This is a genomic window from Pseudomonas sp. FW306-02-D09B, assembly GCF_058782685.1.
Genome location: NZ_JBYSXY010000023.1, coordinates 1 through 57,671 on the forward strand (window position 1 = coordinate 1; position 57,671 = coordinate 57,671).

The window sequence follows — 57,671 nt, forward strand, 5'->3', positions numbered from 1 at the left end:
CCTGATGAAAAACCAGAGCGAATACCAACCGAATCGACCGTTGCAGGGTTGTCCTGCAACATAGAATCTCCCACATTAGATCTTTATCGGGATCGAGATGCTGGTCTCAGGCTAGATCGTCGTCGGTGGTCGGGATAATCAGGATACCGGCGCGCAGGCCGTTCTTGACCTTCGGGTTCGGGAAGATGATTCGCGCACCCTCCTCCTCGACGATCCAGCGGGTCTGGGCGATGTCCTCGGCCAGCAGATAACCCTTTTTCAGTTCCGAGAAGTTCTCGATGTCCGCCGGCAGGTTCAAGTGGAAGCTGTCGCTGTGCTTGATGATTTCCCGCGCCACGCTGAACAGCTGCAAGCCATCCAGGCTCTGTTCTGCTGACTCCGGTTCGGTGCCTTCGATGATCTGCTTCAAAAGGGTTTCAAGGCGCGAGACGTTGACCCCGTCGTTCTGCCCGAACGGCCGGGCTTTACCCAGCTCAAGGGTGAAAGACTCGGCATCGAGCTTGTCGTAGGTGTACGAACTGAAAACGATGGACGGTTTGTTCTGCAACAGCACCGCCTCCATGCCGGCAGCGCGCAGGCGAGCCAGTTCATGACGGGAATGCTGACGGCCTTCTTTCCAGGGATACAGCGCGAACTGCTCGATCTTCGAGCCACGGATCGCGGTGTGCAGATCGTAGTGCAACCGGGCGCGGTCGGGCAGATTGAAGAAACTCGCTGCCAGACGCTCCAGCTCACAGGCTCGCAGCGCTTCAGAGCCACTGCTGAGTTCGTGACGGCCGTTGAACAGCCGATTGACGTCCTGCTCGATAAAACGCTCGCCGCGACGCATGGCGTCAGGGTTGCCGAACAGGAACAGAATACGTGCGCGCGGCTTCAACTCTCCGCGGGCGATGTCATGCAACAGGCGATCGAGTAACTCGATCGGCGCTGTTTCGTTACCGTGGATGCCGGCCGACAACAGCAAGTCCAGGCCATTGTCACGAGCCTCGGGTGGCCGGACTTCCAGCGCTCCTTCGCTCAGCCAGCGCATCCGCACGCCTTCGACAGTCAGTTGAGTCTTCTCCGCCGGTTCACGGCCGGCGAGGGTCAGTTCAAGCAGTTTGCCGAGGGCGAGCATAGAGCGAATTCCTTAGTGATCGTGTTTGCAATCCGGGCCGTGCACGTGGTCTTCGTCACCGATTTCAGCCGGTTCCATTTCCAGTTGCAGACTTACCAGATTAGTCGCCAATGGGCGCAGCAGCAGGTTCGCGTATTCGGCATCGCCTTCTTCGACGTCAACGCCGATCAGCAGCTGGCCACGGCCGTCGTGCTGGATCCACAACTCTTTGCCCTGCCACATTACCGCAACGCGGGTGCAAGAGGTTTCCAGCTGAGTGCCGTCGGTGTCTTCAAGAATCAGCTGCAGGGTATCGCTCATTTTTACGTTCTCATCGGGAGATAAAGCAACGCGTCCGGCTCTTCATGAGCAGGACGCGGGCTTTCAATTGATCTGGAATGGATAAACCGCGCCCAGTTTAAGGATTTGCGTCAGTTCATCCAGTGCCGTCCGGCACTCAAGCAACAATTGTGGGTCCGCCAGATCGCTTTCGGTCATGCGGTCACGGTAGTGCTTGTCGACCCATTGGGTCAGCGTGCCATACAACGGCGGGGTCATGATAACCCCTGGGTTGACCGCCGCCAGCTCGGTTTCATTCAGTGCGACACGTAACCGCAGGCAAGCAGGGCCACCGCCGTTCTGCATGCTTTGCTTGAGATCGAAGACTTTCACTTCGCGAATCAGGCCGCCAGAGCTGGTCAGCTCTTGCAGGTACTGCCAGACGCGCGGGTTGTTCTGGCACTCTTGCGGCACGATCAGCAGCATCGAACCGTCAGCGCGCGACAGCAACTGGCTGTTGAACAGGTAAGAACGCACGGCGTCTTCGACCGACACCTGGGAACGCGGTACGCAGATCGCCTTGAACTGACCGCCACGCTTGGCCAGCTTGGCCGACAGTTCAGCCAGCATCTGCTCGGTGTCGAGGAATGCGTCCTCGTGATAGAACAGCGCTTCACCGTTACCCACCGCGATCACGTCGTTGTGGAACACGCCTTGGTCGATCACCGAAGGATTCTGCTGGGCGAACACCACACCGTCTTCGCTCAAGCCATGCAGACGGGCAACCGCTTGCGACGCTTCGAGGGTCTGACGCGCCGGGTACTTCTGCGGTGCCGGGTAGCGGGTATCGAACGCGCTGCGACCGAACACGAAGAACTCGACACCGGCTTCGCCGTATTCACGGCAGAAGCGTGTGTGGTTGGCTGCGCCTTCATCACCGAACTGCGCCACGGCAGGCAACGCTGCGTGGTGGGCGAAGTGCTTCTGGTCGGCGAACATGGCCCCCAGCACGCGGCTGGTGGTCGGGTGCTCGATGCTGCGGTGATATTTGCAGTTGAGGTTGGCGGCAGTGAAGTGCACACGACCGTCTGCGGTATCAGCGCTCGGGCTGACGGTGGCGGCGTTGGCCACCCACATGCTCGACGCCGAGCAGCTGGCAACCAGCAACGGCATCGCCTGTTTGGCCGCCTGCTCGATTACTTGAGCGTCGGTGCCGCTGAAACCCAGGCTGCGCAGCGCGCCGACATCCGGACGTTCTTGCGGCGCGAGAACGCCTTGCTGAAAGCCCATTTCCATCAGCGCTTTCATTTTCGCCAGGCCTTGCAGCGCTGCTTCCTTCGGATTGGAAGACTGCTGGCTGTTGCTCTGGGACGCGACGTTGCCGTAGGACAGGCCGCCGTAGTTATGGGTCGGCCCCACTAGACCGTCAAAATTGACTTCATAGGATTTCATCAGCGAGGCTCCACGAATCTGGTTTTTATAGGCATCAGTAACTGTTCAATGCGACCGAGTTGCGGCCTTCGCGAGCAAGCCCGCTCCCACAGGGTCCGTACAGACCTTCAGAGGCCGGCTTACCCCACCCTCCAGTCTTGCATCAACCTTGTGGGAGCGGGCTTGCTCGCGAAAGCGGTCTTACGACATCCGCACGCCTGGGGTCAGGGCGGCCGGCAGGGTCAGGCTTGGGGTTTCCAGCGAGGCCACCGGGTACGCGCAGTAATCCGCGGCGTAATAGGCACTGGCGCGATGGTTGCCCGAGGCACCCACACCGCCGAACGGTGCGCTGCTCGCGGCGCCGGTCAGCTGCTTGTTCCAGTTGACGATACCGGCGCGGCTTTCCAGCCAGAACTGCTGATAACGCGCTTCGGAATCCGACAGCAAACCTGCTGCCAGACCGTATTGGGTGTTGTTGGCTTCCGCGATCGCCGCCTCGAAATCAGCGTAACGGATCACTTGCAGCAACGGGCCGAACAGCTCTTCGTCAGGACGATCGGCAACCGCGCTCACGTCAAGAATGCCCGGGGTCAGCAACGCGGCGTTGGCCTGTGGCTGGGTCATTTTCAGCAGCGGCACGGCGCCGTTGGCGAGCAAGTGTTCTTGCGCATCCATCAGTGCCTTGGCAGCGGCCAGCGAAACCACCGAGCCCATGAACGGTGCCGGTTGCTGATCAAATGCGCCGACGTCAATGGTCGCGCTGACCGCCACCAGACGCGCCAGCAGCGTGTCGCCCCAGGCGCCTTGCGGTACCAGCAAGCGACGGGCGCAGGTGCAACGCTGACCGGCAGAAATGAACGCCGACTGAATAATGGTGTACACCGCAGCGTCGAGGTCTGCGACCTGATCGACCACCAGCGGGTTGTTGCCGCCCATCTCCAGCGCGAGGATCTTGTCCGGACGACCAGAGAACTGCGCATGCAAGTGGTTGCCGGTACGGCTGGAGCCGGTAAAGAACAGACCGTCGATACCCGGATTGGCCGCCAGGGCGATCCCGGTTTCACGCGCGCCTTGCAGCAGGTTCAGCACGCCAGCAGGCAGGCCGGCTTCGATCCAGCACTTGACCGTCAGCTCGGCGACTTTCGGGGTCAGCTCGCTTGGCTTGAACAGCACACTGTTACCGGCCAGCAGCGCCGGAACAATGTGACCGTTCGGCAAATGCCCAGGGAAGTTGTAAGGACCAAACACCGCCACCACGCCGTGAGGCTTGTGGCGCAGCACGGCAGTGGCGTCGCCCAGCGGGCCGCTCTTTTCGCCGGTACGCTCGCGGTAGCTCTGCACCGAAATAGCAATCTTGTTGACCATGCTGGTCACTTCAGTCGCGGCTTCCCACAGCGGCTTACCGGTTTCTTCACCGATGCAGTGAGCCAGTTCGTCAGCGTGTTTTTTCAGGCTGGCGGCAAAGGCTTCCAGCACGCCGATGCGATCTTCCAGGGAACGTTTGGCCCAGGCCGGGAAGGCCTGCCGTGCGGCTTGCACGGCGCTTTCGACCTGAGCAGCGCTGGCGCCCTGCCCCGACCACAGCACTTGCTGGGTGACCGGGTTCAGCGATTCGAACATGTCACCCTGGCCCGCCAGCCATTCACCGGCGATGTATAGCGAATTCATTATTTCGACTCCCGAGCAGCAGACAACGGCACGGCACGTACTTGATCGCCGGCATTGAGTTGAAGACGTTTGGCGGTCAACGGGTCGACCACCAGGGTACCGGCGGCAAAGCGTGCGGGAGCGGCAGTGATCCGGCAGTCTTCGCGTTTACGGTTGTGAATCAAAAATGGTGTGGCGTCATCACCCGGAGTGCCGATGGCCAATACCAGCGCCTGGCTGTCGCGGACTGCGCGGATCTTGCCGGTTTCGCATTCAACGGCAGGACCGGCGTCGAAGATGTCGACGTAACCCTGGTAGCTGAAGCCTTCGCTCTTGAGCATCGCCAGCGCCGGCTCGGTATCAGGGTGAACCTTACCGATCACATTGCGCGCGTCTTCAGAGAGGAAGCAGGTGTACAACGGGAATTTCGGCATCAGCTCGGCGATGAACGCCTTGTTACCCACGCCCGTCAGGTAATCGGCCTGGCTGAATTCCATTTTGAAGAAGTGCCGACCCAGGCTTTCCCAGAACGGCGAGCGGCCGGCTTCATCGGACACACCGCGCATTTCGGCGATGATCTTGTTGCCGAACAGCTGCGGGAATTCAGCGATGAACAGCATCCGCGCCTTGGCCAACATGCGGCCATTGAGGCCGGAACGGTAATCGGCGTGCAGGAACAACGAGCACAACTCGGAATTACCGGTCAGGTCGTTGGCCAGGAACAGCGTCGGGATTTCGCGATAGATGTTCAGCTCTTGCGACGCGCTGACGGTCAGACCGACCCGAAAGTTGTACCAAGGCTCACGCAGGCCGACAGCGCCGGCAATCGCGGAAATGCCCACCACGCGACCGTTATCGTCTTCGAGCACGAACAGGTAGTCCGCGTCGCCGCGCCCCGCTTCGCCGCGAAAGGTCTTTTCGGCCCAGCCAACCCGATGAGCCAGACGCTCTTCGTTGGCCGGCAAGGTGGTCAGGCCGGTGCCGGTGCTGCGGGCCAGGTCGATCAGCGCGGGTAAATCGCTGCTGCGTACGGGACGAACGATCATGCTATCTCCTCAAACGGGTCGCTCAGGCCACCCGTAAAACTCTCTGCTCTTAAGCCTGAAATCGGCCCTTAAACTGCCACCAGGCGCACGCTGGCACCTTCACCGACACCCAAGGCCTCGGCGGCTTCAAGATCCAGGGTTACCGGTTTGCCCGGCGCATAATCCAGCTCGAGCAATACCGCGCGGTAATCCTGCAACTGAGCATTGGCCACCAGGTACTGACGACCGGCACCTTTGACCGGCTCACCGATTTTCACCGGCACCACACGGCTCTGGGCGATCGAACGGATCCCCGAGACACGTGCGTGCAGGGTTGGGCCGCCGTCGAAAATGTCGATGTAGTGATCGGTCTCGAAGCCTTCGCGCATCAGGATGTCGAAGGTGATCTGCGCCCGTGGGTGCACCTGGCCCATCGCCTCTTGGGCGGCGTCCGGCAGCAGCGGCACGTAGATCGGGTAATGCGGCATCAGTTCGGCGAGGAAAGTCCGGCTCTTGAGCCCGCACAGACGCTCGGCTGCGGCGTAGTTGAGGTCGAAGAAGTTGCGACCGATGGCATCCCAGAACGGCGAATCGCCATTTTCGTCGCTGTAACCGACGATCTCGGTGACCACCGAATCAGCGAAACGCTCCGGATGGCTGGCGACGAACAGCAGGCGACCGCGAGAGTTGAGTTCCGACCAAGGCGAACCGACCAGCTCCGGCAGCACGTAGAAACTGGTCAGCAGGCTGTTGCCGGTCAGGTCGTGGCACTGGGAGAGCACATGAATCTTGTTATGAATCTTCAGCTCGCGAGAGGCGTGCACGAAGGTTTCATTACGGAAGCTGTAGAACGGCTCCGAATAGCCGGCCGACGCGACGATGGCCGAGCAGCCCACCAGTTTGCCGGTGGCGGTGTCTTCGAGGACGAAGAAATAGCTTTCTTCACCGTTGAAGCTGACCTCGGCAGCGAACGACGCTTCGCTTGCGGCGATCTTGTCGCTCAAGCGTTCGACATCATCCGGCAAGGAGGTGACACCAATCGGGCTGTCCGCAGCCAGACGCTGTACCTCGCCCAGATCAGCCATTTGCGCGGGGCGCATCACCAGCATGGTGTCACTCCTTTCTCGAAAAACTCTTTGAGGAAAATAAACCGGGCCGGCCTTGAGTCACTCCGACTCAAGTGTGGGAGCAAACTTGTGTGGCGAGGGGGCTTGCCCCCGTTCGATTGCGAAGCAATCGTAAACCGGTCTCCACTTTCTGATTCAAGAGTGTGGTGACTGGTTTTAGGGGAGCTTCGCACCCCAACGGGGGCAAGCCCCCTCGCCACACAGGCTCGCTCCCACATAAGAACCGGCCCGGCATAAGAATTTGGTTCGACGCCTGAATGATCAGGCGTCGAAGGGACTATCAGGCTTGAGTCAGTTTGGCCACGGCGCGTTCGAAGCGCTCCAGGCCCTCTTCGATGTCCGCATCTTCAACCACCAGGCTTGGCGCGAAGCGAATCACGTCCGGGCCGGCTTGCAGAATCATCAAGCCTTCACGTTCAGCCGCGTTGAACACGTCCTTGGCCTTGCCTTTCCAGGCCTCGCTCAAGACGCAACCGAGCAACAGGCCCAGGCCACGCACTTGAGTGAACAGGCCGTACTTGGCGCCGATCTGCTCCAGGCGAGTCTTGAACAGGTCGTGCTTGGCTTTGACGCCATTCAGCACTTCAGGGGTGTTGACCACGTCGATCACCGCTTCAGCGACGGCGCACGCCAGCGGGTTGCCGCCGTAAGTGGTGCCGTGAGTGCCAACGACCAGGTGTTTGGCCAGGTCTTCGGTGGTCAGCATCGCCGCGATCGGGAAACCGCCGCCCAGGCTCTTGGCGCTGGTCAGGATGTCCGGCGTCACGCCGTAATGCTGGTAGGCGAACAGCTCGCCGCTGCGGCCCATACCGGTTTGTACTTCGTCGAAAATCAGCAGTGCGTTGTGTTGGGTGCACAGCTCGCGGGCGCCTTGCAGGTACGCAAGATCAGCCGGCAATACGCCGCCTTCGCCCTGGATCGGCTCCAGTACTACCGCGCAGGTCTTGTCGGAAATGGCCGCTTTGAGCGCGTCCAGATCGTTGAACTTGACGTGAGTGATGCCGGTGATTTTCGGACCGAAACCGTCGGAGTACTTCGACTGGCCACCGACGTTCACGGTGAACAGGGTGCGACCGTGGAAGCTGTTGAGCGCGGCGATGATTTCGTATTTCTCTGAACCGAAACGATCGTGGGCAACACGACGGGCCAGCTTGAAGGCGGCCTCGTTGGCTTCGGCGCCAGAGTTGCAGAAGAACACACGATCGGCAAAAGTCGCGTCGATCAGCTTATGGGCCAGGCGCAAGGCCGGCTCATTGGTGAACACGTTGGACACGTGCCACAGCTTGTTCGCTTGCTCGGTCAAGGCACCGACCAGTGCCGGGTGGGCGTGACCCAATACGTTAACCGCAATCCCGCCGGCGAAGTCGATCAGCTCGCGGCCAGACTGGTCCCAAACGCGGGAACCGGCGCCACGTACCGGAATGAAAGCGGCTGGCGCGTAGTTGGGAACCATTACCTGGTCAAAATCGGCGCGTTGTACCGCAGCGTGCTCAACGGACATCGGAGTCTCCTGATGAGAAACACCCGCCTGAAACTGGCGAGCGATGAGGGGGATTGTAAGGACAGTTTTCAGCCCGGCCTTGCCGCCAAGCGACAACTTCTTATAGCGCAAACACAGGTTTGAGCCGGGTTTACGGCAATGCGACAAATAGCGTCGCAAAGGCGCAGTTTAAACTGCCGGAGTACGTTATAGGCAGGCTTGTCCAGCCGGACGGTAATTATGTACTGCACGGAGCACATCGCCGTTTGTTTTCCTTGTGTCTACTTCAAACGCCAAGGAATCGGCCCATGACTCAACACGACGACGAGCTTGCCGCTCATCCGGACAGCCACTACCAACACCTTTCCACACTCCTCCCGACCTGGGTCTTACAAGCGTCGCCCGAGACGCGCAACGCGCTGAAAAACGCCAGGCTCGAAACGCCTCACCGGTATCGCAACGCGACCCGCCTGCAACTGCAGACACTGAACGCACTCAACACCGAACACTGGTCCCATCGAAACCCGCTGGAGCAGATGCTGAGTAAACTGCAAAACGCTCGCGCCTTCGCCGAACCGCTGCTGAGCGAAGCGTTGAAAACCCGCTTCGGCCTGGAGCTGGACGTCAAGAGCACCTTCCTGCGCCTGTACATCCCCCAGACCATCCCCTGGCTCCCGGTCAAATCCGGTGCCGCGCGCACCTGGACAGTGTCATTGCTCGACGCTGCCCAGCACAACTTCCAGGCATCGGAGACTGAGGTGGACGCCTACGAGCCGGCCTCGGCCTTCATCACCGAACCCTCCGCCACGGGACAGTTCGACACGCTGCCAACGATCAAGCAGCACATCTCCATCGCCGGGTTTACCCGGCTGTGCCGAGAACTGGATATCGGCGGCCAGTACAGCGCCTACCTCAACGACAACCTGGGCGTGACCAATCCGCTGGTCGACGCCGTTTTAAAGCCAAGCGTCAAGAACGCGCAGCAAGCCGCACTCAAGTCGGCACTGCACCAGGGACTGCTGCGACAGGATATTGAAAACGCTACCTGCGACGCGATTCTCGGCTTCCTGGAGGGACGCCCGGGCATGAAGCTGGACGGCGAGCCGTTGCACTGCCATGACCTGACGATGATGTCTTCGGCGTTGACCGGCATTGTCGTTTTCGCCCCCAATCTTGAACGCTCGCGCCAGGCAACGCGGATCGTGGTCTATCTCCCGGAAGACCCCGAACATCCCGTCAAACAGTATCCCGACACGCTGGCGTTCATGACGGAGCTGACCCGCAAGCTGCGCTCACCCGACTACCAGCGCTTTTTCAGCCAGTTTCTCGACCATCAGGAGAGGGGACATTTTTTCGCCAACCTCAACCGCCGCCTTGGCGCCGTGACCTGGCACCAGCATCAGCACGGCGACCCGCTGCCCAGCTGGCGAGAGACGCCGATCGACAAACCCGACTTGCGATTTTCACTGAGCACGATCAGAACCGACCTGTGGTCCCACCTCTATCAACGACAACTGAACAAGATCCTCAATGATGCGCAAACTATCGCCGTCTCCACCGCCAGCGCCGACCAAAACGCACGATGGGCGCTGTGGGACGCCTTCAGCAAAGTCGCCTCAACGATCCTTGAAGTGGCCGCGTTCGTCGCCCTGCCCTTTGTTCCGTTCCTCGGCGAACTGACACTGGCCTACATGGCCTACCAACTGCTCGACGAGGCTTTTGAAGGCATCGTCGATTGGGCCGAAGGCCTTCAAAAAGAGGCGTTCGGGCACCTGATGGGCGTCGTCGAATCGCTCGTTCAACTGGGGACATTCGCGGTGGGTGGCGTCATTGCCGTTGGAGAGATCAACCCCCTGCTGCCCCGCGACACACTGGCGCTGTTCGACCGACTCATCCCCGCCAAGGCTGCCGACGGCAAAACACGCTACTGGAAGCCGGACCTGACACCTTACGAGCACGCCGCAAACTTGCCGACCGAGGCCAAACCCGATCACCTCGGCCTGTATCAACACCAGGGCCAGACCCTTCTGCCCCTTGAAGACAAGCTCTATGCCGTGCGCTTGAATAGCGAGACCGGCCAGTTTGCACTTCAGCATCCGAGTCGCGCCGACGCTTATCAGCCGCCCCTGCGGCATAACAACCATGGCGCCTGGCAAACCGGATTCGAACAACCGCTGCGCTGGGACCGGGAAACCGTCATGCGTCGCCTCGGCCATAGCGTCGAGTCGTTCAGCAGCGCCGAACGCGAACAGATCCTGCGAATCAGCGGCTTTCACGACAACGTATTGCGCGAAACGCACGTCGAAAACTATCGCCCGCCGTCGCTGCTGACCGACACCATCAAGCGCTTCAAGATCGATCGGGACATTCAAGCCTTGATCGAGCAGACCAGCAGCGACCAACCCGAGCATTATCAGGCCCTGAACCAGCGCAAATCGCTGTTCGAATCTCGCTACCGCGAACTTGAAAAAACCGATGATCAGCAGGTTCAGCTACTGCTCGGTACAGTTCAGAACTTACCGACCGACATCGCGCAAGAACTGCTGAGCAATGCAACAGGCAGCGAGTTGATGAGCCTGCACAACGGTCGAGTGCCGCAGCGACTCAAGGACGTGGCGCTAAAAGCCATGGAGGCCGTGCGTGTCGCCAGAGCCTATGAAGGGTTTTATCTTGAAGACATGGAGTCGGCAGATACCCACCGACTGGCATTGCATAGCCTCGAATCATTGCCCGGCTGGCCCGAGCGCCTGCGCATCGAGGTGAGGGATTATTCGCACGACGGCACCTTGCGCGACAGCATTGGCCAGGCCGACGCGCCGCTCCTCAGAACGCTGGTGCTTGCTGATGACTTCACCTACCAGGTGCACGAGAACAACAAACCATCCGGCGACTTTTATCACGCCATCCTTCTGGCGTTGCCGGATGCAGATCGCACGGCATTGGGCTTCACCCTCGAAGACGGTGAGGCCCTCAAACAGCGCATCGCCGAACACGCTGTAGACCAACCGACGTTACGCACACTGCTCGCAAAACACCCTCATCGAAAACCGTTCTACGACCCGACAACCATGCGCCTGCCGGGTGGCACGCAGGGTTACAGTCGCAACAACCGCACGACGCCGACCCTCAACGACAGGGTTCGCGAGGTTTACCCCAGCCTTTCAGCGGAAGAACTCGAGCCCATGGTCCTGGCACTACAGCGTCATCCCGACGGCGCTCGCGTAGAGCTCTCACGCCTGGCCAACGAGCTCGAACAACTGCATCGGGACCTGGGAACCTGGGTAACCGATACGCCCACCGTCCACCCCGAAACCAGGGTTGCGCTCAGCGATCTGGAGCAACAGGTCGCCCAACACAATCGCCGCTTACTGGCCCAGGAAATCCAGCGTAGCTGGCGCCGACAATCCGATCGGGACTTTGACGCCCCGGATGGCACCGGCCGGTATGTGCTCAGGTTCGCAGAACCAATACTCGGTGATCTGCCGACACTGACTGCCGATTTCAGTCATGTGTCACTGCTGTCTCTGGAGGGCAGTCGTGCGGCACATGGCCTCCACGGATTTCTGCAGAACTTCAAAGGTCTGCACCGTCTCGATTTGCGCCGTTTCTCCCTGACCACCCTCCCCGACGCCATTACCCGAATGCCCAACCTCGACGCGCTGGTGCTCAGTGATTGCGGCATCCAGCTCGACGCTGTCACCTGGTCGAAACTGTCTTCATTGAACAAACTGGTCATGCTCGATCTGTTCAACAATCCGTTCAGTGCGGTGCCCAGCGTCGAATCGATGCCCGAACTCGTTCACCTTGACCTGAGCCATACCGGCCTGACCGACATTCCGGCCAGCATCATGCACCACCCCAAGCTCGACACCGCCAGACTTTCCGGCAACAGGATCAGCGAACTGCCTCGCGAATTATTCGACAGTCCGGCGTACCAAAAACACAGCGTGTTTCTTACGAATAACCCACTCTCCGAGAATGCCCGACAACTGATCAAGCACCACTACGTCGACTCCCTCTTTGACCTGGGGGTCTCTGCCCCCGAGGCGGATATCGAACGAGTCAGGGCGCTGTACCCGAATCTGGAGGTCGAGCAGGCGAGCGACTTTGTGTACGAGTTGCCCGGCACACTGAAAGACGGTCGACTTGAACTGGCAAGCCTGGAAGCAGAGCTCAGTCGGCTCAGCACTGACTTGTCTGCCTGGACGGCCGATCTGCCGGCCCGACACCCGCTGACCGGTGAACCTTTCAATGCACAGCAACAGCTTATCGAGCACTCGAGTCGCGACGAGTTCAAGCAATTGCTGGAACAGTGCTGGCGACATGAAACCGATCTGGATGATTTTAATGAGGCGCTTGAGCCCACGTTTGAACTCGTCATCCCCCTCCTCATCAATGGAGAGCTGCCGACCCTGAGCGCCGACTTCAGCCATGTGACGTCACTGGAGATACTGAGCGCCGATGGCATAACCCGCATCGGAAGTTTTCTGGAGTCCTTTCCCAAGCTCAAAAGTCTCAGGCTTCGCGACTGCAACCTGGGCAACATTCCCGATGCCGTGTTCAAGATGGGGCAACTGCGGTCGTTGTCGTTTCCAGAATGCCGCATCAGTCTGTCAGCGGAATCGGTAAGCGCGCTGGCGGGCATGGAACAGCTCGATTATCTCGATCTGGCCCGCAATCCTCTGGGGCGAACGCCTGACCTCAGCCAGATGACAGGGCTGGCGACCGTGCTGCTGAATGAAACCGGCATCACCGAAATTCCGCACGGCCTGCTGCAAATGACAGAGCTGGACTGGGCCGACCTCAGTGACAACGCCATCACCGAAGTTCCCAGCGATGTATTGGAACTGCCGGTGGAGCTCGCTGAAAACATCACGTTAAGAGGCAATCAATTTTCCGAGGAGAGCCTGTTACGGCTGATCGGTTTCTTCGAACGGACGGGCACCGACTTCGGCGTGCAAGAGGTGATCGACCGAGGTGAAATGCAGGTTTCGTCCACTGACGGCACCGAGATAGACGAGTAAAGCAGCCTTCAGCTCAGGGCGTGGCGTGCCTGATCACCCACGCTCGGACGGCACCGAAGACAATTCGAACGGACTGCTGCTGCGCCGCTGGTTGCGATCTTCCCGCGGCGTGGCGCCGAAGAAGTTGCGGTAGGCGCTGGAGAAATGCGGCCCCGAAGAGAAGCCACACGACAGGCCGATCTGGATGATCGACTTGCTGGTTTGCATCAACATCTGCCGGGCCTTGTTCAGGCGCAATTCCAGGTAGTACTGGCTCGGCACGCGGTTGAGGTACTGCTTGAAAATCCGCTCCAACTGCCGACGGGACACGCACACATGCTGGGCGATTTCGTCGGTGGTCAGCGGTTCTTCGATATTGGCTTCCATCAGCAACACGGCTTGCGTGAGCTTCGGATGGCTGGAGCCGAGGCGATTCTGCAACGGAATGCGCTGACGCTCACCACCTTCACGAATGCGCTCGACCACCAACTCTTCGGACACCGCACCGGCCAGTTCAGCGCCGTGGTCACGGGCCAGCACCGCCAACAACAGATCGAGCACCGACATGCCGCCGCACGCGGTCAGGCGATCGCGATCCCAGTCGAACAGATGGCTGGTAGCGATGACCTTGGGGAAACGCTCGGCGAAATCATCCTGCCAGCGCCAGTGCACCGCCGCACGATAGCCATCGAGCAAACCGAGCTGGGCCAACGGATAAACACCGGCCGACAGGCCGCCAATCACACAACCGGCACGCACCAATTGCTTGAGCGCGCTGCTGAGCGCTGGCGCCAACGTCGTCGGTGGCTCATCGGCCAGCAGGAACAGCTTCTGGAAGTTTTCCAGCTTGCCGGTCCACGCCTCACCCGGCAATTGCCAGGCCCCTTCGGCAGGTGTTTCGGCCTGCAGAAACGAGAGTTCGTAAACAACCTCCGGATGCACGCGCTGAGCAACACGCAAGGCCTCCTCGGCCAGCGCCAGCGTCAAGGCTTTAGTGCTGGGCCAAATCAGGAAACCAATTCGATGGGCAGTCATGGCGGGCAGTCCGAAACGAAAACAGTGTTAAAGCCAAAGGCGGCTGCAACCAAATTAGACCATCTGGCGCGCGGTGCGCAGCATGACCTAATTTGGTGCGTAACGGGAGCGATTACTTCAGGCTACCCGAGAGGAATTGTTGCAGACGTTCGGACTGTGGATTGACCAGCACTTCACGCGGGTTACCGCTTTCTTCAACCACGCCTTTGTGCAGGAACACCAACTGGTTCGACACTTCACGGGCAAAGCCCATTTCGTGCGTCACCACGACCATGGTCCGACCTTCCTGGGCCAGCGCCTGCATCACTTTCAGCACGTCGCCCACCAGCTCCGGGTCGAGTGCCGAGGTCGGTTCGTCGAACAGCATCACCTCAGGTTCCATCGCCAACGCACGGGCAATCGCCACACGCTGCTGCTCACCGCCGGACATATGACCAGGGTAGGCATCTTTACGATGGGACACGCCGACCTTGGCCAGGTACAGCTCGGCCTTTTCACGGGCTTCGGCCTTGGACATGCCGAGGACGTGAACCGGCGCCTCCATGATGTTTTCCATCGCGGTCATGTGCGACCACAGATTGAAATGCTGGAACACCATCGACAACCGCGAACGCATGCGTTGCAGTTGCTTCGGGTCGGCGGCTTTCAGCGCGCCGTCCTTGTTCGCCACCAGTTTCAGCTCTTCGTTGTTGAGCAGAATCTTGCCGGCGTGTGGTTGCTCAAGCAGGTTGATGCAACGCAGGAAAGTACTTTTGCCGGAGCCACTGGAACCGATGATGCTGATCACATCGCCGGCCGCCGCTTTCAGGGACACGCCCTTGAGCACTTCGTGACTGCCATAGCGTTTATGCAGGTCTTGGACTTCAAGTTTGTACATGCTGTCGGTTCTCACAAAAACAGTCAGTCAGTGGTTTCAGTGCTTGCGCGGGGCGAGGTAGCCCAGCCAGCGGTGCTCGGCCATCTTGAACAGGCGCACCAGAATGAACGTCATGCACAGGTAGAACACGCCTGCGGTGATGTAGGCTTCGAACGGCAAGTAGTACTGAGCGTTCACGGTACGCGCGGCACCGGTGATGTCGATCAGAGTCACGATGGACGCCAGACTGGTGGTCTGCAGCATCATGATCACTTCGTTGCTGTACTGCGGCAGCGCCCGGCGCAGGGCCGACGGCAGCAGGATGCGCTTGTACATCTTGAAGCGCGACATGCCCATGGCCTTGGCCGCTTCGATCTCACCATTCGGCGTAGCGCGCAGGCTGCCGGCGATGATTTCAGCGGTGTAGGCACTGGTGTTGATCGCGAAGGCCAGGCACGCACAGAACGTCGCGCTGGACAGCCACGGCCAGAGGAAGCTTTCACGGACCGCTTCGAACTGCGCCAGACCGTAGTAGATCAAGAACAGCTGCACCAGCATCGGCGTGCCGCGGATCACGTAGGTGTAGAGCCAGGCCGACATGTTGACGATCGGCTGCTTGGAAACCCGCATCAAGCCCAGCGGCAAGGCGGCCAGCAAACCGAACAGCAGCGACAGTGCGAGCAGTTTGAGGGTGGTGACCAGGCCGCCGAAGTACAGCGGCAAGGCCTCCCAAATGACGTTGTAGTCGAAGATCATAGATCAGCCGCCCTTACGCCTACCGAGTAGCGCTTCTCAAGGTGACGCAATGCCAGCAACGAGACACTGGTGATCACCAGGTACATCGCGGCCACTGCGAGGAAGAAGGTGAAAGGCTCGCGGGTGGCATCTGCCGCCTGCTTGGCCTTGAACATCATGTCTTGCAGACCGACCACCGAAATCAGCGCAGTCGCCTTGGTCAACACCAGCCAGTTATTGGTAAAGCCCGGAATCGCCAGGCGAATCATCTGTGGCACCAATACCCGGAAAAACACCTGAAAACTGCTCATGCCGTATGCCGCACCGGCTTCTGCCTGGCCTTTGGGGATCGCCATGAAGGCCCCACGGAAGGTTTCCGACAGGTACGCACCGAAGATGAAACCCAGGGTGCCGATACCGGCGACCAACGGGTTCAGGTCGATGTAGTCGTCATAGCCGAGCAATGGCGCAACACGGTTGAGCAAGTCCTGACCGCCGTAGAAAATCAGCAGGATCAGCACCAGATCGGGAATCCCGCGGATCACCGTGGAATACAGATCGCCCAGCCTGGCCAGCCAGCGTATCGGCGACAGGCGCAATGCGACCCCGATCAGACCCAGAACAATGGCCAAGGCCATGGACGACAAGGCGAGCTGAAGCGTCAGCCATGCGCCATCGAGGATGACAGCCCCGTAGCCTTTCAACATGATTCAGGTCCTCGAAAGTTGGGATGAAAAAATGGCGCAAACCTCAGAGATCCTGTTGCTTGCGCCATTTCGGACTGACAGCTGCGACTATTTACTTACCGTAAATATCGAAGTTGAAGTACTTGTCCTGGATTTGCTTGTACTTGCCATTCGCACGAATGGCGACGATGGCGGCGTTGATCTTGTCCAGCTCAGCCTTGTCGCCTTTACGCACGGCAATACCAATGCCGTCGCCGAAGTATTTCTCGTCGGTGAAGGCCGGGCCGACAAACGCGAAGCCCTTGCCCGAGTCGGTTTTCAGGAAGCCGTCATCCAGCAAGGTAGCGTCGGCCACGGTGCCATCGAGGCGACCGGCAGCCACGTCCAGGTAGATTTCGTTCTGCGAGCCGTACGGCTTGATTTCAGCACCCAGCGGCTTCAGGACTTCTTCGGCGAAACGGTTGTGAATCGAACCGCGTTGCACGCCGATTTTCTTGCCCTTGAGCTCGGCCAGGTTGTCGCTGACCTGCGTTCCGGCCTTCATGACCAGACGTGCCGGGGTGTTGTAGTACTTGTTGGTGAAGTCCACGGACTTCTTGCGGTCGTCAGTGATCGACATGGACGACAGGATCGCGTCGATCTTGCGCACTTTGAGTGCTGGGATCAGACCGTCGAACTCTTGCTCGACCCAAACGCACTTGACCTTCATCTCTTCGCACAGGGCGTTGCCGATGTCGTAGTCGAAACCAACGATGCTGCCGTCCGGTGCTTTGGATGCGAACGGAGGGTAAGCCGCCTCGATACCAATTTTCAGAGGCTTTTCATCGGCGAACGTCGGCAGGGACAGCACGGACAGTGCCAGGGCGCCAAGAAGCACGAGTTTCTTCATCTTAGGACTCCATCGGTATAGGGCGAAAACGGCAGAGTGAGCGACAGCCCAATATGCGAATGGGTGGAAATTGAAAGCGGCGCTGCGTCGTAGGATTGTTGCGTTGAGATCTGCTTTGATTTCAACGCAGGCAACGGCGAGCGAGTGATCGGCATTCTAACGACAGGCCCGAAGCCGATATTTCTTCAATGCGACAACAAATTACAGAAGCACTGAGAAACCCGACCGAGCGCATTGACAGCCCTGCAAATTCATGCAAGAGCAAAAGACAGTGAACCGATCTATGCTGCAAATTGCGGGCCTATTATTCGCAAACCCTTCTAATCCGGCAAGCGCAGCGTTATGTCTTATTTTTTAGGTGGCCTGAGGAGGCCCTGGAACGGGGCTTTGCGTTTCCCAATGCCTCGAAAGCGGGCGAGCGGTTACACATTTAGTTACTTGAGACCGGCCGGGTAACAGTGGGAAACGACCTACGGGATAGGCCGATAAATATTGGTTCGTGCTTTGTTGATGTGATGCCTGTCAGATTGCTTTCGCGAGCAAGCCCGCTCCCACATTGGACCGCGCTCAGCCGCAAAGTCATGGTTGAAACATAGATCAAATGTGGGAGCGGGCTTGCTCGCGAAGAGGTCCGCACTGACGCTGGAGCTCTCAATCCGATCACCACAAAAAAGCCCCGCCAGGCTCAACACCAGGCGGGGCTTTCGATGACTCAAGAACGGCTGTTACGCGACGTTCATGGTCTTGTGCGTATCAATCAAATGCTGCACCACACCCGGATCGGCCAGGGTGGAGATATCCCCCAACCCGTCGTATTCACCCGTGGCGATCTTGCGCAGGATACGCCGCATGATTTTCCCCGAGCGGGTTTTCGGCAGGCCTGGCGCCCACTGGATGACATCCGGCGAGGCAATCGGACCGATCTCTTTGCGCACCCAGTTTTTCAGTTCCAGGCGCAACGCTTCGCTCGGCTCTTCGCCACCGTTGAGTGTGACGTAGACATAAATGCCCTGCCCTTTGATGTCATGCGGCACACCAACCACCGCCGCTTCGGCGACTTTCGGGTGAGCGACCATCGCGCTTTCAATCTCGGCCGTGCCCATGCGGTGACCGGAAACGTTGAGCACGTCATCCACGCGCCCAGTGATCCACCAGTAGCCATCGGCATCGCGACGCGCGCCGTCACCGGTGAAGTACATGCCACGGAAGGTCTTGAAATAGGTGTCGACGAAGCGGTCGTGATCGCCATACAGCGTACGTGCCTGACCTGGCCACGAATCGAGAATCACCAGGTTACCCTCGGCAACGCCCTCGATGATGTTGCCCAGGTTATCGACCAACGCCGGCACCACGCCGAAGAACGGACGCGCCGCCGAGCCTGGCTTGAGCGCATGAGCGCCCGGCAGCGGGCTCATCAGGGTCGCGCCGGTTTCGGTCTGCCACCAGGTATCGACGATCGGGCAACGGGATTGGCCGACGTTCTTGTAGTACCAATCCCACGCTTCCGGGTTGATCGGCTCGCCGACCGAACCCAGCAGACGCAGGCTGCTGCCATCAGCACCTTCAACAGCCGCGGTGCCCTGCGCCATCATGGCGCGGATTGCGGTCGGTGCGGTGTAGAGGATGTTGACCTTGTGCTTGTCGACGATCTTCGCCACCCGGGTAATGTCCGGGTAGTTCGGCACGCCTTCGAACAGCAAAGTGGTCGCACCGTTGGCCAGCGGCCCATAGACAATATAAGTGTGGCCGGTGACCCAGCCGACGTCGGCGGTGCACCAGTAGATTTCGCCCGGACGGTAGTCGAACACGCGCTCGTGGGTCAGCGCGGCGTACAACAGATAACCGCCGGTGGTGTGCTGCACGCCCTTCGGCTTACCGGTGGAGCCCGAGGTATAAAGGATGAACAGCGCTTCTTCAGCGCCCATCTCTTTCGGCGCACACACGGTGCCCGCGACTTTCATCAGGTCTTCGTACCAGATGTCGCGGTGCTGGTTCCACTTGATGTTGCCACCGGTGCGCTTGCACACGATGACCTTCTGGATGCTGCTCGTTTCCGGGTTGGTCAGCGCGTCATCGACGTTGGCCTTGAGCGAGATCTTTTTGCCGGCACGCAAGCCTTCGTCAGCGGTGATCACCACTTTCGATTTGCAGTCGATGATCCGACCGGCCAGGGCTTCCGGCGAGAAGCCGCCGAACACCACCGAGTGAATCGCGCCGATCCGGGTACAGGCCAACATGGCGACCACGGCTTCGGGAATCATCGGCATATAGATAGTCACCACATCGCCGCGGTGCACATCCTGGCCGCGCAAGGCGTTGGCGAACTTGCAGACTTGTTCGTGCAGCTCGCGGTAGGTGATGTTGCGGCTCTCGGCCGGGTCATCGCCCTCCCAGATGATCGCGATCTGATCGCCACGCTCGGCGAGATGGCGGTCCAGGCAGTTGTAGGAAACGTTCAGGGTGCCATCGGCGAACCACTTGATATCGACATGGTGATCGTCGAAGGACGTCTGCTTCACCGTGGTGAAAGGCTTGATCCAGTCGAGGCGCTTGGCTTGCTCGCGCCAGAAACCGTCCGGGTTGACGACCGACTGCTGGTACATGGCCTTGTAGGTCGCCTCGTCAGTCAGCGTGTTGGCTGCAACCTCGGGACGAACGGGATACAGAGAAGCCGCACTCATCTTTCTTACCTCGGTGGAATAGTTGTTTTTGTATGGCCCCGTTGTAGCCCGAGGCGGGCCTATAGAACCATTCGACGATGGTAGTAACAAGCCCCTACTAAACGTCGTGCTTACCGAGCGAACCGCTCAGACACCGCGGTTTCATTGGCTTTCAGCCATTTCGAGAAAGCCGGCCCTGAAGCATACGAGGTCGTTTTTAAGGGATTGTTACAGGATATGCCAAAAGTCTTTATCAAAAGCACACCTATATGCGTGCAACTCGGGCGCCTAAAATCAGCCTCGCCAACACGGCAAACGTGATTAACCCAGTTGCAGCCCCCACGAAGGCAGTTAATCCAACACTTAGTTATCAAGTTCCACACGCAACCCCAAAAAGGTTGCGTGACCCCACTCGACCTTAGAAAGGTAAAATTGAAATGAAAGCTTTATTGGTTCTGGCCCTCAGCAGTCTGTGCGCAACCGCCATGGCAGACGAGATCCCGACTGATGTTGCCAGCAACACCGTACCGGTTGAGGAATACACTTACTCGACTCACCTGGACATCGCCAAAGTTATCTCCATGAGCGAAGTACCCAGCGTTTGCGAAGTTGTACCAGCCCGCATGGAATATGAAGACTCGAAAGGTCAACGGCATATTCTGCGCTACAGCGTAATGGGTAACGGCTGCTCCAACGGCTGATCATCAACGCTGAGGTTCGGCTGATTGCCGAACCCGACATCACCGCCCGACCCTCGTCGGGCGTCGTTGTGTCTGAAGACGCAGAAATCCGGAGCAAAACACTACATGTAGTGTAAAAAGCGATTTTTGGTTGTTTTTTGAACAGATCATCCGATCAACAATTGCCACCCGAAACTGCACACAATCGCACCCCGAAAAACACCCCATCTCCCCTGTAAGTCCCATCCCATCGGGCTTGCGGCGTTTTGACAGCAAACACCGACGTCATCAGCGCTGTAGAGTCGCCAAAAACCGCTAAAAAAAATCTTCATCGGCCAAAGCCCTGTAAACCCTTGCTCCGCCTTGATTACGCGCCCTGCCGAGGGTTCTCTGAGCCACTTCGTCGCACCACAAGCGTGAAAAAACACCTATAATGCGCCCGTAAATCGGGCCTGCAACATCCCCTTACAGGAGGATGCAGGACGCTGAGGCCACCGCAGGAGCTGACGACGTTATCTCCGCCCTTAGCGACTTCAGGACACCCGTACACATTTCTGTTTTTTGCCTGCGTACTGCTGCAACAAACGATTCCTTTTAGAGACAACGCGGCCAGCGGGCCGTGTGAAAAACCGACCATCAGTGTTTTCACACGGGCGACTGGCCCTCACGCAGGAGACGACACGTCATGCTGAGCTGGGACGAATTCGACAAAGAAGACGGCGAAGTTGTCGCCAAAGGCGCCAATGCTGGCCACGCTACTGAAGCCAACATGGACCGCCTCGACAGCGCCGGTGGTGCCGCAGCCCTTGAAGCTCGCGCCGTAACCGCCACCGACTCGGCTGCGATCGTTCGCGCCAAGGCCGCCCTCGACAAACTCGACGTCGCCGAAGGCCTGGCCGAACTCGAAGGCGCTTCTGCCCGCGTTGCGGTCGACGAAAAGCGCATGATCAACTGCCGCGCCGACCTCAACCAACTCGTCCCGTTCAAATACGACTGGGCCTGGCAGAAGTACCTGGACGGCTGCGCAAACCACTGGATGCCGCAAGAAGTCAACATGACCGCCGACATCGCCCTCTGGAAAAACCCGGAAGGCCTGACCGACGACGAGCGCCGCATCGTGATGCGCAACCTCGGCTTCTTCTCCACCGCCGACTCCCTGGTTGCCAACAACCTGGTGCTGGCCGTGTACCGCCTGATCACCAACCCGGAATGCCGCCAGTACATCCTGCGCCAGGCGTTCGAAGAGGCGATCCACACCCACGCCTACCAGTACTGCATCGAATCGTTGGCCATGGATGAAGGCGAGATCTTCAACATGTACCACGAGATCCCATCGGTCGCTAAAAAAGCCACCTGGGGCCTGAAATACACCCGTTCGATCTCCGATCCGAAGTTCGAAACCGGCACCGTCGAAACCGACAAAGAACTGCTGCGCAACCTGATCGCCTACTACTGCGTTCTGGAAGGCATCTTCTTCTACTGCGGCTTCACCCAGATCCTCTCCATGGGCCGCCGCAACAAAATGACCGGCGTCGCCGAGCAGTTCCAGTACATCCTGCGCGACGAATCCATGCACCTGAACTTCGGCATCGACGTGATCAACCAGATCAAAATCGAAAACCCACACCTGTGGGATGCTGAAATGAAGGAAGAAGCTTCGCAGATGATTCTGCAGGGCACTCAGCTGGAAATCGAATACGCTCGTGACACCATGCCTCGCGGCGTGCTGGGCATGAACGCGGCGATGATGGAGGACTACCTGAAGTTCATCGCTAACCGTCGTTTGTCGCAGATTGGTTTGAAGGAAGAGTATCCAGGGACGACTAACCCGTTCCCTTGGATGAGCGAGATCATGGACTTGAAGAAAGAGAAGAATTTCTTTGAGACAAGAGTGATTGAGTATCAGACTGGTGGGGCGTTGAGCTGGGATTGATTTCTGGCGCTTGCCGCGATTTACTGATCGCAAATTGAAATAGCTGAAACGAAAAAGCCCCGCTATCACTAGCGGGGCTTTTTTACTTCTCGGCAGCCGTTCCTCAAACGAATTTAGGCGCAGACCTCTTCACCCTTCGCTACCTCGGCAAGGTGCTTATCGTAGTCCCTAACCTTGTCGAAGAGGATGCGAAACACCACCTTCGAAATCTTTGAAGCCAGCAGCGGAGGTACTGCGTTCCCAACTTGATGGAACTGGTCGGTCCTGCTGCCTTGGAAGAAATAGTTATCTGGAAACGTCTGGATACGGGCAGCTTCCCTGACAGACAGGCTACGACACTGGGTTGGATCGTAATGGATAAAGTAGTGCCCATCCTTGGAGATGTGACTGGTAATCGTTGTGGCGTGCTTATCTTCCATCTGGACCCTGAATCGATCACTGAACTTGCCTGTCTCCCAGTTCTTATGATCGGGAGCCAATCCCTCTAGAGAGAACCCCCTATGTCCTTTAGGCGAAGTACCGTGAAGCTTTGCGTAAACCGCGGCAAATAGATATCTGCGTAGATCCGTTGGCATATGCCCGCGGGACTCATGATTGAGCCAACAGTCCAGATTTCCGTCTAAGTACCACTCGTCCAGGTTCGAATTATCGGTCGAGCCATCATCTTTCGCCTCTGTTCTTTTTACCCTTTTTCCACCAGGGCTCACCGGCACCTTTGGGAACTCGAAGGCTTTAGACAGATCTTGAAGAGCCCCCCAAAGCCTCACATCGACAGGATCGGTTTGGCTCTGGAGATAATCAAGCTGCTCTAGGACGACATTAATCCAGCCTTCTTGGCTGTCTGCCGTTTTTGAAAGACCGCTGCGAAGCCTAGGTAAATTTTTCAGAACCTGACCTACAGATACTTCAGATTCTGAAGACTCTCCAGAGGTTAGCTTTACCCAATCTTTCGATGTTGGGAGGCTATCTGTAGCAATACCCAAAAGAATTACCCGATGCCTAGCCTGAGGAATACCATAATCCTCAGCCCTGATGATGAAAGCTCTTGGATCAATCTTTTCCACATCCTCACCGGGGCCGAAGGAAGCCCCAGTTACCAGCGAGTAGATACGGTACTGTTTGCCTACGCCTCCTTCTAAAAGCGCTTGGCCTGGATCTGAAAGGTCCTTCAGGATGTTCGAGAAAATCCGTTCATTGTTGACCTTGGAAGAAAGGATGCCCTTTACGTTCTCCATTACGAACATTGTGGGTTGTCTTTCCCGAATAATTCGCAGGTATTCCTTATACAAAAAATGCCGGTGGTCATCCTCAGCCTTGTAATCAATCTTGGACTGATTCCGCGCTCGCCCTACGATCGAGTATGCCTGACATGGAGGTCCGCCAATCAGCACCCACGGCCGCTTCGTGTTCAGTCCGTAGTCCAGAGCTTCGTCCAAGGTTTTATTGCCTTGCTCACTCCCCAGAGTGATGCATTTGGCTTCCTTCGCAGCCTCTTCCCACAGGTATTCTGTATTGCTGGACGGTGTAAACGTGTCTAGGGCTTTAGGATCGTTGCAGTAGTTGTAATATTCAAAAAGAAGGTCTGGTCTTCGCTTTTTGAGCAGCCGATAGAAAGCTCGCAGCCGAAGGGTTTGCCAAGCTTTTGGATCCTTTTCCGCAGAAATGACGATCTCGAAGCGTTTACCGTCACCAGACGAGGTAAAGCCTTCACCAAGGCCTCCGGGTCCGGCAAAGAGATCTACGACCTGGATCGGCTCATTGAGCAATCCGGCCGGCTCAGGGATCGTATCGTCTGGGAGAGCCAGGTTTATCTGGGAATCATTCATGGACATAGTAAGCAAAGAAGTCAGGTCTCGCATGATGGCTGGCATCCGTGGTAGCGACACATCTCCGGAAATCAAGGTCCGGCGTATGCTGCATCGGCATGGCTTCAGATATCGTTTGCACCAACGGGATCTACCTGGAAGGCCCGACCTGGTGCTCTCGCGCTATCGGGTCTGTATTTTTGTTCAAGGTTGCTTCTGGCACAGACACACCGGCTGCCGTTACGCGACCACCCCCAGAACCAATGACGAATTCTGGCGAACAAAGTTTGACCAGAATGTTGCCAGGGATGCCAAGAACAAGGAGAGCCTGTTGGCATCAGGGTGGCGAGTTTTCGAGCTGTGGGAGTGCGGTATACGTGGGCCAGAATCCGAAATGATCTGGATCTTGGATGCGATCAGGGATTGTAATCAAAAATCCATCTCTTGGCCTGACCTCTTTATGGGAAAAGCCTCAGAAATTCACAGGTCTGCTAATCCAGACTGACAAAACGCACATACCCCGACCCCTGACTTGCACTGCCTTCTCCTTTCCCATCCACTAAACCCCTTACGCTCGCTTCCCTCCTCCCCCACTGTAAACGCCCTTTACGATATGGCTAATGGCGAACCGCCTTCAAAAAAACTTGACTAATCGCCAAACATTTCATAAATATTCCTAATATGTTTGAGAAAAAATTCTGGTTTTTTTGTAGGATATTTGAGGTTTTTATGTCAGAAAAAAGAGAAAAATTCGTAAGGTTGGCAGAACAACGTGTGAATCGTGCGCTCAATGACATCCGTCTGATCGGAAACCTTTCCAACCGAAGCGCCTACAGCTTCACCGATGAGGACATAAAAAAGATCTTCAAGACCCTACAGAAGGAGCTGGATCAGGCCAAAACGCGCTTCTCTGACGCCGAAAACGCTTCCGGTGGCGACTTTAAGCTGTAGCAGCAATTAATCTGGATCTACTGATAGGGAGAGTTGATTGTGGTTCATTGGCAGTTCCGCCCGCTAAATCCGAACGAGACTTCGGGGGCTAGCATTTCCGACGATAATTTCGCGGATGAAGAACGCACCAGCGTTGAAATTCTAGTCCGTGAAACGCTCCAGAATCCGTTGGATGCGCGAAGCAGCGACAGCATAGTTCGCGTTGAATACAAGCTGGTCACGGTAGACGTGGCCACCAGCGAGTTCGCTCGATCTATCTTCTCCGACGATTGGATCAAGCACTTTCGGGCCGGCGAACTGATCGAGAGCGATGTACGCCCTGACAAGATGACATTTCTTGTGATCGAGGATTTCGGAACGACCGGTCTTGAGGGTTGCTACACGGATTCCTCATGTGAAGGCTCGACCGAAAATTGGAATGCGTTCTGGTTCCGCGAAGGCGAAGGCGCGAAAACGACAAAATCCAATGGTGGGGCTGGTCAAGGAAAAATCACCTTGTACTTGGCTAGCCAGTTGAGAAGCGTTTTTGCCCTAACTAAACGTAAATCAGATGGCATCGAACTTCTCTTCGGCTGCTGCCGCTTCAAGCGCAACTACAAGCTGCCCGGCGACAATAATCGTTGGGCAAAGGAAGCAAGGTGGGGAGCTGGAAGTGATCCTAGCGAACTGGCAATACCCATCGACAAAATTCCGATGCTCGACGGAATAAAGGCCGAACTCGGATTGGCTAGAGGAGCGGAAGCCGGCACGACCTTCATGGTTCCATTGCCGTCAGAGGACATCACGGAAAAGATGCTGCGCAATGCCGTAGTCAACGAGTTCTTTTTCGCCATCAACCGTGGTCGCCTCGTGGTGAAGGTCGGCGATGTTACGCTGGATACGTCGAGCATCGCCGACGTGGCAAATGACATGGGACAAAATTGCAGGCTGAGCAAGGGCTACCGCGAATTTCTCGCACTGACTGCGAAGAATGCAAATGAAGCAGTCACTGCCACGGCGAAGGATTCATGGGCTAGGGAAACGAAGCTGACAGTTAATGCATTCGAGGAAGCCGAGCTGACATCATTGAAGGAAAAGTTCGGCAACTCCGAGTTGGTTTCGGTGGACTTCCTCATCGCAGTCAAAAAGAAACAACCGAAGGAAACTTCAACCACAAAGTTCCGCGTTTTCCTCCAGCAGGACGAAAGTGCGGAGCAGAGCCAAGAGCTGTTCGTTCGACAAGACTTAGGAATCGACGGCGAAAAGAGGTTGAAGGCAGCGCGTACCATTGTCCCGGTGATGGCGCTGACCTTCATTCAGGATCCCAATCTCTCCGATTTGCTGGTAGCAGCCGAAGAACCGACCCATCGCAACTGGAATGCGCGGCGTCCAAAGGTTGTGGCTCAGTATTCTTCGCCCAATGATGTGCTGAATGCGGTCCGCAACGCTGCGCTGCGGCTGGTGCAACTGATCTCACCGGAGGGCAAGAAGGATGACACAGCCCTGGCGGTTTATTTCGCCGATCCGGCTTCCGAACCTGTCAAACGTCTAGGTGGTGGCGGAGTGACGCCGGAAACACCCAAGGGTGAGCACCAATCGCCAGAAGAAATCCCGAAACCAAAACCCAAGCCTGTCGTACTCAAGATTCTCAATGAGGGATTCGAGGTTCATGCGAAAGCAGCGGAAGGATTCACTTTCCCGATTGATTGCAGGATCACTTTGGCCTACGCCACTGTCGTGGGTGACGCATTCAAGTTGTGGGATGCCGCCGACTTCTGGATTGGTGATGAATTGTCGTATCCACGTGAGTATTCAGGCATTTCCGAGCTGGCCACGGCACTTAACACACTGAGCTTTCGCTTGGACGATGAGAGCTCTAGGCTGTCAGTTGCCGGATTCGATCACAACCGACAGCTCGAAATCCGCGTGAAGTATCAGGAGGTGTCCGATGGGGCAGATAACGAGGACAACTAATCCCACCGGATTGAAGCAGATCGACAAGAAGCATTTCGTGGTGCGAGTCAGGAATGATGTATCTGACGGCAGAGTGTTTTGGTTGGACAGTTTCGATTACGAGGCTGCGAAACTTGATCCTTACGTGCAGTTGGGCTGCATCGTCCATGCAGGAAGTACAGAAGAGTACTTCGATCTTGGCCCGTTGTCCGACTTCAAGAAGACGCCTACGAGCATCCGGGCGATCACCACCGACAAGCCGCTGAAATTCAGGTTCATTTTTAACAGGCCGGGCGAGTCATTGCTCGTCGGATACACGGACGGTGTCAGGGCATTGGATGAGGCTGGCAATCTCGGCTCCAGCTTGGTGGACATCGAGCCGACCGATCTGCACGGCGCTGCGTGGAAACTTGTACTCCCTGAGGGCACGGGAGCGGGCGAAAAACCGAATGTTCTAGTGGAAAGAATGTTGTTCCCCACCGCTGTCTCTGCAGCAAATCATCCTTGGTTTGGCGCTCTTGTCATGCCCGAAGTCATGCGTCAAATTGCAATGGCAATTGCCAAAGACGTGTCGGCACTGGATGACTCCGAAACTTGGATTGCACCATGGGCGGATTTCATCGCCGCATTGGGTGCTAATCTTCCCATCGAGTTCGAAGACGACGACATCTCAGCTCAACAGGTTTGGGCCGACGAAGTTGTCAGGAAATTCGCTGCAAAGGGCATCTTCAAGCACCACATGGCTGAGGCTTTGGCAGAAATGGAAGGTAAACAGATATGACGAGCCAAGTCAGATCACTGAATGAAGACGGCATCGCCAAGCTTGCAGCATGGCTTGACAATCCTGCGGGCGCATCTCCAATGGTGCTCTTGGAGGATGATGCAACTACCGATGTTGTTGATGGTGAATACTGGATCGACTTGTCCAGACAGTTTTCAACCAGCTACGAGCTGGGGGAATATCTGGCGAACCAGGTTTTTGTAGGCAACGTGGACCGATTTGCCCTCTTATCGAACTATGGAATGTGGGCATGGATTTCGTTGGTTTTCATCGAAAGCCTAGTGAGTAAAAGCCGAGGCGCTGGAGCAGGAAAGCCCTTGGCAAAACCGCACTACATCATGCAGTCTCCGCGACTGGCCTACCGCTTGGTTGCTCGAACTGCATGGGACTTGGTAAGTCTACATGGGACGGCAGCCAAGGTTGCTTTGGGTTCTTTGAAATCGCCATGGGGTGAAATGGCTGAACAGATGACGTCGCGCCAAGAAATCTACGCCCATCGAAGTTTTTGGCCGGTAGCCAATTCGCTCTATGCCATGCCTGACGGTTCGGTAAAGACAGGGGTGACCTCGCAACGCTCGAGGAAAGCTCGCCGCGACCCGAAGAGCAAAGCCGGGCTAGGTGGCATCCGTCGCCTGCCTTTCACCTTCAAACAATTCGAGCGCACTTACAATTTGCGTCAGATGGCCAGCGACGAAATTGCGGCCCTGCTGCCAACTGAGTACAACAAGTGGCGCGCGGGTAGCTAATCAACCAATCTGAAACCGCGCATTCAAGAGTCAATTCACCCGGAACTGGCTGTGCGCGGCTCCATGCATCGCGCAGGACTGCGCGTTGGCTTGCACGTCAAGTTCTCAGGTAAACCCGATGTGGTTTCAGTGCATGACTGCTTCTGGCATCAACATCCCAAGTGCAAATATGCATACATGCCAACAAGCAGGATCGACTTCTGGCAGAACAAACTGACAAAAAATGTCGAAAGGGATCTCAAAGCCCAACAAGCGCTAATCAATTTAAGGTGGCGGGTGGTGGCCATTTGGAAATGCCACACAAAAAACAGAGATCTCCTACGTCTCGAAATCCAGAATGCATTCAACGTGTGAAGCCTACGGCCTACGCATCTTACACCTCAAAATATTTGTCGATTTTGAAGGGTTGACCACCCTGCCCTGACCCCTTAGGCTCACAACTCGGCGCCTAAGAAACGCCTCAACCAGAGCGGCCCTCCGCACCCGACAGCCATGCGGCTTTTTTCGCCAGCGGTTTTTCGACGCCTGTGAAAAAATCCCCGTTATGTCGGGAGTGGGCGAATACAAGACCCGAAAGGGGAATATGTCCGGCCCGTCTCTGGTGGGTTTCTTAGCTCCCGACACCCATAACGAATGCCCTAAGAAAGCAGCCAGAGGTAAAGGAAATGCCTGACTATCCAACTTTCATGATGAAGGTGAATCACTGTCCCTGTATACCGAATCTCGCGCTTCCGATTTCGGGGGTACGCCATGTCTGAACCACTTTTACCGACTCGATTTACCCGCCACAAAACACATCTGCATGCACTTCTGGTGGAGAACCAGGTGTGGTTCTGCGCTCACGAGCTGGGCCGCTTCATGAGTAAGTATCTTGATGAGCGTATGTTGCGCAAGCTAGATGCCGATCAGCGACAGATAATGTGCGTGGAGACCTATGGCGAAGCCGAAGAACACTTAATGGTGAGTGAGTCTGGAGTGTATGCGCTACTGGTGTATCACTACTGCCCAGAGTATCGACAGCTTCGTGAGTGGCTGACGCATCAGGTTGTACCTGCGTTGCGTGATGCCCATCCGCTGCGTTCTGTCGAACGTCCGACGTTGAGCGTTTTGAGTTGGCCGCAGATGTCACTCAGCATGTTGCACTGGCGGGATGAGCCGTGGATTCGGTTGCGGGATATGCCTTGCTTGCTGGCGAGCGATCCGTTCAATCAGCGGGAATCCTGGTGGAGCAAGGCTTCACGATTGCTACGTGGATTCTAGTTATTTGCAAATCCGCTGTTTGAGTTTTCAAGCAGCGGATTTTTCATTGAATCAGAATACCGGGGCTGCTTCGCTGCCCAGCGGGAGTAGCTCCCTCGCCACAGTGAGATATTTTGCATACCGACTTGGCGTAAGGATTGAGAACGAGTTGATGCCAACGCGTGAATAATCCTGTCAAAAAATCATATTGACTAAATCAATACCCACGCCAAACGTCTTCAAAGCTTATTTCCACAGAGGAAAACTTCGAAGTATAGGGTATGGCGAATGATGGGTACGTCACTTCAACTTCTTCTTTTATGCGAGCATGAAGCTCACTTATAACCTTACAAGCCGGTCCAACCTCGATTCTCAACCTCATAAATTGAGGCCAATTCGCTACCGCGACGCTATTATTTTTCATTTTAAATCCGTAACCACCAGTACGCGCAACCGACTGAGAAATTGCAAACAAGTAAATTCCTGTAATACCACCCCCCTTCTTCAGTTTCAACCGAAAACTTTTAGCAACCCCATCGCTCCCATACCTGTCTATCCAGCTCGAAACTTTATGCGTCCACCCCTCCAACTCCCTAGCAAGATTACTAGCTTTACTTCTTAAACTCTTAACATCATTGGTAAAGTAATCTTGCCATTTCAACTGAAATAAAGCCAACTCCCCAGTCACCGTATCAAATATGGCTCCATCAACATCAGTCAAAAACACACCATCGACCCGTAGATTTACATTACCTTTTATAAGCTCATATCTATTGCCGCCAAAAGCATAGTAAAGATGAGATCTCTGCCAATCCTCGCGGTACTTAGCTAAAGAATTTTCAACTCGAGAATTTCGCCACTGAAACAACTTTATTAGCGATGCAAAAGGATTACTACCAACACACCAAACAGGCCTTATTATCTGTTCATTCCCCAACCCAATGAGCAGAGGTGAAAAAGGTGTTGTATTGCCTTTCAGACAGCCAACATCCTCAGGAAAAAACGTAATACCATCGACTATTTTCTCGACAATATTTCCGTCAAGCCGGGACAAAACCTCAACAGTTTCTATCAGTTCCTTCCTTGACGTCCATATAGTTAAACTTTGCTCCAACAATATTTCCGGATACTTCCCTACTGAAATACCTAGAAAGCTCAAGTGCTTCAAATGCAAACTTAATACAGCCGCAACAACAACACTTAATTCATGCCCAGTCCCAAAATCTAATTTAACAGAAGGATGTATTCCAGCTTCATCGCGCCATGCCATAACCATTTCTAACGCAACAGAGAAAAAATGAGCATCTGTTTCCGGAATCGCATCATATGCCATCATTATTCCAAAACCAGAGTCCCAACTTCTCACAAGTGGAGACATTAACTCCCTTATATTCTCTGACCGCATCGCCTTCAATTCGGGTATAACGACCTTACCATGGAATGCCCCTAGCTCTTTCGGCAAAATATCTATACTTGTAAACTCGGTGATATTCCATCCATTATATAACCCACCAACCATCCCTTCCAAATCCAAATTAAGCTCATTAAGAAACTCATATTCAAGATTATCTACAACTTGCTCCTCAGACAAACCAACCCTTCTAAAGACGTATCTCCCGCCAACAACCTCTCCTTCTAACATCCCCGAATCCAACATATCAGCCACGCGTCGAAGAAGCACACATCTTCCAAATTTGTGCAAAACCGTTAATGCATCCACCCTTGTTTTACTAGTGCTTTCAAACATCGGAAAACCGGGACTTGATAGCTTTGAAAAATAATACTCAGCTGCTAAATTCCACCCCCACCCAATCATTGTAAAAACCGGTCCAGGCAACTGCTTTTCTTTAGAAAGAGCTGCATTACAAGTAGCCCAATACCCCAAAACACGTGTCATTTCAAAAAAAAACAGATGCTTCGCCAAAGGATCTAGAGGAGTAATACCAATAACCTCAGCAAGCTCCTTATCAGCCATATCCAACACAAACTCTTTCATCCAACCCCCTTAAAATAAAAAAACCATCATCAATCCAGCTTTAATTACAACGAGAACACAGACCCTAATCAAAATAAGTCAGATAGATTACTCGCCAAAATAAGTTAATACCCCAGTGAATATCCCCCCCTTGTAAGAAGCTTCCGTAGAAGGTATAACAGATCCCCCCTACTCTTGGACCCAAGTCCAATAATTTCTCAAGACCACCGACTGCCAATGAAGCAATCCTGAACTGTCGCGCTCTGCCCCAACTGCCATCGGTGGTGTCATCTTTCGAACGACAAAGTCGAGTTCACTTTGTCGCTCTATGAGAAGGTGAAGCGGCTGGTAATGAAACCCTAACGGACCAGCGCATCCTCATGACAAATGAGTGTCAGTGAAATCGCCTCCTCACCCTAACCCTCCCGAAACGTCGGACCGCCCCAGAGGGGCGAGGGGACTGACCGAGGTGTCGGGGCGAATGACTGCGACCTGGGAGGTTGAGTCGGACTCAGGTTTTGAAAGCGTCAGCGTTCAACTCAGCTTCCTCCCTCACTTACCCAACCCACTAATTCGCCACGGGCACACCGCTTCCCTCACCCCGCTCGGCCCGACAATCTCCGGTGTCTGCCCCAGCGACCTCGCGCTCAGCACTTTGCCGACCTGATCGATCAACTTATCAAACCCCAACGTCACATTTTCCTGGTGCAGTTTGCGCAGTTGCTCGACCACGGCGTAGGTGAAGGCGCCGTAGCTGGTGGAGCCCACCTCATACTCGTTGGCTTTTTCGTTTTCTCGGGCGGCGTAGAGCATCAGGGGCATGTAGGGGCCGTGGTGGCCGTAGAGTTTTCCTTGGCGTACCAGTTGGGCTTTTTTCTCGGGGCGTAGGCCGGTGGCGGCGCCTTGCGTGCTGCGGGTACGGGTGAGGATGCTGGATTTGCTGCCTTGCTCGCTGAAGTCGCGGCCGTCGCTGTCGGCGGCGTACACCCGGCGGTCCCAGTCGCCGGCGTAGGGGTCCCAGCGCAGCATGCGGTGGCGGATGTCGCTGGGTGGGGTGATGCCGCGTACGCGGCCGTTGCCGCGGGTCATGCCGCCGGCGTAGCAGCAGTCGAACATGACGGTCAGTTTGGCGCCGTGGCCGTTCGGGTCGAACGGCAGGTGGCTGTAGAACTGGCGGAACAGTTTGTCGGTGAAGTGGGTGTTTTCGTCGTCCCAGTCGAAGTCGTAGAGCACCAGGGTTTCGTCCATGCGGTCGGCTTCGCCGCTGCTGCTGTAGGCCGGCAGTTGGGTGCCGTGGCCGGAATAGAACAGCACGCGCTCGTCGCCGGCGCGGGCGCCTTCTACCAGCCATTCGAGGCGCTCGACGAAGTTCGCCCGTGTCGCTCGGGCGTCGTGCAGCAAACGAATGTCACCCGCGTCGTAGCCGCTTTCCTGGAGCATGCGGCTGATCAGGTAGGTGTCGTTGATGCAGCCGTCAAGGCGTGCGCCCGGTTCGGGGTAATCGTTGATGCCGACCACCAGGGCGCGGCGTTTACGTTGGCCGCTGCGGGACAGGAACGCCGGCACTTCCAGAGCGCTTGCCGCCACCACGTCGCGAGCCAGTTGTGGCCAGAGGCCGGTCTGGCTGGTGGCGGACGATAAGTAGGCCTGGGCGGCATGATTGAGGTCGAGCAGGTCATCACGCAGCGGCACGCTGAACTCGGTTTGCAGGTCGACCCGCGCCGAGTCTGGCGAGGTGATCGGCCGGGTCAGCAAGCCGTCGTTGGGGTTGTAGAGGTGGAACCAACGGCGAATGCCTCGTCCGTTTTCACTCAGGCGCATCACCCGCCCGCCCCACACTTCGCGCATCACCAATGGCAGCGCGATGGGCGAGCCGAAGCTGACGAATACCCGGCCATCGACGAGTTTCAGCGCTGAACCTTTCTTGGCCACCGAACGGCGCAAGGCGTCGTAACCGATCAGGCTGCCCAGCCCTTGGGCGAAGATGATCTGCGGGTTGAACGCGTCGATTTTGTCCAGCAGATGTTGGGTCAGTGCGGTGCGTAAATCGGCGTCTTCGATCCATTGCACGATGGCGCCGACGGTGGTGCGTAGCATCTGATTGACCGGCAGGCCCCAACTGCCGAAATCCTCGTCGGCCTTGCCCCTGGCATCGTCCCGCAACATGGCCAGGCCGCGGGTGATCTGGGCGAAGTCCGGTCCATCCTTGAGTTGATCATCGAAGGGCAGAAAGTCGATGTCCTGGTCGTCGATGACGCGACCGTTCTGCGCCAGTTGGTTGCGGATCAGCGTGCGCCATTGTTCCTGCCAGTTCGCGTCGGTACTGCCCTGCCCATTGGCGGGCTGCGTGAATCCCACACCCGGCAGGCACAGGACTCGCAGTTGCGCGGGCACAACAGCCGGCACCGCCCCTGCTTGCAAGGTTTTGACGGCGGGCGCACCAACGGCAGCCACCGTTTGACCGTGGGCGGTGGCCATCAAATCCTGCAGGCGCCGCAGTTTCGCTTCCAGGCTATCGGCACTCGGCGCGGCGGACGTGAGGGCGGCCTGGCCGGGCTCAGCCAATGCACGGGTGCGGCTGTCGAGGAAACTGCTGACGCCTTGGGCGCTGTTTTTCCAGATCTGCTCCGGATCCAGGCCGTCGAGGTAACCGGTGGCGCTGTCCACCACCTGCCGGCTTTGGGTCGCCAGTTGGGACTCGATCAAGGGCAGCCCGGCGCGGCTTGGCACGACGGTGGCTGCCAGTTTCGGCGCAGGTGCAGTGCTTGCGGCAGTGCGCCAGATCGGCGCGTTGCCGAAGTGCTGGGCCGCGACCACCCTTGCACCGAGGGCGCTGCGCGGCAGTTGGAAATGATCGCAGAGAAAGGCCAGCAAACTGGTGTGATCGTAATGTTGCGCCTGGAGGTTGTCGGTCCACGGAATCAGACCGGGATTGAGCCACGGCGAGGCGAGGATTGCCGGTACGCGGATGCCCAGCCGGGTGAAGGGATTGGGCCAATCGACATCGACCGATGTACCCGTCGCTACGCAAGTCGGCGGCACCACATGATCATGGAAGCCGCCATGCTCGTCGTACAGCAGCACGAACAGGGTCTTGTTCCAGACATTGGTGTTGGCCGACAAGGCATTGAACACCTCACCGACAAACTGATCGCCAAAGCGCAGGTCTTCCGGTGGATGATGCGAGACGTTGGGCCCGAGCTTGCCATTGAGCAGGCCATAGCTCGGCTCGATCCAGGACAGTTCGGGAAGCTTGTTACCAGCGACATCCGACTTGAAGTCGTCGATGCTCATGTGCTGCAAGCCACCTTTGACCAGCGCCGCCAGCGGGATGGCACCGTCGGAATAAATGCGCACGTCGTGGCCCTTGTCGCGCAGCAGCGAAAAAATGCTGTCGCCGCCAAACTGTGCAATCAGGCTTTTGATCCCGGCCAGCACGGTGCCCGTGGATGGCATCAGCAAGTGGCCGTTGCAACTGCCGAGCATGGCGAAAAAACGGTTCGGCCAGGTCGGGCCCGGCACCGAGGCAAACCAGCGGTCGCACACGGTGAAATTGCGCGCCAACCCCTGGATTGCCGGCAGCGGATCGGCGGCGGGCGTGGAGCCAAACGGGATGTAGTTCATCGCCCGCTGGGCCATGGATTGCGAGTAAGTTTTGTACACTTTCAGATCGTTGCGGGCCTTGTCGTAGGCGTCTTGCGCAAAGCCATCGAGTTTGGGTGCGGTCAGGCTGGTCTTGAGTGATACATCCAGTTGCTTCACCACATCGACGAACTCGTGACCGAGGTCGAAACCTTCGCTGTCCTTGGCCGGTAGCGCCGGTGGCGAAGGCGCGGGCGGCGCCCACAGGGCAAAGTAGTCAGGTGTTTCCGCCGTTTGAGTGATCACCGCCGTGTTGCCACTGGCATCCTTCAGCGGGTTGGTGCTGGGCGCTTTACGGTTGATGCCGTCGCACGCACGGTTGATGCTGGTGTAATCCCCCAGCAGATGATCGAACGAGCGGTTTTCCATCATCAGCACAACGACGTGCTTGATCTCGTCGGGCCAGTTGTTCGCCATGCTGCTCTCCCTGAGTTGTTGTGCCCGATCGCGCTCAGGGCTTGGGCTGTGGGACTGTTTTGCTGCCCGTCAGGCGAATCATCTGGCTCAACATCTTGAACCAGAAGTCGCCGCCCAACGAGGCAGCCAACGCCGCCGTCATGACCCCAAGCAACCAGTAGCCGAACCAGGCGATTTTGTTTGTCTGATCGTGGTGTAAAAAAGCCGGCGGGTTGTTCCAGCCGATAGCGCCCTGAGGCAGCGCCTGCAAACTGCTCAATGCCGAATCGAACTGACACTGGGCCTTGTCGTCCCGATTCGCGCAGGCTTGATCGAGTGCTGCGGATGCGCTGTTCGTCACCAGATTGTTGGCCATCTGCATGCCTGCTGCGTGCAACGTGTCATTGCGCACCATGCCTTGCATGAGGTCGAACGCGTTGACGTTGAGCACCAGGCAAATCACCAAAGAGCAAACCAACGAGACGACTTTGGCATTACGCCGCATCCAGCCTTCGGCGCGGTCCATCACCGCATTGATCCAGTGCTCCAGCCGGGTCTTGAACGCGCATAGCAGCTCCTGGGCCGTGGTGACGTTGGCCTGGGCCGTCGCAAGCATCGTCGACAGTGCACGGCGCAAGTGCTCGGACGGGACCTGCGCAATGCCCTTGGTCAGGGCTGCATTAAGTTCGTCGAGGGGAATATCGAGGGTCGTGGTGTCGTCTTTGTGCAGCAGCAGCGTGATCACCACCTGCGCCAGCATCGCCGGGTCCAGGTAACTGGGGCGATTGCCCGGCGGCGCCATGGACTGGATCATCGGGTGATCGAGCACCTGTTGGAAGAACGCCAGGTCGCTGTCGTTCAGCCCCTTCAATTTGCCGGTGAACAGCAGCTTCAGGGCGTTATAAAGGTATTTTGCCCGGACCTTCTGGAAGAACGATTGAATGATTTCAGTGAGGGTGGTGACGAAAATACCCAGCAGCGTGAACAGCGCCAACATCCCGAGAATCGCGTCCAGAACGACCGACCCAAACATCCTTACCTCCTTGTAGGTGCAACAGACAGTCAGCCCGCAACGGCGCCTCAGTCTGAGGCATGGAACCCAACGCTCCATCTGACAACGCTAGTCAGGCTATGGGTTCTTGTCCAATTGCGCAGGGCGTTGATGCGACAAACGTGAATCAACAGGTGCGCCATCACGCGCCACCCGCTATTAATACGCCACCTACCTCTCAAGGACCCGAGCGCGCATGAAATTCGACACCGCCTACTGCATCAGCCTCGACGACAAGCTGTCGATCTATGACGTGCGCGATCTGAACTTCGACGAGACCATGGACTTCGACTCGGCCAAGGAGCGCTTTCAGTGCCCCAACGACGACTGTCGCACGGCGTTCGACGAGGCGAATGGGCTGGGGACGTTCAACGCGAAAAACGTCAATTACATCCGCACGCCGCATTTCAAGAACCTGCCCGGCACCCGGCATATCGAGGGCTGCCCTTATGTCAGCCTCAGAGCGCCGGCGTCAGAAGGTGCAGAAACGGACGACGGGCCAGAGGAGCACTTTCCGTCAGAGCTGCTGCTGACCCGGCGTCAGTATGTGCGCAAGCCGTCCACCCCAACACCGGATGTCGATGCGCCTCGGGAACAGCCGAAACCGTCTGCCACGACCAGCACTACCGAGCACCCGGCTCGCGAGTCGGCACCGGACAAAACCAGCGTCTTCGCTCACCCGGTGGAGTGCTTCGTATCGAATTTCGATAACAAGGACCTGCTCAAACGCATGCCGCTGAAGATTGGCGAGCACACTGCGTCCTACAGCGCATTCTTCAAGAAAATCGAATACCTGCAGGACAACAAGGGGCTGATTTACTGGGGCAAGATCAAGGCGATCAAGGACTACAACACCAGCTTCCGCATCGATTTCGAGAAGAAGGTCTGGCTCGACAAAAAGCCCTACTCGGTGAACGTCTACCTGAGCAAAAAACTGATCGAAAACTACCGCAAGCGCAAAGCCTTCCTGGAGGAAATAAAGGGTGCCATCGGCAGTGAGCGGGAGCTTTATTGCTTCTTCTATGGTGTGACCCCGGAGTTGAAGCAGGTGCCGAGCAAGAAAAACCCCGAGCAGACGTTCGGGGTATTCAGTGGTGATATCGAGAATCTGGATCACTTCATTATTCGGGAGGTGCCGGGGTTGGAGGCGACGTAGAACCAATCAAAAAATTGAGTTTGATCCGGGTCGAAAACAACTGTACAAAAACACAGTACTCATTGAATAACCCATTTCGAACCCGGAGAAAACCATGGCCTCTCTTGCGATGAAAATCACCCTGGAACGTATCGCCCTTTTCCAATTCACCCCCGCACACAGCGCACAAGCCCGTGCGATGCTGGGCTGGTCGCTGGAGGAGTTTTCCAGGGAATCCGGGGTTACCGTTGAAGCTATCCGCCGGTTTGAAGCGGGCGGTGAAGTGCTCGACGTCACCCGTCTGGCCCTCGCCTACCGGTTTGAAGCCGAAGGCCTGGTGTTCTTCCCAGGCTTTGCACCGGGCCGAGGCATGAGCGTCAGAGGCTCTACTCCTGATCCGGTGGGGCGGGCGGATTACGCGATGATTGAGTGATATCCAATCATCCGCTGGGGCCCCTTCCCCCAACACTGGCAGAGTCTGCTGTACCAGCATCTGCGCAGAACAATCCGTGGAATAGGCGTACGTCCCTAGCTATTAACGATCAACTGAACGGTCGTCTCTTCAACTTCCAGCCACCAGGCCTCCCCACGCTGCGGCTGGCCAAGGCTGAACGCTTCGCCCATTTGTGGTGTGGTGATGGAAACACTGCGCTCCCAGGCCAAGGCCAAGATGCGGTCGAAGGGTTCATGCCAAGCGTGCATCGACAGGTCGAAGGTGCCGTTGTGAATCGGTAGCAGCCAACGACCCTTGAGGTCGATGTGGGCTTGCAGGGTTTCTTCTGGTTGCATGTGAATGTGCGGCCAGTCGACGTTGTACGCGCCGGTTTCCATCAGGGTCAGATCAAAGGGGCCGAACTGTTCGCCAATCGCTTTGAAACCGTCGAAGTAACCGGTATCGCCACTGAAGAAAATCCGTTTGCCGCCATCGATCATCACCCACGAGGCCCAGAGCGTGCTGTTGCCATCGAACAGCCCGCGACCGGAAAAATGCTGCGAAGGCGTGGCAATGAAATGAATGCCCTCGATCTGAGTGCCTTCCCACCAATCCAGTTGACGCACTTTGCTCGCATCGACGCCCCATTTGATCAGCGTCTCACCCACGCCCAGCGGCGCAAGAAAGTGCCTGGTTTTGTCCGCCAGCTTGAGAATCGACTGACGATCGAGGTGGTCGTAATGGTCATGGGACAGAATCACCGCTTCGATCGGTGGCAACGCCTCGAGGCTGATCGGTGGTTGATGGAAGCGCTTGGGGCCGGCCCATTGCACCGGTGATGCGCGCTCGGCGAAGACCGGGTCGGTCAGCCAGAACTTGTCGCGCAGTTTCAGCAGCACGGTGGAATGCCCCAGGCGGAATACGCTGTGGTTCGGTGCGTCGAGAAGCTGTTCGAGTGTCAGTGCTTGAACCGGAATAACACCGGTCGGTCGCGTGTTACTCGGCTTGTGGAAAATCATGTTCCAGAAAATTCGCAGGGTCTTGCGAAAGCCTTGCCCCGGTACGGCCGCATGGTTTTGGTATTGCCCCTGCTCTTGCCGGGACGTTTTCAGTTCAGTGGCGCTATCCGCCTGGTAAGAGAAAGTGGCCATGTTTAAGTGACTCCAGAAAAACCTGCGAGGTGCGGCGTTTCTTTTTCGGACGATAAATGGCCAATGCACGCACGCGTCAGCCGCAAACTCTATTTTTCAACCGTTCAACTACACTGCACAGTGTAGTTTCAAGATTGCAACAAAGCCGTGAGCAAGTAAACTGCCGAGTGTAATTCTCCCTTTTTTCTACCGACGCGTATTTATGACAGCTCCGCAGCGCCTCACCGACCGTAAACGCGAAGCCATTGTTCAGGCGGCGATTGCCGAATTCCGTGCCAACGGTTTCGACATCACCAGCATGGACAAGATCGCCGCCACCGCGGGCGTGTCGAAGCGCACGGTGTACAACCACTTCCCCAGCAAAGAAGAGCTGTGGACTGAAATCCTGCAACGATTGTGGACCAACGTCACCGCTCAGCAGGACAACTGTTATCGCACAGACCTGCCGCTTCGCGAGCAGTTGGGCCAACTGCTGCACTGCAAATTGCAGTTGCTGGGGGATACCAATTTCCTTGATCTGGCACGAGTTGCCATCGCCGCCACCATCCATTCGCCAGAACGGGTCCAGGACATGGTGGAGCGCATTGGCGAACGTGAAGAAGGGCTGACCACCTGGATTCGCGCGGCTCAGGCTGACGGTCGGCTCAAGCCTGTAGACCCGGCCTTTGCTGCCCAGCAGGTGCAGGGAATGCTCAAGGCATTTGCCTTCTGGCCGCAGATCTCCCTCAACTGTCCACCACTGTCACCCGAGATGCAGACGACGGTTGTAGAGTCGACACTGGACATGTTTCTGGCCTGCTATCAACGGCAGGCATGAAGGGCACGCAAAAGGACACATGGAACAAATGACACTATTCAGGTGTTTATCCGCTGGACCGAAGCGCTGAATAAAACACTACAAAGTGTTTCAAGGCGAGTCGGGCGCTGGAAGCTGTCGGGGTTATAGTGAGCCTCAGTCCCATGGCATTGCAGAGAGCATCATGAATTCAACCAAGCCCGAAGAAAAAGATCCCGCCGCCCCCATCGATCACTTGCGTTTCCATCGTCCCCACGCTCATCTGGCATCGACATTCGGCAACGACACTTTTGCATTGAAGGCCGAAGCCTTTGCACGCTTCTTCGGCACCCCGACCTTCCTCGGCGCGCAAACCCTCATCGTCGTGGTCTGGATTGCCCTGAACGTCACGGGGTTAACGACCTTCGACGTCTACCCGTTCATCCTCCTCAACCTCGCGTTCAGTCTGCAAGCGGCCTATGCCGCGCCGTTGATTCTGCTGGCGCAAACCCGTCAGGCCGCTCGTGACAAAGCCCAGTCCGAAGCCGACGCGCTACACCGCGAGACCTTGGCGATTGCCAACACCGAACGGCAAGCACAAGCCGCGAAGACCTCCGCACAGTTACTGACGTTGCTTGAGCAAAACACCCGACTGACCGAGATGACCAAAGAGCTGACCGAACGCATCGAAAACCTGACCACGGAGATGCATCAACACGTTCTGAAGGATCAGCAACGTCCCTGATCAGGCAATTGCACCCGGCGTGATAACTCGTCGAACAGCGTCACCACCGAGCGCAATGCGCGGCAGTCCGGACGGGTCAGCAACCACAGACTGGTGTCGTAACCGAGCAGGGGTTCGCTCAATGGACGCAGCCCCTGCGCGGGGTCGATCAGAAAGTCCGGCAACGCGGCGACCCCAAGCCCGGCGCGTACCAACTCGGTGACCGAGTGCATGCTGTTACAGCGATAGCTCGGCAACACACCGGGAAATTGCTGACGACGCCAGATCACGGTTGGATGGTCGGGCAGAAAGTCATCCGGAGCGATCCAGCTCAACCGTGTCAGATCACTCGGCTCGACCGATTTCAGATACGCCGCACTCGCGCACACCCGATACGACACAGCGCCCAATCGCCGCCCAACCAGATGCTCCGGAGGTGAGCGGGTCAGGCGCAAGGCGATATCGGCATCGCGGCGGCTGAGGTTGGCGAAATCGTTGGAGGTGCTCAGTTCCAGGGTCAGCGCCGGGTACGCCGGCATGAACTGCGCCAGTGCCGGCAACAGCAACGCGTGCAACACCGAATCGGTGCAGGTCAGGCGCACGGTGCCGCTGATCACGTCACCGCCCTGCTCCACGCCAATACGCGCCGCTTCCAGCGCCTGCTCGGCGCGTTCGGCCTGCTCGGAGAGTGTTCGGGCCAGGGCGGTCGGCAAATAACCTGCGCGACTTTTCTCGAACAGCGCTTGGCCCAACGCCGCTTCCAGGCGCCTGACCGCACGAAACACCGTCGAAACGTCGACCTTCAATAGCGCCGCCGCCCGTGCCAGAGAGCCGCCGCGCACCAACGCAAGAATCAAGGCGAGGTCCGGGTAATCCAGCTGATAGTGCGTTACTGCATTGAACACTTGGCTAAACGCCTCTATTGATTGCGTGAACGCCACTCTATAGTCGGCTCCAGCAATCAACAAGTCTTGGGAGACACCATGCAAGAGAGCCCTCAACTGCGTATTGCACTGATCGGTGACTACGACCCACAGGTCACTGCCCATCAGGCAATTCCCCTGGCGCTGAACCTGGCCGCACAACACGCTGACGTCGATGTGCACATTGAGTGGCTGGCCACTGACAACATTAATGCAAACACCCGACTGGCCGACTTCGACGGCTTCTGGTGCGTACCCGCCAGCCCTTACCGCAACATGGACGGTGCGCTGTTGGCGATCCACTTTGCCCGAGAACAACAGCGGCCGTTCCTCGGCACTTGCGGTGGTTTTCAACACGCGGTGCTTGAATACGCACGCAACGTTCTGGGATGGACCGATGCCGAGCATGGTGAAACTTCGCCAGACGCCGCGCGCGCCGTGCTCACGCCGCTCACCTGCTCACTGGTGGAGATCGTCGACAGCATCCGGTTGGTTAAAGGCTCGCTGATTGCCAACGCCTACGAGTCCACAGAGATTCATGAAGGCTATCACTGCCGCTACGGCGTCAATCCAGCGTTCGAAGAGCAATTGCTGACACACAACCTGAGAGCCACCGGCCACGATTCGGCGGGTGATCTACGGGCCATGGAGCTCAGCGATCATCCGTTCTTCGTCGCGACCTTGTTTCAACCAGAACGCGCAGCGCTAACCGGCACCCGTCCACCCTTGGTCGATGCCTTTATCCAGGCCTGCGCAAGGAACGTCAGATGATCGCCAACACGCCTTCGCCGCCTTACTACGCGGTAATTTTCACTTCACTGCGCATCGCCGCCGACCAGGGTTACGAGCAAGCAGCACAGCGCATGGTCGAACTTGCCCGCGACCAACCAGGGTTTCTCGGGGTGGAGTCGGCCCGGGGTGAGGACGGGCTCGGCATCACCGTTTCCTACTGGTCCAGCGAAGAAGCGATTCTCGCCTGGAAACAACACGCTGAGCACAGTGCAACCCGCGAACGCGGACGCTCGACCTGGTATGAAGCGTTTCACACGCGGGTCTGCAAGGTCGAACGCGCTTATGCCTTCGAGCGTCAGCCGGCCTGAACCAGACGGCGCAGCGCGCTGATCTCCGGTAAATCCTCACGCCGCATATAGACCCGCAGTGGTTCAGTGATGTTGATCCGGTCGTCGATGTTCTGCTCCAGCAACAAGCGGATCAGCTCGCGCTTGAGGGTCATGGCTTGACCGTCCTCAGACGCCCAGACGAACTCGCTGGCGGGGATAATCGCGTCGTCTGCGACGTCCATGCCAAAAGCGTCTTCGCTGAAGCGGACGATGTATCGGGCGGTCTTGCGATTGAAACCGACGAAGCCGTTGAGCTGGTCGGCGGCCTGGCAGATAAGTTCGGACGTGATGCGCATGGTAAACCTCACGGATGCGTCCCGAAGGACGGCTGAACGATGGTTTACACGCAGAGGGCGGGATAACGGATGTTTCGGGATTTCCCTCTGGAGGGGAATTTGCCGAAGTGGATCGTACTGCAAAGGGCTGCACAAAAGCGCAGAAAAATCGCCCCTCACACACGTTAATGTCGGTTTGGCGATAGCGCATCCGGCGCTCAATTGTTAAAAGATAGGTCTTTGAAATCGCTTCTTACGAAAGGACCTCGACAATGCCTGTTACCTACACCAAAAGCGCCCTGTTGCTGAGTCTGATGCTCGGCCTTGGCCAGGCACAGGCGACCAGCCAGCAGAGCCCGACCGCTCTGGCCACCGCCACCGGGATCCCGCACCCGGCAGTGATCGCCCACCGTGGCGCCTCGTTCGATGCACCGGAATCCACTGCCGCCTCCTACAAACTGGCGCGCGACCTGGGCGCCGATTACCTGGAAATGGACCTGCAACGCAGCAAGGACGGCGTGCTGTTCGCCTTGCATGACAACAACCTGCAACGCACCACCGACGTTGCCACCAAGTTTCCTGAACGCAAGGACAGCCCGGCCAACGCATTCACCATCGCCGAACTTAAAACCCTGGATGCCGGCAGCTGGTTCAATACCGCTCACCCGGATCGCGCACGTGCCAATTACGCCGGTCTGAAAATCCTGACCCTCGACGAAATCATCGATATTGCCGAAGGCAACCCGCTGCACAAACCAGGGCTTTACATCGAAACCAAAGAGCCAAAGCAGTTTCCCGGCATCGAGCGCGACCTCAAGGATAAGCTTCAAGACCGTGGCTGGTTGAGCCCGGCGGGTTCCAAACTGGCTAAAAGTGAACTGAGCGTCGGCCAGGGTAAAGGCAAAGTGATCCTGCAAACCTTTGAGAAGAGCAGCCTTGAACTGCTGCAAAAAGAAATGCCGCAAGTACCGAAGATTCTCCTGCTGTGGGTGGGCGAAGGCAGCATCGAGCCCAAGTCGAAGGTGACCTTCGCCGAATCCGGCGACAAGGATAAAGCCACCTACTACGCCAAACAGGAACCCAAGGACAAAGCCGAATTCGAGCAATGGGTCGACTACGCCAAGTCTCAGGGCGCCATTGGCACGGGCCCTTCGGCAGCGCTGACCAACGGCGGCGATCAAAGCTATTCGGACCTGGTGCAACCATGGATGAACCAGTACACCCACGACAAAGGCATGTTGGTGCACGTCTACACCATCGACGATGCGGTGGATTACAAGAAGGTCATGGACGCCGGTGTCGATGGCATCTTCACCAACCGCGCCAGCGAACTGCTCAAGTACTACAAGCGCCCGGCAGCAGGCAGCGTTGCGCAGTTGCTTGAGAACAACGGCTTCTGAGTGGCCGCCCGCCAGTGATGCTCCCACACGGGAGCATCACTGGCGGTACGGCAAAACCAGAGGGGCCACGCAATTCCCGTAGCAGCTGGCGCAGCCTGCGTTCGGCTGCGCAGCAGTCGTAGAATCAGGCAACGCGGAGTTTCAGGTTCACCGCAGGCGCAGGTTTCACGACCGCTGCGCGGCCGAACGCAGGCTGCGCCAGCTGCTACAGGTTCGGCAGCACGCAGTCTCGTGATGATTTGCGCGGGAACGACCAGGCTCAGGCGATGTTAAGGATGAATTAAGTTGCGCTGGTTAACCTGACGCCACTTAAACAGTTCACCCAAGGAATGCCCCATGAAGACGTTGACTGCCCTGTTCACCGCCGCTGCCCTGACCCTGACAGCCGGTTTCGCCATGGCCGATGTGCGCCCGGACCTGATCCCGGGTCTGCTCAAGGACGGCACTGTGATGGACATGCAGAAACTCAATCAGGCGGCGCTCGCTGAGCATCCTGGCAGCACGGCTGCAAACATCACCGACACCGAGCTGGAGCACAATGCCAAAACCAGTGTTTATGAGTACAAGGTTGAAATCCGCGACGCGAAGAACGTTGAGTGGGATGTGAAGCTGGACGCAAAAACCGGCAAAGTACTGAGCAACACGCAAGACAAGTAAATCGCCCCGGGAAAAAGCCGCGTGACCTTCGGGTTTCGCGGCTTTTTTGCGCTTTGAGCATGAGAGAGGTGGCCGGGTCTAGTGGATAGCGACGCAAGAACTACGCATCCGGAATAGCCGGATTAACCTTAAGATGCAATTCATGTGAGTCGGTGATTTCTCCATCCACATGACTGATGATGATGTACCCGACTGTGGCATCACCCGCTACAACGTATCTTTTTTCTATTTTTACCTCGACGCCAGCTTCAACTTCCGCGCTTTTGATATCTTGCCGAAACACGGTTGTGCCATTCCAGCGCACCTGAAGATGATCCTCTGCTTCATAGCCTTGCCCGCCCAAGACCAAAGCGTCCAGATGCACGCCAATCAACTGTTCATCGATTTGTCCATCGTAACCGGCCGCCGGCTTCATGCTTGGAACATCCAACTTCTCCCATTTCTTTTCCGATTGTTCCGACTTTCCCCGTTTTTCCAACTTTTCCAACATTTCCAACTTGCTCAAAGACATGGGATCGCTCCTGACAGAAAAGTAGCGCAGGCTGCGCTGACCGTTCCATACAATCCTCAGGGCACCACCCCGTCTACTGTCAGAACTAACAGGTAGGCGGTAAATCAAGGCCTTTTCTGCCCCTGAATCCGACCGGTGGCACGAGCTTCATGGGACATGGGATATCAAAGGCGCAGCCAGGCAGGCCGAAACATTACGCCGTTGTACTGACCAACGATCCCGACGTGCTGCTGCCTGACTCTTGCAGCGCTTGCGTCAACGCCGCCGTAGCGGTTTCCAATGAGCCCGAGGTGGTTGCGATCTGCGATTGGGCGGCGGCGACTTTCACCGCTTTGGCATCCGCACTTTCCTGACTGGCCTGAGCGGCCTGCAGTTGTTGCAGTTGCTCCTGCAATTGCTTTTGCAATTCGGCGATCTGCTTGCGCAGCTCTTTCACCGTATCCGATTCACTGCTACTGCTGCTCGAACTGCTGCCACCCGACGCAGGTGCACCACCGGCCGCGACTTTGCCACTGTCGGTGGTCGAACTGCCCGTCGTGGTTGTGCTTTGCGTGGTGTCGGTATCGGTGCTGCCGCTGATGGAAGTCTTGCTGGTGGAAGTGGACAGAGTCTGATTGATCGAGACCGATGTGAGGCTGACCATGGGCGTTTCCTTCGATGAGGTTAGGGATAACCGAATCATCGACGTGCAACACCCACACTTGAGATCAATCGTGTACCGACACGGTTAGCGTGCCGATACACATTTCAATTGGCTAGGCGCCGAGACGCGCCGTCACCGCGTTCAATTGCCCCGACAACCCGTGCAGGTTGTTGCTCGCCGCTTCAGTGCGCTGCACGTTGTCCAGGTTGGTACTGGCGATGCTGGTGATCTCGGTCAGGTTGCGCGAAATGTCTTCGGCCACCGAGGTCTGTTCTTCAGCAGCGGTGGCGATCTGGCGGTTCATGTCGCGAATCGCCTCCACCGATGCAGTAATGCGCTCAAGCATGGCCCCGGCCTGAGTGACCTGCTCGACGCTTTCTTCGCTGCGCGACTGGCCACTTTCAATGGCCTGCGCCGCGTCTACCGCACCGGTCTGCACGCTCTGGATGATCTGGTTGATTTCGATGATCGACGCCGCTGTGCGCTGGGCCAGGCTGCGTACTTCATCGGCCACCACAGCAAACCCGCGTCCGGCTTCACCGGCCCGAGCGGCTTCGATAGCGGCGTTCAATGCCAGCAAGTTGGTTTGCTCGGCGATGCCGCGAATCACTTCCAGCACCTTGCCGATGCGCCCGCTATCGGTTTCCAGTTGGCGGATGACCGTCGCGGTGTTGGCGATTTCGCCGCGCATCTGAGTGATGGTGTGAATCGTGCCTTGCATGACCTTCTCGCCCTGTTGTGCCGACTGATCGGCATCATCGGCGGCCCGTGCCGCGTCGGCCGCATGACGAGCAACTTCCTGGGCGGTGGCGGACATTTCGTTCATCGCCGTGGCGACTTGATCCGTGCGGTTGAACTGTTCGTTGGTGCCATGGGCCATCAAGGTCGCAATCGAGTTCAGCTCACCGCTGGCGCTGTCCAGATCCGAGGCGCTGCGCTGCAAGCGACTGAAGGTCTCGGCAAGGAAATCGCGCAGCGTATTGGCAGCCACCGCCAGCTTGCCCAACTCATCCTGACGATCACTCGCCACCCGCTCGGCAAAGCGGCCCTGGCTCAGGTGCGCGACGTATTCGATCAGCTTGCGGATCGGTTCCACCAGATTGCGGTTGACCAGCCACAGGCTGAGCAAGCCAATCAACAGGCCCGAAGCCAGCATCACCAGGATACCCAGCAACACCGTGCGATCGGCGCTGGCGCTGATCAACGTCGACTGCTCCCGGCCCTGTTTACGCAACTCGTTGACCAGTTCGCTCATCTGCTCGCTCGTGGCGCGGTCCACACCTTTGACCGCGTTATCACCTGCCGAAGGATCACCACCGGCTGCCAGATAAGCCTCTCGACCTTTTTGATACGCGCCGCCAAGCACCCGGTGCGCATCACGCAGGCTTTCAAGGCGGGTTTTAAGTGAGGCGTCGATGCCCGGTTGGCGGGTCAATTCACCGAGGATGTTCTGTACGTCGCCCTGACGGTCCTCGAATTGCTTCCAGTATTTGTCCAGCTCAGCCGGTTGCTTGCCACGCAACAGGACGTTTTTCCATTCCTGGACCTGAGCCTTGAATTGCAGGTTGGCTTCGTCAATCAGTTGCGAGGTACGTAACGGGCCTTCGATGAGGTTGCGGTAGTTCTGCACCCCGCTGGAGAGTAAGTGAAAACAGGCCAGGGCAATCAGCAACATCGCGATCAGACTGCCGCTCAGCAGTGCCAGGATTTGCGCTCGCAGGGATTTTTGCAAAAACATCGAGTGATACTCATGACAGGGATAAGACTCGCATCGGTAGGGCATGCGAGATGTCCGGACCTCCCTGTCGACAACATGCGGACCGGACACCAAAGTGCCTGAGCCAACTTAGGCGTCATCGGCGCGTGCCGCGTTTTCTTGAAGCCAATCCGACCACTGGTAAAGGCTCTATTACGCGAACCACCAAACCGTCACAAAACCGTCAAACAGCGTTGCCATGATGCCGCTCATGTGAGCCTGTGAAACGTACGACAGGCGCCGCCCTTCAGCGAGACTCCATGAACCACAGCATCGATCAACGCCACCGCGATTCTGACCTGTTCGGCCTGCTCTACGGTTTCAGCTTTCGTCCCGGCGAACGCGGCCGCGAGATCGATTCGGCCAAGGCGCTGCAGCTGCTGCAACAACCGGGCGCCGAGGACGAGTTCCTCTGGCTGCACCTGAACCTCGCCCACGCTGCGTGCGAGCGCTGGATGAAAGCGCACCTGGAGTTGCCGGAAGAATTTTTCGAAGCCTTGCATGAAGGCTCGCGCTCGACGCGCATCGAGCACGTCGATTCAGCGCTGCTGGCAGTGGTCAACGACGTGGTGTTCAACCTCAGCAGCATGGTGTCGTCAGACGTCTCGACCCTTTGGGTCTGCGCCCGCAGTCGGTTGATCATCAGCGCGCGCCTGCAACCCCTGCACTCGGTGGACAAGCTGCGCTCCTCGGTCAAGGCCGGCGAATGCTTTCGTTCGCCACTGGAACTGCTCGTGCATTTGCTCCGCGACCAGGGCGAAGTGCTAACGCAGATCGTGCGCAAGACCAGCCAGAGTGTCGACCAGATCGAGGACGAGTTGCTGTCATCGCGACTGTCCACCAACCGTGCCGAACTGGGCGCCAACCGTCGGGTGCTGGTGCGCTTGCAACGGCTGCTGGCACTGGAGCCGGGCTCGCTGCTGCGTCTGCTCAACCGTCCGCCGCAATGGTTGCAAAAGGACGACGTCAAGGAGCTGCGCAAATCCACCGAGGAGTTCGCGCTGATCATCAACGACCTCACGGCGCTCGGCGAACGGATCAAGCTGTTGCAGGAAGAGATCGCCGCCAACCTCAACGAGCAAAGCAACCGAACGCTGTTCACCCTGACCGTGGTCACGGTATTGGCGCTGCCAATCAACATTATTGCCGGTTTCTTCGGCATGAACGTCGGCGGGATTCCCCTTGCCGGCGACCCGGAAGGATTCTGGATTCTGGTGGCACTGGTCGCGACGTTCACGGTACTGGCCGGGCGTTGGGCGTTTCGCAAGCGGGCGGATTACTAAGACCACTCGTATACCGTAGGAGCAAGGCTTGCCCGCGATTGATGCACCGCGGTCTGACAGGATGACCGCGTCATCGTTCATCGCGGGCAAGCCTTGCTCCTACAAGTATGTGGGGCCGCGGATAGGCAAAGAACCCAAACACTGACCCAAAGCAGTCTCGCTGTAACATTCGGCAACGATCATGACCGGCACTCCTCCCTGACACAGGATTGTCCGGCCATGGCTACGCCTTCCTTGACCGCCGCCTCCAACGCTCCCGCCAGCAGTGCCGGCCCGCAACTCGATAAAAAAACCGGTGTATTGACCGCCGTGGTGTTTTTCGCGGTGCTGGCCATGGGGCTGCTGTTCACCGCCTACAGCCTGATACACGACATGCATGACCTCGGCACTACGGTGACCACCTGGACGCCGTTTCTGCTGCTGGGTGTGGCGCTGTTGATTGCCTTGGGTTTTGAGTTCGTCAACGGCTTCCACGACACCGCCAACGCCGTGGCAACGGTGATTTACACAAATTCACTCCCCGCACATTTTGCGGTCGTCTGGTCGGGGATCTTCAACTTCCTCGGGGTGTTGCTGTCCAGCGGCGCCGTAGCCTTCGGCATCATCGCCTTGCTGCCGGTGGAGCTGATTCTGCAAGTCGGTTCATCCGCCGGTTTCTCGATGATCTTCGCCCTGCTGATCGCGGCAATTTTGTGGAACCTCGGCACGTGGTGGCTGGGTTTGCCGGCCTCGTCATCCCACACCTTGATCGGCTCGATCATCGGCGTCGGCGTCGCCAATGCGCTGATGCACGGACGCGACGGCACCAGTGGTGTCGACTGGGCGCAAGCCACCAAGGTCGGTTACGCGTTGCTGCTGTCACCACTGATCGGCTTCGCATTTGCCGCACTGTTGCTGCTGGCGTTGCGCATCTTCGTCAAACATCGTGCGCTGTACAAAGCACCGAAAGGCAACACACCTCCACCGTGGTGGATTCGCGGGATGCTGATCCTGACCTGCACTGGCGTGTCCTTCGCCCACGGCTCCAACGATGGCCAAAAAGGCATGGGCCTGATCATGCTGATTCTGGTCGGCACCCTGCCGATGGCCTATGCGCTGAACCGCACCATGCCGGCCGACCAGGCGTTGCAATTCGCCGCCGTCGCCGAAGTGACCCAGCAAGCGTTGGTCAGAAGTGCTCCGCTACCGGCCCCGTCCGACCCGCGCCCCGTGCTGTCCGAATACGTGCGCAGCAAGGAAGCGACACCGCAACTGATCCCCGCCCTCGCCGCCCTGGCGGGCAACATCGGCAACGAAGTGAAAGGTTATGGCTCGCTCGCCAAAGTCCCGGCCGAGGCCATGGGCAACGTGCGTAACGACATGTACCTGACCAGCGAAACCATTCGCCTGATGGACAAGAACAAGGTCGGCGACTTCGATGCCGACACCACGGGCAAACTGCAATTGTTCAAACAGCAGATCGACAACGCCACGCGCTTCATTCCGCTGTGGGTGAAAATCGCCGTCGCGATTGCGCTGGGCCTGGGCACCATGGTCGGCTGGAAGCGCATTGTGGTCACGGTCGGTGAAAAGATCGGCAAGACCCACATGACCTACGCCCAAGGCGCCTCGGCAGAAACCGTGGCGATGCTGACCATTGGCGCGGCGGACATGTTCGGCCTGCCGGTATCGACCACTCACGTGCTGTCCAGCGGCGTGGCCGGGACCATGGTGGCCAACGGCGGCGGCTTGCAGATGAAGACCATCCGCAACCTGCTGATGGCCTGGGTGCTGACCTTGCCGGCGGCGATTCTGCTGTCCGGTAGTCTGTACTGGTTGTTCACCCAACTGTTCTGAACCTGACAGCACGTAAAAAACTCCCGAACCGGGCAATCGGTTCGGGAGTTTTTTATAGGAGCCATCAGCGGCGCGCTCACTCGACAGGCATTTCGTCGCAAAATCAGTGGATTAAGCACTAATTGGTTCAGCACCCGCTGGATCGGGCTTCAGTTTGTTACCTTCGTGCCGACTCTTAAGAGACCCGATGCATTCAGGAGGGGGAACCGTGAATCTGTACATCAATCAGCTTCAGAAGAAAGCTGACTTCAAAAGCGCCATCTACGCTGGCGATATCTTCCTGAACACCCAGCTCAACGCAGCGAAAGAACTCTGTGCTTTCGCTCAGGAAAGCATCACTGCCGCGTTTGACGGCGAGACTGACCACCAGGCCCTGCACCGCCTGATGCCGGTGGAAGAGTTCGTGGTGCTGGTGACCCGGCTCAAAGGCCAATTCACCAATAGCCTGCGGGCCAAAGAGTTGATCCGTGGTTTCACCGAAGAAATCGGTGCAGTCCCCGAAGAGTTCATCTTCGACGTGCCGCGGATTCGCGTCGTGCCCAACTACGATTACCTGCACGCCGGCGTCAGCTACGCCTACAAACCCCATCGCGACACCTGGTACGGCGGCGTCGACTGCCAGATCAACACCTGGATGCCGGTTTATACGATCCAGCCGGACCAGACCATGATGATCAACCCGGCGTACTTCGATAAGCCGGTGAAGAACACCTCGGCGCAGTGGAGCCTCTCCGACTGGATCGACGTGCAACGCCAGCGCGCCAAGGACAACGTCAAGGAAGAAGCTCGTCAGCACCCGGTGCCAACCGAGGACATCGACGCGGCGTCCGAGATCCGCATTGCCGGCAACACCGCCGACATGCTGATTTTCTCGGGTTCACACCTGCACGGCACGGTTCCCAATTACACCGAACAAACCCGCTTCAGCGTGGATTTCCGCCTGATGCATCTTGACGACCTGAAGCACAAGCGCGGCGCGATCAACGTCGACAGCGCGTGCCCGGATGTCGGCGCCGGTTTCAAAGACTATTTCCACGCCCACGACTTCTCGAATTTCCAAGGAATCCAATCATGACCAAGCGTCGCATTACGCCTGCCGAGGCCCAATACAACGAAACCCGCGCTGGCGTTCTCAAGCGGGTCGACGCCGAGTACGTGGCCGATGCCCCTTACGTGTTCGCCAATCGCATCGGCGTGACCGCTGCGCTGTCGCGCATGGAGCTGTTCAAGAAGGTCGCCGAAATCCCGGGCGCGATCATCGAGTGCGGCGTGTACAAGGGCAACTCGCTGATGCTTTACATGCACCTGTCGATGATCCTGGAACCCTACGCGATCAACCGTTCGATCGTTGGCTTCGACACCTTCGAAGGCTTCCAGAGCATCAACAAGGATGAAGACCCGGCCGACGTCAACGAGACCATGTTCTCCGACACCGACCAGTCGCTGATCCAGGACATGATCGACGCCAACGACCTGTTGCGTCCGGTCAACCGCATCCCGCGTTGCGAACTGGTCAAGGGCGATATCTGCAAGACCGCGCCGGAGTGGGTCAAGACCCGTCCGGACCTGGTCGTGGCGATGCTGATCCTCGACACCGATCTGTATGAGTCGACCAAAGTCGCGCTGGAAACCTTCCTGCCGTACATGCCAAAAGGCGCCATCGTGGTATTGGACGAAGTCGCTTATCGCAACTTCCCGGGCGAAACCAAAGCCCTGCGCGAAGTGTTCGACCTGAACAAGATCGAACTCAAGCGCCTGCCGTTCGACTCCTGCGTGGGTTACTTCCACATCTGACGCATGACCTCGTAGGAGCGGGGGGCGCCTAGCTCTTGCCCGCGATAGAGATTTCACAGTCAACCGTTGCGTTGAATGTGAAATCGCTATCGCGAGCAAGCTCGGCTCCTACAAGTCAGTGGGTTGCCTGGATCACCTGCCCCAGCCAGTCCATGAATGCCCGCACGCGTAATGGTAAATGCCGTTGCCGGGCATAGAGCAGCGAAACCTCCATCGACGGTGCGTTGAACTGCGGCAAGACGGCCACCAATTCACCGCTGAGCAGGTACGACTGCATCCCCATCAGCGGCGCCTGGATCAACCCGAAACCACCCAGACACGCAGACTCGTAAGCGTCGGTATTATTGACCGTCACACTGCCGCTCATCGGCATTCGATGCAGCGTGCCCTCCTCCTCGTACACAAAACCCTCCGAGCGCGAACCCAGTACGCCGACGTAATGAATCAGCCGATGCTGCGCCAGGTCTTCGAGCCGCTGCGGCACACCATAGCGCTGCAGATAGGCAGGGCTGACGCAGTTGACCATGGCAAAGTCGCACAGGTGACGAGCGACCACCGTTTGATCCGGTTGCGCGCCGACCCGCAGCACGCAATCAAACCCTTCGCCGAGCAAATCGACCCGGCGGTCGGTGCTGCTGATTTCCAGTTCCAGATGAGGGTGCCGAGCCATGAACTCCGGCAGGCGCGGCATCACCACCCGACGGGCCAGAATGTTCGGCATATCGATGCGAATCCGCCCGGTCAGCGAGGCTTCGTCCTGGCGAAACAGCCCTTCGATTTCATCCATGTGCGACAGCAAATCCTTGCTGCGCTCGTACAACACCAGCCCGTCCTGGGTCGCCTGAACCTTGCGCGTGGTGCGTTGCAGCAGGCGTGTACCGAGCAGGGTTTCCAGGGCCTGGACGTGTTCGGAAACGGTAGAACGGGGCAAGCCGAGGCTTTCGCCCGCGAGGGTGAAACTCGACATTTCGCTGACCCGGACGAAGGTGCGCAACAGTTCCAGTTTGTTCATGGGGCCACTCTTTATTGTTCGGTTAATCCGACCAGTGATTCCGATTACAGCCTGTTTATCACCACAAGGCGGATAAATAAACTTTCTCCCATCATCACTCACTGCTCTGGAGAACGTTCCATGAACCGCAAAATCGCATTGATCACCGGCGCCAGCCGTGGCCTTGGCAAAAGCACCGCCCTGCATCTGGTGACTCAGGGCATCGACATTATCGGCACCTACAGCAGCCGTGCCGACGAAGCCCAGGCGCTGGTCGCGCAGATCGAAAGCCTTGGTGGTCGCGCCGCCATGCTGCAACTCGACGTCGGCCGGAGTGAAGGTTTCGGCGCGTTCGCCGCAGAGGTCGGGAAGGTCCTGAAAAACCACTTCGATCGCCAGCACTTCGACTTTCTGATCAACAACGCCGGGGTCGGCGTGCACGCGAACTTCGCCGACACCACCGTCGAGCAATTCGATCTGCTGATGAACATTCACCTGAAGGGGCCGTTTTTCCTGACCCAGAACCTGCTGCCGCTGCTGAATGACGGTGGCCGGATCATCAATATTTCCAGCGGTCTGACCCGCTTCAGCCTGCCGGGTTACGGCGCCTATGCAGCGATGAAAGGGGCGATGGAAGTGCTGACGCGCTACCAGGCCAAGGAACTCGGCGCGCGCAACATTGCGGTGAATATCCTGGCACCGGGCGCCATCGAAACCGACTTCGGCGGCGGTGCGGTGCGCGATAACGCGGACATCAATCAACTGGTGGCCAGCAATACGGCGCTGGGTCGCGCCGGCAAACCTGACGACATTGGCGCTGCCATTGCGCTACTGCTGGCGCCGGGTGGCCAATGGATCAACGGCCAGCGGGTCGAAGCTTCGGGCGGGATGTTTTTGTAATCAGGATCAAAAGATCGTCCGAGCGCGGCTCGGACGATCCTGGCTTTTATCCCTCGCAAGACTCGCGCATTACCAGTCGCTCACGCACCACGTCATACGCCCAGTGGTAGAGGTAGGTGTACGGCAGGAAAAACAGCAACACGCCGATGTCCAGAATCAACGCCTGCAACAGGCTGACGTTCAGCCACCAGGCAATCAGCGGCACGCTGACCGCCACCAGCCCCCCTTCGAACAGCAACGCGTGCACGACTCGGGTAGCGGCGCTGTGGGTAAGCGCCAGATGCTTGAGCAGACGGTCGAACAAACCGTTGAACAACACGTTCCAGGCCAAGGCGATCAGACCGATGGCAATGGTCACGGCGCCCATCTCGAGCATCGGCTTGTCCATCAGCCACGCCAGCAATGGTGTACACAGCATGACCGCCAGCAGCTCGAAGCCAATGGCCTGAAAAACACGTTCGGTAAAGGATTTGTTGGTGCTCATCATCAAGCTCCCTGGGTGAATGTGGTTGCCATCATCTACCACCACACCGATACTTCATAACTAGTAACCATCGATCAAGGCGATAGTTCATGGCCTCACATGAAGTGCTGCTGGCGTTTGTCCAGGCAGCGACCCAAGGCTCGTTTTCTGCGGCGGCGCGAAAACTCGGCAAGAGCCAGTCGACCATCAGCGCGGCCGTCGCCAGCCTGGAAATCGACCTGAACGTGACACTCTTCGATCGCAGCAGCCGCAAGCCCAGCCTGACCTCGGCCGGGCATGTCATGCTGCAACGCGCCGAAGACATTCTGGCCGCCACCAGCCGCCTGGAAATGACCGCCGCCCAGCTGTCCCAAGGCGTTGAGGCGAAGCTGACAGTGGCGATTTCCGACACCTACCAGTCCGATCGCTTTGAAGCGGCATTGAGTGACTTCGAACAGCGCTACCCGGACCTGGAACTCGAATGCCTGATTGCCGAGTGCGACGATTTGATCGCCCTGGTGCAACGCGGGCGCGCGCATATCGCCTTCGCCGAAATGCAGTCCGACTACCCGGCCGACCTGAACAGTGCGACGGTCGACGAGCGCACGGAAATTGCCTTGTTCGTGTCGACCGAACATCCGCTGGCGGCGCTGCAAAAAGTCGATAAGGAAACGTTGCAGCAGCACCGTGAATTGCGCCTGGCAACCATCATCAATCCCTACGAAACCCGTGCCCAAGGCCGAGTCTGGTCGGCGCCCAGTTACCTGATGCTGCTGGAAATGGCCCAAGGCGGTTTTGGTTGGGCGCCCTTGCCGCGCTGGTTGGTCGGGCGTTTTGGAGCGGGCTCGTTGCAGGAACTCAAGGTCCGCGGCTGGCCGAAACCGGTGTCGGTCGACGCCCTTTGGTCACGCCTGCATCCGCCAGGGCCAGCGGGGAGCTGGTTGCTGGCAAAGATGCTGGAGTGAAACAGGGTGTTGGGCGCTCCCGTACCCGAATCCTCATCCATATCCGTAACCTGCATCCCGTATCCGATGCCGATGCCGATGCCGATGCCGATGCGGGATACGAATACGGATGCGGGGTCGGATACAGATACGGATGAGGTATGCGGTGCGGCCATTACTTGAGCTCACTCATCCGTCGCTCGATAAACCGTCGCTCCGGCGCTTGCCGAGTCAATTCAAGGGCGCGCAAATAAGCCGCCCTCGCCTCTTCAACACGACCCAGTTGCCGACAGAACTCGGCGCGCGCCGAATGGGCCAGGTGATAGTCAAGCAGCTCGCCTCGCTGCAGAATCCCTTCGACCAGCGTCAACCCCGCCAGCGGCCCGTCGCGCCGGGACAGTGCCGCCGCGCGATTGAGTTCAATCACCGGCGAAGGCTGCACCCGCAGCAACACGTCATACAGCCCGACGATCTGCGGCCAGTCGGTTTGCTCGGCCGTTGCGGCCTCGGCATGCACCGCCGAAATCGCGGCTTGCAGGCAATACGGTCCAAAGCCACGCGTGCTCAACGCGCGTTCGATCAAGGCACAGCCTTCGGCAATCATCCGGGCATTCCACAGCGAACGATCCTGCTCATCGAGCACGATCAACTCACCTGACGCCGAGGTTCTGGCCGGGCGTCGCGATTCATTGAGCAGCATCAGCGCCAGCAGCCCCATCACTTCTGCTTCCGGTAACAGCTCCATCAACAAGCGGCCGAGACGGATTGCTTCGCGGGTCAGGTCTTCACGAGTCAGCTCACTGCCGACCGACGCCGAATACCCTTCGTTGAACACCAGGTAAATCACCCGCAATACGCTGTCGAGGCGCTCGGGCA

General features: G+C 57.6%; 49 protein-coding genes and 1 pseudogene (1 of these 50 running past the window's edge). 24 read left to right on the forward strand and 26 right to left on the reverse strand.

Annotated elements, in window-relative coordinates; translation table 11 throughout:
* Nucleotides 1-106 precede the first annotated feature (106 nt).
* The 7 genes from astE to AC3WK5_RS26410 form a co-directional block, all read right to left on the reverse strand.
* Nucleotides 107-1,117 carry a succinylglutamate desuccinylase gene (gene astE, locus AC3WK5_RS26380; RefSeq protein ID WP_103314933.1) on the reverse strand — a complete coding sequence of 337 codons (1,011 nt, stop codon included), beginning with the start codon at nt 1,115-1,117 and terminating at the stop codon, nt 107-109.
* 12 nt (nt 1,118-1,129) lie between these two features.
* The gene (locus AC3WK5_RS26385) at nt 1,130-1,417 is read right to left on the reverse strand and encodes a hypothetical protein (RefSeq protein WP_019693158.1); all 288 of its coding nucleotides are present in this window, start codon (nt 1,415-1,417) and stop codon (nt 1,130-1,132) included.
* Between the two features lie 63 nt (nt 1,418-1,480).
* On the reverse strand, nt 1,481-2,827 hold the full coding sequence (astB, locus tag AC3WK5_RS26390) for an N-succinylarginine dihydrolase (RefSeq protein ID WP_054593617.1): 1,347 nt from the start codon (nt 2,825-2,827) through the stop codon (nt 1,481-1,483).
* Nucleotides 2,828-3,007: 180 nt separating this feature from the next.
* A complete protein-coding gene (gene astD, locus AC3WK5_RS26395) occupies nt 3,008-4,477 on the reverse strand; it encodes a succinylglutamate-semialdehyde dehydrogenase (RefSeq protein WP_177474847.1) in 1,470 nt (489 codons plus the stop codon).
* Nucleotides 4,474-5,499: an arginine N-succinyltransferase gene (astA, locus tag AC3WK5_RS26400; protein ID WP_054593619.1), complete on the reverse strand. Its 1,026-nt coding sequence runs from the start codon at nt 5,497-5,499 to the stop codon at nt 4,474-4,476. The genes astD and astA overlap by 4 nt, the downstream gene beginning before the upstream one ends.
* 68 nt (nt 5,500-5,567) lie before the next feature.
* Nucleotides 5,568-6,587 carry an arginine/ornithine succinyltransferase subunit alpha gene (aruF, locus tag AC3WK5_RS26405; protein WP_103314935.1) on the reverse strand — a complete coding sequence of 340 codons (1,020 nt, stop codon included), beginning with the start codon at nt 6,585-6,587 and terminating at the stop codon, nt 5,568-5,570.
* A gap of 298 nt (nt 6,588-6,885) precedes the next feature.
* Complete coding sequence (locus AC3WK5_RS26410; protein ID WP_054593620.1) at nt 6,886-8,106, reverse strand: aspartate aminotransferase family protein; 1,221 nt, start codon at nt 8,104-8,106, stop codon at nt 6,886-6,888.
* Nucleotides 8,107-8,393: 287 nt separating this feature from the next.
* Between AC3WK5_RS26410 and AC3WK5_RS26415 the strand changes: the two genes are divergently transcribed.
* Nucleotides 8,394-13,109, forward strand: coding sequence for a dermonecrotic toxin domain-containing protein (locus AC3WK5_RS26415; RefSeq protein ID WP_103314936.1), 4,716 nt, complete (start codon nt 8,394-8,396; stop codon nt 13,107-13,109).
* 33 nt (nt 13,110-13,142) lie between these two features.
* Here the strand turns inward: AC3WK5_RS26415 and argR are convergent, their stop codons facing one another.
* The 6 genes from argR to acs form a co-directional block, all read right to left on the reverse strand.
* Entirely contained in the window at nt 13,143-14,123 is a 981-nt protein-coding gene (gene argR / locus AC3WK5_RS26420) for a transcriptional regulator ArgR (protein WP_054593622.1), read from the reverse strand.
* A 112-nt stretch (nt 14,124-14,235) separates the two neighbouring features.
* Nucleotides 14,236-15,000, reverse strand: coding sequence for an ABC transporter ATP-binding protein (locus tag AC3WK5_RS26425; RefSeq protein ID WP_019693166.1), 765 nt, complete (start codon nt 14,998-15,000; stop codon nt 14,236-14,238).
* 36 nt (nt 15,001-15,036) lie between these two features.
* Nucleotides 15,037-15,735 (reverse strand): ABC transporter permease, encoded by a 699-nt coding sequence (locus tag AC3WK5_RS26430; protein ID WP_019693167.1) that lies wholly within the window; start codon nt 15,733-15,735, stop codon nt 15,037-15,039.
* The gene (locus AC3WK5_RS26435) at nt 15,732-16,421 is read right to left on the reverse strand and encodes an ABC transporter permease (protein WP_019693168.1); all 690 of its coding nucleotides are present in this window, start codon (nt 16,419-16,421) and stop codon (nt 15,732-15,734) included. Before AC3WK5_RS26435 ends, AC3WK5_RS26430 begins: the two co-directional genes overlap by 4 nt.
* A gap of 91 nt (nt 16,422-16,512) precedes the next feature.
* Nucleotides 16,513-17,289, reverse strand: a complete 777-nt coding sequence (locus tag AC3WK5_RS26440; RefSeq protein ID WP_054593623.1) for an ABC transporter substrate-binding protein — start codon at nt 17,287-17,289, stop codon at nt 16,513-16,515.
* Nucleotides 17,290-18,014: 725 nt separating this feature from the next.
* Nucleotides 18,015-19,970, reverse strand: coding sequence for an acetate--CoA ligase (gene acs / locus AC3WK5_RS26445; RefSeq protein ID WP_103314937.1), 1,956 nt, complete (start codon nt 19,968-19,970; stop codon nt 18,015-18,017).
* 416 nt (nt 19,971-20,386) lie between these two features.
* Here acs and AC3WK5_RS26450 point away from each other — a divergent pair, with 416 nt between their 5' ends.
* Together AC3WK5_RS26450 and AC3WK5_RS26455 are read left to right on the forward strand one after the other, a co-directional pair.
* A complete protein-coding gene (locus tag AC3WK5_RS26450) occupies nt 20,387-20,650 on the forward strand; it encodes a DUF2790 domain-containing protein (protein ID WP_054593625.1) in 264 nt (87 codons plus the stop codon).
* 664 nt (nt 20,651-21,314) lie between these two features.
* Nucleotides 21,315-22,562, forward strand: coding sequence for a ribonucleotide-diphosphate reductase subunit beta (locus AC3WK5_RS26455; protein ID WP_054593626.1), 1,248 nt, complete (start codon nt 21,315-21,317; stop codon nt 22,560-22,562).
* 113 nt (nt 22,563-22,675) lie between these two features.
* On the opposite strand, the gene AC3WK5_RS26460 is transcribed toward AC3WK5_RS26455, so the two are convergent.
* Complete coding sequence (locus tag AC3WK5_RS26460) at nt 22,676-24,421, reverse strand: DNA cytosine methyltransferase (protein ID WP_256585115.1); 1,746 nt, start codon at nt 24,419-24,421, stop codon at nt 22,676-22,678.
* A 1-nt stretch (nt 24,422) separates the two neighbouring features.
* Between AC3WK5_RS26460 and AC3WK5_RS26465 the strand changes: the two genes are divergently transcribed.
* The 6 genes from AC3WK5_RS26465 (at nt 24,423) to AC3WK5_RS26490 (ending at nt 30,037) form a co-directional block, all read left to right on the forward strand.
* The gene (locus tag AC3WK5_RS26465; protein ID WP_371919137.1) at nt 24,423-24,872 is read left to right on the forward strand and encodes a very short patch repair endonuclease; all 450 of its coding nucleotides are present in this window, start codon (nt 24,423-24,425) and stop codon (nt 24,870-24,872) included.
* A gap of 224 nt (nt 24,873-25,096) precedes the next feature.
* Entirely contained in the window at nt 25,097-25,318 is a 222-nt protein-coding gene (locus AC3WK5_RS26470; protein WP_103315103.1) for a hypothetical protein, read from the forward strand.
* Nucleotides 25,319-25,357: 39 nt separating this feature from the next.
* The gene (locus AC3WK5_RS26475; RefSeq protein WP_103314940.1) at nt 25,358-27,271 is read left to right on the forward strand and encodes a hypothetical protein; all 1,914 of its coding nucleotides are present in this window, start codon (nt 25,358-25,360) and stop codon (nt 27,269-27,271) included.
* Nucleotides 27,246-28,031, forward strand: coding sequence for a hypothetical protein (locus tag AC3WK5_RS26480; RefSeq protein ID WP_103314941.1), 786 nt, complete (start codon nt 27,246-27,248; stop codon nt 28,029-28,031). The genes AC3WK5_RS26475 and AC3WK5_RS26480 overlap by 26 nt, the downstream gene beginning before the upstream one ends.
* Entirely contained in the window at nt 28,028-28,777 is a 750-nt protein-coding gene (locus AC3WK5_RS26485; RefSeq protein WP_103314942.1) for a hypothetical protein, read from the forward strand. Before AC3WK5_RS26480 ends, AC3WK5_RS26485 begins: the two co-directional genes overlap by 4 nt.
* 750 nt (nt 28,778-29,527) lie before the next feature.
* Nucleotides 29,528-30,037 carry a BRO-N domain-containing protein gene (locus tag AC3WK5_RS26490; RefSeq protein WP_103314944.1) on the forward strand — a complete coding sequence of 170 codons (510 nt, stop codon included), beginning with the start codon at nt 29,528-29,530 and terminating at the stop codon, nt 30,035-30,037.
* 196 nt (nt 30,038-30,233) lie between these two features.
* On the opposite strand, the gene AC3WK5_RS26495 is transcribed toward AC3WK5_RS26490, so the two are convergent.
* The gene (locus AC3WK5_RS26495; protein ID WP_103314945.1) at nt 30,234-32,012 is read right to left on the reverse strand and encodes a hypothetical protein; all 1,779 of its coding nucleotides are present in this window, start codon (nt 32,010-32,012) and stop codon (nt 30,234-30,236) included.
* 234 nt (nt 32,013-32,246) lie between these two features.
* Here AC3WK5_RS26495 and AC3WK5_RS26500 point away from each other — a divergent pair.
* A pseudogene (locus AC3WK5_RS26500) lies at nt 32,247-32,354 on the forward strand (HNH endonuclease); the annotation flags it as partial.
* A gap of 189 nt (nt 32,355-32,543) precedes the next feature.
* Here the strand turns inward: AC3WK5_RS26500 and AC3WK5_RS26505 are convergent.
* Nucleotides 32,544-36,050, reverse strand: coding sequence for an alkaline phosphatase family protein (locus AC3WK5_RS26505; RefSeq protein WP_103314946.1), 3,507 nt, complete (start codon nt 36,048-36,050; stop codon nt 32,544-32,546).
* A 34-nt stretch (nt 36,051-36,084) separates the two neighbouring features.
* Nucleotides 36,085-37,062, reverse strand: coding sequence for a hypothetical protein (locus AC3WK5_RS26510; RefSeq protein WP_103314947.1), 978 nt, complete (start codon nt 37,060-37,062; stop codon nt 36,085-36,087).
* A 214-nt stretch (nt 37,063-37,276) separates the two neighbouring features.
* Between AC3WK5_RS26510 and AC3WK5_RS26515 the strand changes: the two genes are divergently transcribed.
* The gene (locus AC3WK5_RS26515; RefSeq protein ID WP_103314948.1) at nt 37,277-38,236 is read left to right on the forward strand and encodes a hypothetical protein; all 960 of its coding nucleotides are present in this window, start codon (nt 37,277-37,279) and stop codon (nt 38,234-38,236) included.
* Between the two features lie 94 nt (nt 38,237-38,330).
* Entirely contained in the window at nt 38,331-38,648 is a 318-nt protein-coding gene (locus AC3WK5_RS26520; protein WP_054593632.1) for a helix-turn-helix domain-containing protein, read from the forward strand.
* A 95-nt stretch (nt 38,649-38,743) separates the two neighbouring features.
* Here the strand turns inward: AC3WK5_RS26520 and AC3WK5_RS26525 are convergent, their stop codons facing one another.
* Nucleotides 38,744-39,799, reverse strand: coding sequence for an MBL fold metallo-hydrolase (locus AC3WK5_RS26525; RefSeq protein ID WP_054593634.1), 1,056 nt, complete (start codon nt 39,797-39,799; stop codon nt 38,744-38,746).
* Between the two features lie 202 nt (nt 39,800-40,001).
* On the opposite strand from AC3WK5_RS26525, the gene AC3WK5_RS26530 reads away from it, so the two are divergent.
* A complete protein-coding gene (locus AC3WK5_RS26530) occupies nt 40,002-40,616 on the forward strand; it encodes a TetR/AcrR family transcriptional regulator (RefSeq protein WP_054593635.1) in 615 nt (204 codons plus the stop codon).
* 163 nt (nt 40,617-40,779) lie between these two features.
* Entirely contained in the window at nt 40,780-41,319 is a 540-nt protein-coding gene (locus AC3WK5_RS26535; RefSeq protein ID WP_103314949.1) for a DUF1003 domain-containing protein, read from the forward strand.
* Here the strand turns inward: AC3WK5_RS26535 and AC3WK5_RS26540 are convergent.
* Nucleotides 41,304-42,266 (reverse strand): LysR family transcriptional regulator, encoded by a 963-nt coding sequence (locus AC3WK5_RS26540; RefSeq protein WP_103315104.1) that lies wholly within the window; start codon nt 42,264-42,266, stop codon nt 41,304-41,306. The genes AC3WK5_RS26535 and AC3WK5_RS26540 overlap by 16 nt on opposite strands.
* Nucleotides 42,267-42,281: 15 nt before the next feature.
* On the opposite strand from AC3WK5_RS26540, the gene AC3WK5_RS26545 reads away from it, so the two are divergent.
* Nucleotides 42,282-42,992, forward strand: a complete 711-nt coding sequence (locus AC3WK5_RS26545; RefSeq protein ID WP_103314950.1) for a CTP synthase C-terminal region-related (seleno)protein — start codon at nt 42,282-42,284, stop codon at nt 42,990-42,992.
* Nucleotides 42,989-43,321 carry an antibiotic biosynthesis monooxygenase family protein gene (locus tag AC3WK5_RS26550; RefSeq protein ID WP_103314951.1) on the forward strand — a complete coding sequence of 111 codons (333 nt, stop codon included), beginning with the start codon at nt 42,989-42,991 and terminating at the stop codon, nt 43,319-43,321. Before AC3WK5_RS26545 ends, AC3WK5_RS26550 begins: the two co-directional genes overlap by 4 nt.
* Here AC3WK5_RS26550 and AC3WK5_RS26555 read toward each other — a convergent pair.
* Nucleotides 43,309-43,638: a DUF2025 family protein gene (locus tag AC3WK5_RS26555; protein ID WP_103314952.1), complete on the reverse strand. Its 330-nt coding sequence runs from the start codon at nt 43,636-43,638 to the stop codon at nt 43,309-43,311. The genes AC3WK5_RS26550 and AC3WK5_RS26555 overlap by 13 nt on opposite strands.
* Nucleotides 43,639-43,889: 251 nt before the next feature.
* Between AC3WK5_RS26555 and AC3WK5_RS26560 the strand changes: the two genes are divergently transcribed.
* The gene (locus AC3WK5_RS26560) at nt 43,890-45,017 is read left to right on the forward strand and encodes a glycerophosphodiester phosphodiesterase (RefSeq protein ID WP_103314953.1); all 1,128 of its coding nucleotides are present in this window, start codon (nt 43,890-43,892) and stop codon (nt 45,015-45,017) included.
* Between the two features lie 336 nt (nt 45,018-45,353).
* On the forward strand, nt 45,354-45,674 hold the full coding sequence (locus tag AC3WK5_RS26565) for a PepSY domain-containing protein (RefSeq protein ID WP_103314954.1): 321 nt from the start codon (nt 45,354-45,356) through the stop codon (nt 45,672-45,674).
* Nucleotides 45,675-45,774: 100 nt separating this feature from the next.
* On the opposite strand, the gene AC3WK5_RS26570 is transcribed toward AC3WK5_RS26565, so the two are convergent.
* From AC3WK5_RS26570 to AC3WK5_RS26580, 3 genes are all read right to left on the reverse strand, one after another.
* Nucleotides 45,775-46,185, reverse strand: coding sequence for a hypothetical protein (locus AC3WK5_RS26570; RefSeq protein WP_103314955.1), 411 nt, complete (start codon nt 46,183-46,185; stop codon nt 45,775-45,777).
* A gap of 193 nt (nt 46,186-46,378) precedes the next feature.
* Nucleotides 46,379-46,828: a hypothetical protein gene (locus tag AC3WK5_RS26575; RefSeq protein ID WP_103314956.1), complete on the reverse strand. Its 450-nt coding sequence runs from the start codon at nt 46,826-46,828 to the stop codon at nt 46,379-46,381.
* Between the two features lie 112 nt (nt 46,829-46,940).
* Complete coding sequence (locus tag AC3WK5_RS26580) at nt 46,941-48,566, reverse strand: methyl-accepting chemotaxis protein (RefSeq protein WP_103314957.1); 1,626 nt, start codon at nt 48,564-48,566, stop codon at nt 46,941-46,943.
* Nucleotides 48,567-48,844: 278 nt separating this feature from the next.
* On the opposite strand from AC3WK5_RS26580, the gene AC3WK5_RS26585 reads away from it, so the two are divergent.
* The 4 genes from AC3WK5_RS26585 (at nt 48,845) to AC3WK5_RS26600 (ending at nt 53,497) form a co-directional block, all read left to right on the forward strand.
* Nucleotides 48,845-49,867 carry a transporter gene (locus AC3WK5_RS26585; RefSeq protein ID WP_019693178.1) on the forward strand — a complete coding sequence of 341 codons (1,023 nt, stop codon included), beginning with the start codon at nt 48,845-48,847 and terminating at the stop codon, nt 49,865-49,867.
* Between the two features lie 219 nt (nt 49,868-50,086).
* Nucleotides 50,087-51,703, forward strand: a complete 1,617-nt coding sequence (locus AC3WK5_RS26590; protein ID WP_103314958.1) for an inorganic phosphate transporter — start codon at nt 50,087-50,089, stop codon at nt 51,701-51,703.
* A gap of 208 nt (nt 51,704-51,911) precedes the next feature.
* Nucleotides 51,912-52,778 carry a phytanoyl-CoA dioxygenase family protein gene (locus AC3WK5_RS26595; protein ID WP_103314959.1) on the forward strand — a complete coding sequence of 289 codons (867 nt, stop codon included), beginning with the start codon at nt 51,912-51,914 and terminating at the stop codon, nt 52,776-52,778.
* Nucleotides 52,775-53,497, forward strand: coding sequence for a TylF/MycF/NovP-related O-methyltransferase (locus tag AC3WK5_RS26600; protein ID WP_103314960.1), 723 nt, complete (start codon nt 52,775-52,777; stop codon nt 53,495-53,497). Before AC3WK5_RS26595 ends, AC3WK5_RS26600 begins: the two co-directional genes overlap by 4 nt.
* Nucleotides 53,498-53,612: 115 nt before the next feature.
* Here AC3WK5_RS26600 and AC3WK5_RS26605 read toward each other — a convergent pair whose 3' ends face one another.
* A complete protein-coding gene (locus AC3WK5_RS26605) occupies nt 53,613-54,509 on the reverse strand; it encodes a LysR family transcriptional regulator (RefSeq protein WP_103314961.1) in 897 nt (298 codons plus the stop codon).
* A gap of 120 nt (nt 54,510-54,629) precedes the next feature.
* Here AC3WK5_RS26605 and AC3WK5_RS26610 point away from each other — a divergent pair, with 120 nt between their 5' ends.
* On the forward strand, nt 54,630-55,388 hold the full coding sequence (locus AC3WK5_RS26610; protein WP_103314962.1) for an SDR family NAD(P)-dependent oxidoreductase: 759 nt from the start codon (nt 54,630-54,632) through the stop codon (nt 55,386-55,388).
* A 46-nt stretch (nt 55,389-55,434) separates the two neighbouring features.
* On the opposite strand, the gene AC3WK5_RS26615 is transcribed toward AC3WK5_RS26610, so the two are convergent.
* The gene (locus AC3WK5_RS26615; protein ID WP_054593648.1) at nt 55,435-55,872 is read right to left on the reverse strand and encodes a multidrug/biocide efflux PACE transporter; all 438 of its coding nucleotides are present in this window, start codon (nt 55,870-55,872) and stop codon (nt 55,435-55,437) included.
* 89 nt (nt 55,873-55,961) lie between these two features.
* Between AC3WK5_RS26615 and AC3WK5_RS26620 the strand changes: the two genes are divergently transcribed.
* Nucleotides 55,962-56,816 carry a LysR family transcriptional regulator gene (locus AC3WK5_RS26620; RefSeq protein ID WP_103314963.1) on the forward strand — a complete coding sequence of 285 codons (855 nt, stop codon included), beginning with the start codon at nt 55,962-55,964 and terminating at the stop codon, nt 56,814-56,816.
* 154 nt (nt 56,817-56,970) lie between these two features.
* On the opposite strand, the gene AC3WK5_RS26625 is transcribed toward AC3WK5_RS26620, so the two are convergent.
* Nucleotides 56,971-57,671, reverse strand: the 3' portion of a protein-coding gene (locus tag AC3WK5_RS26625; protein WP_103314964.1) for an RNA polymerase sigma factor. It continues 535 nt past the right edge of the window; 701 of the gene's 1,236 nt are visible here — the last part of the coding sequence; its start codon lies beyond the right edge, outside the window — the gene reads right to left on this strand; it ends in the stop codon at nt 56,971-56,973.

Bases quoted from the DNA above. Each gene is read 5' to 3' on its own strand.
- astE (WP_103314933.1), bottom strand. From the start codon at position 1,117: ATGCTCGCCCTCGGCAAACTGCTTGAACTGACCCTCGCCGGCCGTGAA.
- AC3WK5_RS26385 (WP_019693158.1), bottom strand. From the start codon at position 1,417: ATGAGCGATACCCTGCAGCTGATTCTTGAAGACACCGACGGCACTCAG.
- astB (WP_054593617.1), bottom strand. From the start codon at position 2,827: ATGAAATCCTATGAAGTCAATTTTGACGGTCTAGTGGGGCCGACCCAT.
- astA (WP_054593619.1), bottom strand. From the start codon at position 5,499: ATGATCGTTCGTCCCGTACGCAGCAGCGATTTACCCGCGCTGATCGAC.
- aruF (WP_103314935.1), bottom strand. From the start codon at position 6,587: ATGCTGGTGATGCGCCCCGCGCAAATGGCTGATCTGGGCGAGGTACAG.
- AC3WK5_RS26410 (WP_054593620.1), bottom strand. From the start codon at position 8,106: ATGTCCGTTGAGCACGCTGCGGTACAACGCGCCGATTTTGACCAGGTA.
- AC3WK5_RS26415 (WP_103314936.1), top strand. From the start codon at position 8,394: ATGACTCAACACGACGACGAGCTTGCCGCTCATCCGGACAGCCACTAC.
- argR (WP_054593622.1), bottom strand. From the start codon at position 14,123: ATGACTGCCCATCGAATTGGTTTCCTGATTTGGCCCAGCACTAAAGCC.
- AC3WK5_RS26425 (WP_019693166.1), bottom strand. From the start codon at position 15,000: ATGTACAAACTTGAAGTCCAAGACCTGCATAAACGCTATGGCAGTCAC.
- AC3WK5_RS26430 (WP_019693167.1), bottom strand. From the start codon at position 15,735: ATGATCTTCGACTACAACGTCATTTGGGAGGCCTTGCCGCTGTACTTC.
- AC3WK5_RS26435 (WP_019693168.1), bottom strand. From the start codon at position 16,421: ATGTTGAAAGGCTACGGGGCTGTCATCCTCGATGGCGCATGGCTGACG.
- AC3WK5_RS26440 (WP_054593623.1), bottom strand. From the start codon at position 17,289: ATGAAGAAACTCGTGCTTCTTGGCGCCCTGGCACTGTCCGTGCTGTCC.
- acs (WP_103314937.1), bottom strand. From the start codon at position 19,970: ATGAGTGCGGCTTCTCTGTATCCCGTTCGTCCCGAGGTTGCAGCCAAC.
- AC3WK5_RS26450 (WP_054593625.1), top strand. From the start codon at position 20,387: ATGAAAGCTTTATTGGTTCTGGCCCTCAGCAGTCTGTGCGCAACCGCC.
- AC3WK5_RS26455 (WP_054593626.1), top strand. From the start codon at position 21,315: ATGCTGAGCTGGGACGAATTCGACAAAGAAGACGGCGAAGTTGTCGCC.
- AC3WK5_RS26460 (WP_256585115.1), bottom strand. From the start codon at position 24,421: ATGCGAGACCTGACTTCTTTGCTTACTATGTCCATGAATGATTCCCAG.
- AC3WK5_RS26465 (WP_371919137.1), top strand. From the start codon at position 24,423: ATGGCTGGCATCCGTGGTAGCGACACATCTCCGGAAATCAAGGTCCGG.
- AC3WK5_RS26470 (WP_103315103.1), top strand. From the start codon at position 25,097: ATGTCAGAAAAAAGAGAAAAATTCGTAAGGTTGGCAGAACAACGTGTG.
- AC3WK5_RS26480 (WP_103314941.1), top strand. From the start codon at position 27,246: ATGGGGCAGATAACGAGGACAACTAATCCCACCGGATTGAAGCAGATC.
- AC3WK5_RS26485 (WP_103314942.1), top strand. From the start codon at position 28,028: ATGACGAGCCAAGTCAGATCACTGAATGAAGACGGCATCGCCAAGCTT.
- AC3WK5_RS26490 (WP_103314944.1), top strand. From the start codon at position 29,528: ATGTCTGAACCACTTTTACCGACTCGATTTACCCGCCACAAAACACAT.
- AC3WK5_RS26495 (WP_103314945.1), bottom strand. From the start codon at position 32,012: ATGAAAGAGTTTGTGTTGGATATGGCTGATAAGGAGCTTGCTGAGGTT.
- AC3WK5_RS26505 (WP_103314946.1), bottom strand. From the start codon at position 36,050: ATGGCGAACAACTGGCCCGACGAGATCAAGCACGTCGTTGTGCTGATG.
- AC3WK5_RS26510 (WP_103314947.1), bottom strand. From the start codon at position 37,062: ATGTTTGGGTCGGTCGTTCTGGACGCGATTCTCGGGATGTTGGCGCTG.
- AC3WK5_RS26515 (WP_103314948.1), top strand. From the start codon at position 37,277: ATGAAATTCGACACCGCCTACTGCATCAGCCTCGACGACAAGCTGTCG.
- AC3WK5_RS26520 (WP_054593632.1), top strand. From the start codon at position 38,331: ATGGCCTCTCTTGCGATGAAAATCACCCTGGAACGTATCGCCCTTTTC.
- AC3WK5_RS26525 (WP_054593634.1), bottom strand. From the start codon at position 39,799: ATGGCCACTTTCTCTTACCAGGCGGATAGCGCCACTGAACTGAAAACG.
- AC3WK5_RS26530 (WP_054593635.1), top strand. From the start codon at position 40,002: ATGACAGCTCCGCAGCGCCTCACCGACCGTAAACGCGAAGCCATTGTT.
- AC3WK5_RS26535 (WP_103314949.1), top strand. From the start codon at position 40,780: ATGAATTCAACCAAGCCCGAAGAAAAAGATCCCGCCGCCCCCATCGAT.
- AC3WK5_RS26545 (WP_103314950.1), top strand. From the start codon at position 42,282: ATGCAAGAGAGCCCTCAACTGCGTATTGCACTGATCGGTGACTACGAC.
- AC3WK5_RS26550 (WP_103314951.1), top strand. From the start codon at position 42,989: ATGATCGCCAACACGCCTTCGCCGCCTTACTACGCGGTAATTTTCACT.
- AC3WK5_RS26555 (WP_103314952.1), bottom strand. From the start codon at position 43,638: ATGCGCATCACGTCCGAACTTATCTGCCAGGCCGCCGACCAGCTCAAC.
- AC3WK5_RS26560 (WP_103314953.1), top strand. From the start codon at position 43,890: ATGCCTGTTACCTACACCAAAAGCGCCCTGTTGCTGAGTCTGATGCTC.
- AC3WK5_RS26565 (WP_103314954.1), top strand. From the start codon at position 45,354: ATGAAGACGTTGACTGCCCTGTTCACCGCCGCTGCCCTGACCCTGACA.
- AC3WK5_RS26570 (WP_103314955.1), bottom strand. From the start codon at position 46,185: ATGTCTTTGAGCAAGTTGGAAATGTTGGAAAAGTTGGAAAAACGGGGA.
- AC3WK5_RS26575 (WP_103314956.1), bottom strand. From the start codon at position 46,828: ATGGTCAGCCTCACATCGGTCTCGATCAATCAGACTCTGTCCACTTCC.
- AC3WK5_RS26580 (WP_103314957.1), bottom strand. From the start codon at position 48,566: ATGTTTTTGCAAAAATCCCTGCGAGCGCAAATCCTGGCACTGCTGAGC.
- AC3WK5_RS26585 (WP_019693178.1), top strand. From the start codon at position 48,845: ATGAACCACAGCATCGATCAACGCCACCGCGATTCTGACCTGTTCGGC.
- AC3WK5_RS26590 (WP_103314958.1), top strand. From the start codon at position 50,087: ATGGCTACGCCTTCCTTGACCGCCGCCTCCAACGCTCCCGCCAGCAGT.
- AC3WK5_RS26600 (WP_103314960.1), top strand. From the start codon at position 52,775: ATGACCAAGCGTCGCATTACGCCTGCCGAGGCCCAATACAACGAAACC.
- AC3WK5_RS26605 (WP_103314961.1), bottom strand. From the start codon at position 54,509: ATGAACAAACTGGAACTGTTGCGCACCTTCGTCCGGGTCAGCGAAATG.
- AC3WK5_RS26610 (WP_103314962.1), top strand. From the start codon at position 54,630: ATGAACCGCAAAATCGCATTGATCACCGGCGCCAGCCGTGGCCTTGGC.
- AC3WK5_RS26615 (WP_054593648.1), bottom strand. From the start codon at position 55,872: ATGAGCACCAACAAATCCTTTACCGAACGTGTTTTTCAGGCCATTGGC.
- AC3WK5_RS26620 (WP_103314963.1), top strand. From the start codon at position 55,962: ATGGCCTCACATGAAGTGCTGCTGGCGTTTGTCCAGGCAGCGACCCAA.